At 57.5% G+C, this 57671-nt stretch carries 53 protein-coding genes (1 of these 53 running past the window's edge); 22 read left to right on the top strand and 31 right to left on the bottom strand.

Annotation, left to right across the window (positions count from 1 at the left end; genetic code table 11):
• Positions 1-320, bottom strand: partial view of an MBL fold metallo-hydrolase gene (locus tag BUC32_RS10910; RefSeq protein ID WP_073252643.1) — the 5' end (the start) only. 634 nt of this gene lie to the left of the window's left edge; 320 of the gene's 954 nt are visible here — the first part of the coding sequence; the start codon lies at positions 318-320; its stop codon lies off the left edge, out of view.
• Between the two features lie 148 nt (positions 321-468).
• Here BUC32_RS10910 and BUC32_RS10905 point away from each other — a divergent pair, with 148 nt between their 5' ends.
• From BUC32_RS10905 to BUC32_RS10885, 5 genes are all read left to right on the top strand, one after another.
• Entirely contained in the window at positions 469-1221 is a 753-nt protein-coding gene (locus tag BUC32_RS10905; RefSeq protein WP_073252495.1) for an SDR family NAD(P)-dependent oxidoreductase, read from the top strand.
• Positions 1222-1230: 9 nt separating this feature from the next.
• A complete protein-coding gene (locus BUC32_RS10900; RefSeq protein ID WP_073252494.1) occupies positions 1231-1605 on the top strand; it encodes an MmcQ/YjbR family DNA-binding protein in 375 nt (124 codons plus the stop codon).
• A 107-nt stretch (positions 1606-1712) separates the two neighbouring features.
• Positions 1713-2906 carry a kynureninase gene (gene kynU / locus BUC32_RS10895; RefSeq protein WP_073252493.1) on the top strand — a complete coding sequence of 398 codons (1194 nt, stop codon included), beginning with the start codon at positions 1713-1715 and terminating at the stop codon, positions 2904-2906.
• Between the two features lie 146 nt (positions 2907-3052).
• A complete protein-coding gene (gene kynA, locus BUC32_RS10890) occupies positions 3053-3886 on the top strand; it encodes a tryptophan 2,3-dioxygenase (RefSeq protein WP_073252492.1) in 834 nt (277 codons plus the stop codon).
• A gap of 229 nt (positions 3887-4115) precedes the next feature.
• Complete coding sequence (locus tag BUC32_RS10885; RefSeq protein WP_073252487.1) at positions 4116-6566, top strand: Hint domain-containing protein; 2451 nt, start codon at positions 4116-4118, stop codon at positions 6564-6566.
• On the opposite strand, the gene BUC32_RS10880 is transcribed toward BUC32_RS10885, so the two are convergent.
• Positions 6558-7337, bottom strand: coding sequence for a gamma-glutamyl-gamma-aminobutyrate hydrolase family protein (locus BUC32_RS10880; RefSeq protein WP_073252641.1), 780 nt, complete (start codon positions 7335-7337; stop codon positions 6558-6560). The two genes, BUC32_RS10885 and BUC32_RS10880, sit on opposite strands and share 9 nt — an antisense overlap.
• Positions 7338-7408: 71 nt before the next feature.
• Entirely contained in the window at positions 7409-7873 is a 465-nt protein-coding gene (locus BUC32_RS10875) for a GlcG/HbpS family heme-binding protein (RefSeq protein WP_073252486.1), read from the bottom strand.
• Positions 7874-8072: 199 nt separating this feature from the next.
• Between BUC32_RS10875 and BUC32_RS21220 the strand changes: the two genes are divergently transcribed.
• Complete coding sequence (locus BUC32_RS21220; protein ID WP_407695248.1) at positions 8073-8597, top strand: YybH family protein; 525 nt, start codon at positions 8073-8075, stop codon at positions 8595-8597.
• Here the strand turns inward: BUC32_RS21220 and BUC32_RS10865 are convergent.
• Positions 8512-10659 (bottom strand): malate synthase G, encoded by a 2148-nt coding sequence (locus tag BUC32_RS10865; protein WP_073252639.1) that lies wholly within the window; start codon positions 10657-10659, stop codon positions 8512-8514. The genes BUC32_RS21220 and BUC32_RS10865 overlap by 86 nt on opposite strands.
• A 207-nt stretch (positions 10660-10866) precedes the next feature.
• On the opposite strand from BUC32_RS10865, the gene pepN reads away from it, so the two are divergent.
• The 7 genes from pepN to BUC32_RS20805 all read left to right on the top strand — a co-directional run bounded on the left by pepN (position 10867) and on the right by BUC32_RS20805 (position 18622).
• On the top strand, positions 10867-13452 hold the full coding sequence (pepN, locus tag BUC32_RS10860) for an aminopeptidase N (RefSeq protein WP_073252485.1): 2586 nt from the start codon (positions 10867-10869) through the stop codon (positions 13450-13452).
• A gap of 20 nt (positions 13453-13472) precedes the next feature.
• Positions 13473-13901, top strand: coding sequence for a hypothetical protein (locus BUC32_RS10855; RefSeq protein WP_073252484.1), 429 nt, complete (start codon positions 13473-13475; stop codon positions 13899-13901).
• A 113-nt stretch (positions 13902-14014) separates the two neighbouring features.
• Positions 14015-15316, top strand: coding sequence for a hypothetical protein (locus BUC32_RS10850; RefSeq protein ID WP_083599308.1), 1302 nt, complete (start codon positions 14015-14017; stop codon positions 15314-15316).
• Positions 15317-15391: 75 nt separating this feature from the next.
• A complete protein-coding gene (gatB, locus tag BUC32_RS10845; protein WP_073252483.1) occupies positions 15392-16903 on the top strand; it encodes an Asp-tRNA(Asn)/Glu-tRNA(Gln) amidotransferase subunit GatB in 1512 nt (503 codons plus the stop codon).
• Between the two features lie 34 nt (positions 16904-16937).
• Positions 16938-17534 carry a GNAT family N-acetyltransferase gene (locus BUC32_RS10840; RefSeq protein WP_073252482.1) on the top strand — a complete coding sequence of 199 codons (597 nt, stop codon included), beginning with the start codon at positions 16938-16940 and terminating at the stop codon, positions 17532-17534.
• Between the two features lie 39 nt (positions 17535-17573).
• The gene (locus tag BUC32_RS10835) at positions 17574-18053 is read left to right on the top strand and encodes a thioesterase family protein (protein ID WP_073252481.1); all 480 of its coding nucleotides are present in this window, start codon (positions 17574-17576) and stop codon (positions 18051-18053) included.
• Between the two features lie 89 nt (positions 18054-18142).
• A complete protein-coding gene (locus tag BUC32_RS20805; protein WP_073252475.1) occupies positions 18143-18622 on the top strand; it encodes a DUF4177 domain-containing protein in 480 nt (159 codons plus the stop codon).
• Between the two features lies 1 nt (position 18623).
• Here the strand turns inward: BUC32_RS20805 and BUC32_RS10825 are convergent, their stop codons facing one another.
• On the bottom strand, positions 18624-18881 hold the full coding sequence (locus BUC32_RS10825; RefSeq protein ID WP_073252473.1) for a BolA family protein: 258 nt from the start codon (positions 18879-18881) through the stop codon (positions 18624-18626).
• Between the two features lie 73 nt (positions 18882-18954).
• Here BUC32_RS10825 and BUC32_RS10820 point away from each other — a divergent pair, with 73 nt between their 5' ends.
• The gene (locus BUC32_RS10820) at positions 18955-19578 is read left to right on the top strand and encodes a DnaJ domain-containing protein (RefSeq protein ID WP_073252471.1); all 624 of its coding nucleotides are present in this window, start codon (positions 18955-18957) and stop codon (positions 19576-19578) included.
• Between the two features lie 391 nt (positions 19579-19969).
• Positions 19970-20530, top strand: coding sequence for an MBL fold metallo-hydrolase (locus BUC32_RS10815; protein ID WP_083599307.1), 561 nt, complete (start codon positions 19970-19972; stop codon positions 20528-20530).
• Positions 20531-20668: 138 nt separating this feature from the next.
• Here BUC32_RS10815 and BUC32_RS10810 read toward each other — a convergent pair whose 3' ends face one another.
• From BUC32_RS10810 to msrB, 9 genes are all read right to left on the bottom strand, one after another.
• Entirely contained in the window at positions 20669-21670 is a 1002-nt protein-coding gene (locus tag BUC32_RS10810; RefSeq protein WP_073252462.1) for a 5-oxoprolinase subunit C family protein, read from the bottom strand.
• A complete protein-coding gene (locus BUC32_RS10805) occupies positions 21663-22352 on the bottom strand; it encodes a 5-oxoprolinase subunit B family protein (RefSeq protein ID WP_073252460.1) in 690 nt (229 codons plus the stop codon). The genes BUC32_RS10810 and BUC32_RS10805 overlap by 8 nt, the downstream gene beginning before the upstream one ends.
• Positions 22353-22360: 8 nt before the next feature.
• Entirely contained in the window at positions 22361-23122 is a 762-nt protein-coding gene (locus tag BUC32_RS10800) for a LamB/YcsF family protein (protein WP_073252458.1), read from the bottom strand.
• A gap of 100 nt (positions 23123-23222) precedes the next feature.
• Positions 23223-24506, bottom strand: a complete 1284-nt coding sequence (locus BUC32_RS10795) for a TRAP transporter large permease (RefSeq protein ID WP_073252456.1) — start codon at positions 24504-24506, stop codon at positions 23223-23225.
• Positions 24503-25051 (bottom strand): TRAP transporter small permease subunit, encoded by a 549-nt coding sequence (locus BUC32_RS10790; protein WP_073252454.1) that lies wholly within the window; start codon positions 25049-25051, stop codon positions 24503-24505. The genes BUC32_RS10795 and BUC32_RS10790 overlap by 4 nt, the downstream gene beginning before the upstream one ends.
• Positions 25052-25076: 25 nt before the next feature.
• Positions 25077-26108, bottom strand: coding sequence for a TRAP transporter substrate-binding protein (locus tag BUC32_RS10785; RefSeq protein ID WP_073252635.1), 1032 nt, complete (start codon positions 26106-26108; stop codon positions 25077-25079).
• A gap of 22 nt (positions 26109-26130) precedes the next feature.
• Positions 26131-26958, bottom strand: a complete 828-nt coding sequence (locus tag BUC32_RS10780; RefSeq protein WP_073252450.1) for a putative hydro-lyase — start codon at positions 26956-26958, stop codon at positions 26131-26133.
• Positions 26959-27052: 94 nt separating this feature from the next.
• Positions 27053-27931: a LysR family transcriptional regulator gene (locus BUC32_RS10775; protein ID WP_073252633.1), complete on the bottom strand. Its 879-nt coding sequence runs from the start codon at positions 27929-27931 to the stop codon at positions 27053-27055.
• Positions 27932-28207: 276 nt separating this feature from the next.
• Positions 28208-28684 (bottom strand): peptide-methionine (R)-S-oxide reductase MsrB, encoded by a 477-nt coding sequence (gene msrB, locus BUC32_RS10770; protein WP_073252448.1) that lies wholly within the window; start codon positions 28682-28684, stop codon positions 28208-28210.
• 199 nt (positions 28685-28883) lie between these two features.
• On the opposite strand from msrB, the gene cobS reads away from it, so the two are divergent.
• The 4 genes from cobS (at position 28884) to BUC32_RS10750 (ending at position 34134) form a co-directional block, all read left to right on the top strand.
• Positions 28884-29870: a cobaltochelatase subunit CobS gene (gene cobS, locus BUC32_RS10765; protein WP_073252446.1), complete on the top strand. Its 987-nt coding sequence runs from the start codon at positions 28884-28886 to the stop codon at positions 29868-29870.
• A 99-nt stretch (positions 29871-29969) separates the two neighbouring features.
• A complete protein-coding gene (cobT, locus tag BUC32_RS10760; protein WP_073252444.1) occupies positions 29970-31841 on the top strand; it encodes a cobaltochelatase subunit CobT in 1872 nt (623 codons plus the stop codon).
• Positions 31842-31943: 102 nt separating this feature from the next.
• Positions 31944-33749, top strand: a complete 1806-nt coding sequence (locus tag BUC32_RS10755) for an aminopeptidase P family protein (protein ID WP_073252442.1) — start codon at positions 31944-31946, stop codon at positions 33747-33749.
• Between the two features lie 37 nt (positions 33750-33786).
• On the top strand, positions 33787-34134 hold the full coding sequence (locus BUC32_RS10750; RefSeq protein WP_073252440.1) for a DUF427 domain-containing protein: 348 nt from the start codon (positions 33787-33789) through the stop codon (positions 34132-34134).
• 106 nt (positions 34135-34240) lie between these two features.
• Here the strand turns inward: BUC32_RS10750 and BUC32_RS10745 are convergent, their stop codons facing one another.
• The 15 genes from BUC32_RS10745 to BUC32_RS10675 form a co-directional block, all read right to left on the bottom strand.
• On the bottom strand, positions 34241-35929 hold the full coding sequence (locus BUC32_RS10745; protein WP_073252439.1) for a chloride channel protein: 1689 nt from the start codon (positions 35927-35929) through the stop codon (positions 34241-34243).
• A gap of 74 nt (positions 35930-36003) precedes the next feature.
• Positions 36004-37650, bottom strand: a complete 1647-nt coding sequence (recN, locus tag BUC32_RS10740; RefSeq protein WP_073252437.1) for a DNA repair protein RecN — start codon at positions 37648-37650, stop codon at positions 36004-36006.
• Positions 37651-37677: 27 nt separating this feature from the next.
• Positions 37678-38532, bottom strand: a complete 855-nt coding sequence (locus BUC32_RS10735; protein WP_073252436.1) for an outer membrane protein assembly factor BamD — start codon at positions 38530-38532, stop codon at positions 37678-37680.
• A gap of 111 nt (positions 38533-38643) precedes the next feature.
• Positions 38644-39564, bottom strand: coding sequence for a UDP-3-O-acyl-N-acetylglucosamine deacetylase (gene lpxC, locus BUC32_RS10730; protein WP_073252631.1), 921 nt, complete (start codon positions 39562-39564; stop codon positions 38644-38646).
• 210 nt (positions 39565-39774) lie between these two features.
• Positions 39775-41403 carry a cell division protein FtsZ gene (gene ftsZ / locus BUC32_RS10725; protein ID WP_073252434.1) on the bottom strand — a complete coding sequence of 543 codons (1629 nt, stop codon included), beginning with the start codon at positions 41401-41403 and terminating at the stop codon, positions 39775-39777.
• 347 nt (positions 41404-41750) lie between these two features.
• Complete coding sequence (ftsA, locus tag BUC32_RS10720) at positions 41751-43085, bottom strand: cell division protein FtsA (RefSeq protein WP_175556924.1); 1335 nt, start codon at positions 43083-43085, stop codon at positions 41751-41753.
• The gene (locus BUC32_RS10715) at positions 43082-43948 is read right to left on the bottom strand and encodes a cell division protein FtsQ/DivIB (RefSeq protein WP_073252433.1); all 867 of its coding nucleotides are present in this window, start codon (positions 43946-43948) and stop codon (positions 43082-43084) included. Before BUC32_RS10715 ends, ftsA begins: the two co-directional genes overlap by 4 nt.
• A complete protein-coding gene (locus BUC32_RS10710) occupies positions 43945-44859 on the bottom strand; it encodes a D-alanine--D-alanine ligase (RefSeq protein WP_073252431.1) in 915 nt (304 codons plus the stop codon). Before BUC32_RS10710 ends, BUC32_RS10715 begins: the two co-directional genes overlap by 4 nt.
• Before the next feature lie 86 nt (positions 44860-44945).
• Positions 44946-45869 (bottom strand): UDP-N-acetylmuramate dehydrogenase, encoded by a 924-nt coding sequence (gene murB, locus BUC32_RS10705; protein WP_073252429.1) that lies wholly within the window; start codon positions 45867-45869, stop codon positions 44946-44948.
• A 60-nt stretch (positions 45870-45929) separates the two neighbouring features.
• Positions 45930-46181 (bottom strand): DUF2484 family protein, encoded by a 252-nt coding sequence (locus tag BUC32_RS10700; protein WP_073252427.1) that lies wholly within the window; start codon positions 46179-46181, stop codon positions 45930-45932.
• Positions 46178-46432, bottom strand: coding sequence for a DUF2484 family protein (locus BUC32_RS10695; protein ID WP_073252425.1), 255 nt, complete (start codon positions 46430-46432; stop codon positions 46178-46180). Before BUC32_RS10695 ends, BUC32_RS10700 begins: the two co-directional genes overlap by 4 nt.
• A complete protein-coding gene (locus BUC32_RS10690) occupies positions 46429-47616 on the bottom strand; it encodes an APC family permease (protein WP_073252627.1) in 1188 nt (395 codons plus the stop codon). The genes BUC32_RS10695 and BUC32_RS10690 overlap by 4 nt, the downstream gene beginning before the upstream one ends.
• 103 nt (positions 47617-47719) lie before the next feature.
• Positions 47720-49114 carry a UDP-N-acetylmuramate--L-alanine ligase gene (gene murC / locus BUC32_RS10685; RefSeq protein ID WP_073252423.1) on the bottom strand — a complete coding sequence of 465 codons (1395 nt, stop codon included), beginning with the start codon at positions 49112-49114 and terminating at the stop codon, positions 47720-47722.
• 2 nt (positions 49115-49116) lie between these two features.
• Positions 49117-50214, bottom strand: coding sequence for a UDP-N-acetylglucosamine--N-acetylmuramyl-(pentapeptide) pyrophosphoryl-undecaprenol N-acetylglucosamine transferase (locus BUC32_RS10680; protein ID WP_073252421.1), 1098 nt, complete (start codon positions 50212-50214; stop codon positions 49117-49119).
• Positions 50211-51377, bottom strand: coding sequence for a peptidoglycan glycosyltransferase FtsW (locus BUC32_RS10675; RefSeq protein WP_073252419.1), 1167 nt, complete (start codon positions 51375-51377; stop codon positions 50211-50213). Before BUC32_RS10675 ends, BUC32_RS10680 begins: the two co-directional genes overlap by 4 nt.
• 243 nt (positions 51378-51620) lie before the next feature.
• Here BUC32_RS10675 and BUC32_RS10670 point away from each other — a divergent pair, with 243 nt between their 5' ends.
• The 3 genes from BUC32_RS10670 to BUC32_RS10660 all read left to right on the top strand — a co-directional run bounded on the left by BUC32_RS10670 (position 51621) and on the right by BUC32_RS10660 (position 54564).
• Positions 51621-52496, top strand: a complete 876-nt coding sequence (locus tag BUC32_RS10670; RefSeq protein WP_175556923.1) for a sulfotransferase domain-containing protein — start codon at positions 51621-51623, stop codon at positions 52494-52496.
• A gap of 98 nt (positions 52497-52594) precedes the next feature.
• Positions 52595-53782 carry a BaiN/RdsA family NAD(P)/FAD-dependent oxidoreductase gene (locus tag BUC32_RS10665; RefSeq protein WP_073252417.1) on the top strand — a complete coding sequence of 396 codons (1188 nt, stop codon included), beginning with the start codon at positions 52595-52597 and terminating at the stop codon, positions 53780-53782.
• A 155-nt stretch (positions 53783-53937) separates the two neighbouring features.
• Positions 53938-54564: a hypothetical protein gene (locus BUC32_RS10660; RefSeq protein ID WP_073252416.1), complete on the top strand. Its 627-nt coding sequence runs from the start codon at positions 53938-53940 to the stop codon at positions 54562-54564.
• Positions 54565-54621: 57 nt separating this feature from the next.
• On the opposite strand, the gene murD is transcribed toward BUC32_RS10660, so the two are convergent.
• Together murD and BUC32_RS10650 are read right to left on the bottom strand one after the other, a co-directional pair.
• A complete protein-coding gene (gene murD, locus BUC32_RS10655; protein ID WP_073252415.1) occupies positions 54622-56022 on the bottom strand; it encodes a UDP-N-acetylmuramoyl-L-alanine--D-glutamate ligase in 1401 nt (466 codons plus the stop codon).
• A 238-nt stretch (positions 56023-56260) separates the two neighbouring features.
• A complete protein-coding gene (locus BUC32_RS10650) occupies positions 56261-57532 on the bottom strand; it encodes a tetratricopeptide repeat protein (RefSeq protein ID WP_281248977.1) in 1272 nt (423 codons plus the stop codon).
• Positions 57533-57671: the final 139 nt, after the last annotated feature.

Genomic DNA, 57671 nt, shown 5'->3' with positions numbered 1-57671 from the left:
TCATTGATCACCAGCACGACCGCTTGATCCGTCACGGCTTTGATCTCGTCGTGCAGGGCCGCCGCCAAACGCGCCGAGGCGCCGCCGTTCACAACCACCACGCCTTCATCGGTCACGATGAAGGACAGGTTGTTGTTGTGGCCTGAGTTCTCATAGGTCGGTGGTGCCGTGGCCCCAATGGCCGAGAACACATGCGGGATCACTTCGACGGGTTTTGCGTACAGTTCCGATTGCGGATACTGGTCAGCGATGTCTTCGCTTGCTGCTGCTATACTGCCCATCACAGCCAAAACCGCCGCCAAACCTGCAAATCGCGCCATGTCGAATCCCTTCTGTGCAATGCTTGACCTATCCATAGTAAACAAATTCACAAATGTGAATAAATAATAATGACGCCAAGTGACGGCACGGCGCGACTTGAAACATACTGCGTAGTATGTACGCTGCTTCAAAACAGGGAGAGACATCATGCATTTGCAAGGGAAACACGCATTGGTCACCGGCGGCGGCACGGGCATTGGCCTCGCCATTGCCCGCGATCTGGCCAAGGCAGGGGCGCAGGTGACCATCACAGGCCGTCGCGCCGATGTTCTGCAAGACGTCGCAGGCAACGGTCTGCACGCACTGCAAATGGACGTTTCGGATGAGGCTTCGGTCGTTGACGGCGTGGCATCTGCGGTTGCGGCTCGTGGCCCAATCCAGATTTGTGTCGCCAACGCAGGCATCGCCGAGGGCCGAGCCTTGCACAAGTCCACGCTTGAAGAGTGGCGCTTTATGATGGGCATCAACATTGATGGTACGTTTCTGACAATTCGTGAGTGCCTGAAATCCATGGTCACAACCGATTGGGGCCGTGTCATTGCCGTCTCATCCATTGCAGGTTTGCGCGGCCTCAAGGGTGCGCCCTGTTATGGCGCCTCCAAACACGCCATGAACGGGCTGATCAAATGTCTGTCTGCAGATTACGCGGACAAGCCCTTCACGTTCAACTCGCTGTGCCCCGCATATGTCGACACCGACATCGTGACCGACAACACCCAGAAGATCATGAAACGCACGGGCCTGTCTGAGGCCGAAGCGCGCCAGCTGATGGTGGGCGTAAACCCCCACGGGCGTCTGATCACCCCAGAAGAGGTGGCCGAGGCGGCGATGTTCATCTGCGGCCCTAATTCCGACAGCTACCGTGGTCAAATGCTTCAGGTTTCGGGTGGAGAACTGTAGACTGCGACTATGACACGCGATGAATTCAACGCCTTTTGCGCCGCCCTACCCGTCACATCCCATGTGGTGCAATGGGGCAATGCAGATGTGTGGAAAGTCGGCCCCAAGGTCTTTGCCATCTGCGGTTGGAACGATGGCAAAGACGCGTTCACCTTCAAAGTGTCCCCTTTGGTGTTTGAGGTTCTGGGCGACCAACCCGGCATCCGCCCAGCGCCCTATCTGGCGTCACGCGGGATGAAGTGGCTGCAGCAATACGATGACCCCGGCCTGTCAGACGCGGAACTCAAAGAACACCTTTGCCTATCCTATGATCTGGTCGCCCAAGGGCTTTCCAAGAAAAAGCGGCAGGAACTCGGGATTGTAATCCCCGTTGCGCGTGGCTGACATAAATCATCACGAAACTTGATGAATCACTTCACAATAATTGCTGGTGCATCAAAAAATTTGATCCGTTAAGCAAATGACCACGCACGACACACCGGAGACACATCATGACCGATTTCGCCGCCACCAAAGCAATGTTCCACCTGCCCGAGGGCATGATTTACCTTGATGGCAACTCGCTGGGCCCCTTGCCCAAGGCGACCCCTGCAGCGATGGAAAAGGTTCTGCGCGACGAATGGGGCGAGATGCTGATCACCGGCTGGAACAACGCTGGCTGGATGGCGCAATCCACGTCGGTTGGTGATCGCGTGGCGCGTCTGATCGGGGCCGAACCCGGCCATGTCATCATGGGTGACACCCTGTCTGTCAAAGTCTATCAGGCGCTGGCCTCAGCCGTGGAACTGAACCCAGACCGTCGGGTGATCCTGTCAGACAGTGGCAATTTCCCGTCTGACCTATATATGGCCGAAGGGCTGATCCAGTCGCTCGACAAAGGCTATGAATTGCGTGTCGTCGCCCCCGAAGATGTCGCCGCCAACCTGACGGACGAGATCGCCGTGATGATGATCACCGAAGTTGATTACCGCACAGGCCGTTTGCACGACATGAAAGCTCTTACCGCCAAAGCCCATGAGCATGGGGTCATTACGGTCTGGGATCTGGCACACACCGCTGGGGCCACGGACGTGCAACTGGCTGACTGCAAAGCCGACTTTGCTGTGGGCTGCACGTATAAGTACTTTAATGGTGGCCCCGGCGCGCCCGCCTTCATCTATGTGAACCCCAAACACGCCAACACCGCCCGCCCGGCCATGTCCGGTTGGCTGGGGCACGACGCGCCCTTTGCCTTTGAACAATCCTATCGCCCTCACACCGGTATCGAACGCATGCGTGTCGGCACGCCGCCCGTTCTGGCGCTGACGGCTCTGTCCTCCGCCCTCGATGTCTGGGACATGACCAACATGGCTGATGTGCGCAGGAAATCCCAAGAACTGACCAGCCTGTTCATCACCGAGGTTGAAGCGCGCTGTCCGGAGCTGACCCTTGCCACCTCGCGCGATCCCGATGCACGTGGCAGTCAGGTTTCTTTTGCCTTTGAAGATGGCTATCCCGCCATGCAGGCACTGATTGCGCATGGTGTGATTGGCGATTTCCGCGCGCCCAACATCATGCGCTTTGGCTTTACGCCGCTTTACATCGACGAAGCCGATGTTGTGCGCGCCGCTGAAATCCTTGAAGATATCATGACCAACCGCCTTTGGGATCGGGACGAATACAAAGTGAAATCGGCCGTCACCTGATGGCCCGCCCGACTGCACATATGCCAGGACGTTACAGGCCCACCTTCTGGGCCTGTCTCTGGCGCTGCATGGCCGCCTGTAGCGCCCTGAACATGAGGTCCGCCCATTTCCCGTGAAATAACAACACCAAGGAATAGGAGCACCTCATGACCACCCCGATCAATCCCGAAGACCACGGCGCCGAAATGTCGTTTGACGGACGTATGTCCTATGGCGACTACCTGTCGATCGACACCATTCTGAACGCGCAACACCCTCAGTCCGACGCCCACGACGAAATGCTGTTCATCATTCAGCACCAGACTTCCGAGCTTTGGATGCGACTGGCAATTCACGAGTTGTCCGCGGCCCGCGACAGTCTGATCCAAGGGCAGACACGACCCGCAATGAAAATGCTGGCCCGCGTGGCGCGTATCTTTGAACAGCTCAATTCCGCATGGGACGTCCTGCGAACCATGACGCCGTCAGACTACACGCGATTCCGCGATGCTTTGGGGCAAAGCTCGGGTTTTCAATCGCATCAGTATCGACTTGTTGAATTCATGCTGGGCAATCGCAATCAGAACATGCTCAAACCCCACGAACACCGCAAAGATCTTTTGAAAACCCTCACCGAGGAGCTGGCCCGCCCATCGCTCTATGATGTGGCTATGCAAGCGCTGAACGTATCTTTCCCTCTTCCAGCGTCGGTTCTGAACCGCGCAACGGCAGAAACCCATCAGGAAAGCCCAGAGGTCGCCGAGGCTTGGGCCAGGGTCTACCGCGACCCCGAATCCAACTGGGAGCTTTATGAGCTGGCTGAAAAGCTGGTGGATTTTGAAGATTACTTCCGCCGTTGGCGATTTAATCACGTCACAACAGTCGAACGCATCATCGGGTTCAAACGTGGCACGGGCGGCACCGGCGGCATCTCGTACCTCAAACGCATGCTGGAAGTTGAACTGTTTCCTGAGCTTTGGCATTTGCGTACTGATCTTTAGGGCATCTGGGCCGCACAACGACATTAGTGCGGCCCTTTCCCCCCAAGACATGTGTAAAATGCAGCCAAATTTCTCGCCAATCCGCCCAATTTCGCCACATTGTTTCCGAACAATTCCTTAAATCTCTCCGAATTTCGCCTCACCGACCAGCGATTGTTTCCAAAAGGGCAACACTGTGCCTGGGGAACACTGACCTCCAAAATCGGACGCGCGAGTAGGAGAGTGCAAGATGCCTTCCGGGTATTTAGTCACACTGGGCGATTACAATCTGGACGTCAGCGACGCGATCGTTGACGGCTGGACGACGTTTGATACGGACACCAATCTGGGCGCAGGCAACTGGATCTGGTCCGGCACCTGGGGCGGCACCACCTTCACGGATGAATCTGAACCCGGAGTTTACTATCTCGCGACGGACGGAAACGTCTATTTTGTGCCGGATTATGGTGCAGTAACCACCCTGACATCTGCCGAAGTGACCGCGGCCCCCACCTATACTTCGCAGGACGGTGTGATCCTTGGGACTGGCGGGGGCGATCTGATCGACGACACCTATGTCGACAACCAAGGCGATGCCATCGACGATGGCAACGGAGGTGGAGTCGACGGAATGAACGACACCGTCTATGCACGCAACGGTGATGACACCATTCAGTCGGGTGATGGCGACGACCTTGTCTATGGCGGAGGTGACAACGACAGCATCGAAGGTGGCGATGGCAATGACGTGTTGCATGGCGACCGTGAAGAAAATGGCACCAGCGAAACCCTGGACTGGAGCGCGCAAGGCACAGACGAACAAAGCGTCACCGCCGGGTTTACCCAAAACACCGGCGAGATGGATGTTACCGTTTCCTTTGAAGCCACCGGCAACAACACCACTGATTTTCAAATCGAATCCACAGATGAAATCTATGTCGGCACCGGCGAAGATTTTGACACCAATTCATCGCTGTATATTTACGGCGACGGCGACGGTGATACCTCGCGCACAACAATTTCCTTTGCGGCGGCCACTGGCAGTGATGTGGCTGATGAGGCCGAAAATGTCTCATTCCGGATTTCAGACATCGACTGGGGCAATGCCAATCACCTCGACAATGTGACGATCAATGCCTTTGATGCGGATAATAATCCCGTCACAGTCTCCATCACAATCAGCGGCAATGACACATTGCTGGGCAATACAGTTACGGCAGCGACCGTAGGTGAATCTCAGGCAGATCAGAACGGCTCGATCCTTGTCGAGATTTCCGGCCCGGTTTCCTATATCGAAATCGAATACGCAAACGCCTTGAATGGCACTCAGGCCATATGGTTTTCAAACATCAATTTTGACACGACCTACGCTTATGGCGGCGATGACACGCTTGATGGCGGAGCCGGCGATGACACACTTTTCGGCGACTTCGGCGACGACAGGCTCGACGGCGGCGGCGGCAATGATCTTTTGGAAGGCGGCGAAGGCAACGATACTCTTTACGGCCGCTCTGGCGACGACTCTCTGGATGGCGGTGAAGGCAATGATGACCTTCGCGGCAACTCTGGCGAAGATACGCTCATCGGTGGCGCAGGGTCCGACACATTGCGCGGCGGCAACGACGACGACAGTCTTGAAGGCGGCATCGGCAACGATGAACTGCGCGGTGGCAGCGGTCAGGATACGGTGCTTGGTGGTGAGGGTGACGACAGCCTGTTTGGCAACGCTGGCAGCGATTCATTGGTCGGCGGGCTGGGTGCAGACGAACTCTCCGGTGGCGCAGGTGCTGACACTTTCGATATTTCGCATGGCGACACGGCGGTGGGCGGCGATGGCGACGACCTGTTCTATGTCTCAGATCTGGGCGAAAGCATCAGCGACATCTACGTCACAGGCGGCGAAGGTGACGAAACCAATGGCGATATCCTGAATCTCGGCGATCTTGCCGATGTTGCCACCTTTAACCTGACCAACACAGACGATGCTGCGGGCGGGTATTCCGGCACAGTTCAATTGCTGGATGGCACCATTGTCCACTTTTCCGAGATCGAAGACGTTCAGGATACCAGTGGGACCTCTATCCTGCCTCCGATCTGCTTTACACCCGGCACGCTGATCATGACCGATCGCGGCATGCGTCCGGTCGAAACTCTGACAGCCGGAGACATGGTTCTGACTGAGGACAACGGTCTGCAACCGATCCGCTGGATTGGTTCAAGCGAGATGGACGGCAGTGGCGAATATGCTCCTATCCTGCTGACGCCGGATGCTCTTCCGGGTGCGGAGCGACCGTTGCTTGTGTCGCCGCAGCACCGGTTTTTGATGGCTGACTGGCGCTCAGAGTTGTTGTTTGGCGACCATGAAGTTCTGGTTGCGGCCAAACATATGGTGAATGGCCATTCCGTTACCCGCCAGTACTGTGACAGGGTCACTTACATTCACATGATGCTCGACAGCCATCAGATCGTATTCGCGGAAGGCGTACCTACCGAGAGCTTCTATGCCACGGATTACTCCATTCAATCGATGGACGACCGCGCCCGTGAAGCCATGTTCCAGGCATTCCCACACCTGCGTGGCGATGTTTCGGCTTATGGAGAAACAGCGCGACGTTGCCTGCGCGGCATTGAGGCCCGCCTGTTGCTGCCTGCCAATGACCTAATTGCTCCAACACCAGAGCTGGTTAGGGCCTCAGGTTGATTTCAACACTGATGTGGCCTGCCGCCCCGAGGCCCATGCCTGAACCGCCGTGCCAAAGGCCTTGAACAACGGTCGCGACACCGGGTCATTGGCCGCGCCCCATTCAGGGTGCCATTGCACTGACAGAGTAAAGCCCGGAGCATCTTTGATAAAAATCGCCTCGGGCGTACCGTCCGGCGCATGTCCGTCGACCACCACCCGCGTGCCTGCCCGTTTGATCCCTTGCCCATGCAACGTGTTGGTCATCACGGTCTGCGACCCGAACAATTGATGGAACGTGCCACCTTGTGAAAACTCAACACTGTGGCGCAGAGCAAATTTCTCTTCCAGCGTACCGTCGGGCGGCATCCGGTGATTGTCCCGCCCCGGTAGATCGCGGATTTCAGGGTATAGAGATCCACCCATCGCCACGTTAACTTCTTGAAAACCCCGGCAAATTCCAAAAAACGGCTGCCCGCTCTCAACACAAGCCCGCACCAATGGCAAAACAATCGCGTCACGGGCACGGTCAAATTCACCGTGCGCATCGGTCGCCGTTTCTCCGTAGTGTTCAGGATGCACATTGGGCCGCCCACCTGTCAGCAAAAAGCCGTCGCAACGCTCTTGCAGCTCTTCCACCGAAACAAACCGTGGGTCAGCTGGGATCAACAAAGGCATACAGCCCGACACCCCCGAGATTGCCTCGGAATTCATCGTGCCACCGGCATGGGCCGGGTACTGGTCGTTCAACAGATATTGATTGCCAATAATACCAACGATGGGTCGCGCCATAGTGTCCTCACTTGCCTGTTCGCAGGTCAACATAGGCCTGACGCGCGACAATGGCAAAGAGGTAGCGTCCCCTAGGCTTCGCCGATCAGCCCGGCGGCCTCAATTCCCGCCAAAGCTGCCGCCGCGTCATTGTCCGAGGTGTCCCCGGTGACTCCGACGGCGCCAATCAAGGCCCCCTTTTTGTCACGCACAAGAACACCACCCGCCACAGGTACGATCTTGCCATCGTACACGCCACTCAGGGCATTCACGAAATGCGGCCTCTCAAGCGCCATATCAACAAGCTTTGAACTGGGAACCCCGATCACCACCGCGCCATACGCTTTGCCAAAGGCAATCTGAAACCGCCCCGCAGGTGCGCCATCTTCGCGCTCAAACGCCTGGACGTGACCACCGCCGTCCACCACCACAACCGACAGTGGCTTCAGGTCTATCTCGCGCCCTTTTTCCAGCGCTTTGCGAATGATGGTACGGGCTTTGCGGAGTGTTATTTCGGTCACGAGGGCTTTCCTTTTTTCGTTCGCGGCAATCTGCATGGAGACCGCCGGGGCGACAATTATGGTTTTTCAAGAAAGTGCAATCGAAAATGACCTAAGGTCAATCACGGTATACCGTCGCGGCAATGATCTTGGAAAACGCAGCGTCAGGCGGTGAAGGGCATTTTTGGGAGAAATCGGCCTTTCGTGCCATGGTTGCGGTGCACACAGGACATTATTGAAAAGGAAACACTTTGATATGACGAACCAAACAGCAATCAAAAAGGTGGCAGCAGATTACACCGCGGCTTGGAATTCGAAATCCGCCGATGCCGTCGCGTCGTTTTATGCCGAAAACGGAGACATCATCATCAACAAAGGTGATCCTTGGAATGGCCGGTCTCGTGTCCGCGACATGGCGGCCGGGTTTTATGCAGATGTTCCGGATTTGACACTGACCTGCGTTGCTCCGGCACCCATGCCATCTTTGTCTGGACATTCCCCGGCCATGATGCCGCAACCGGAAACCCTCTCACGGTGCATGGGTGGGAGGAATGGGAAATTGGCGACGGTCCCATTGTCAACTCGTCGCGCGGTTGGTTTGACGCAGAAGATTACGCCCGTCAGGTCGAAGGCAAATAAAAAATTGGGAAACCGGGTAAAACCGATTTCCCAAAACTCGTCTTGTACACCTTCTGTCAGGCACCAAGACTTGATTTCAATTCCAACCGCCGTGCGTGCAGCACCGGCTCGGTATAGCCCGAAGGCTGCACCCGCCCCTTGAACACCAGATCACAGGCCGCCTGAAAAGCGATGCCGTCAAAGCCGGGCGCCATCGGCGTGTAGGTCGGGTCATTTGCATTCTGACGATCCACAACGGCCGCCATTTTTTGCAATGCCTGCATCACCTGTGCCTCGGTGACGATGTCATGGTGCAGCCAGTTGGCCACGTGCTGCGCCGATATCCGGCAAGTCGCACGGTCCTCCATCAGGCCGACATCGTGAATGTCCGGCACTTTGGAACAACCAACCCCATGGTCGATCCAGCGCACCACATAGCCCAGAATGCCCTGTGCGTTGTTCTCAACCTCGTTGGCGATCTGTGCGGGTGTCCATTTACGGAACGTCGCCAACGGAATATCCAGAATGCCATCTACATGTGCCCGCCGTCCGCCGGCGCGCAGCTTATCCTGCACCGCAAACACATTCACCTTGTGATAATGCAACGCGTGCAACGTCGCCGCTGTGGGGCTTGGCACCCAGGCACAGTTCGCGCCCGACTTGGGGTGTTCGATCTTTTGCTCCAGCATGGCGTTCATCATGTCCGGCATGGCCCACATGCCCTTGCCAATCTGCGCCCTGCCCTGCAGCCCGCATTCCAACCCGATATCGACGTTGCGGTTTTCGTAAGCGCCGATCCAGCCTTTGCGCTTGATGAAATCTTTACGGCTGAACGGCCCCGCTTCCATCGAGGTGTGAATTTCGTCGCCCGTGCGATCCAGAAATCCGGTGTTGATAAAGGCGACACGTGATTTTGCGGCACGAATGCATTGTTTGAGGTTCACCGACGTGCGGCGCTCTTCATCCATGATGCCGATTTTTACCGTGTTGCGCGGCAGGCCGAGAATGTCCTCGACCATATCAAAGCTGCGCACGGCAAACGCCACTTCCTCGGGGCCGTGCATCTTGGGTTTCACCACATAGACAGACCCATGCACCGAATTGCCACCCGCGCGCTGCAAGTCGTGCATGGCAATCGTGGTGGTGATCAACGCGTCCATCAGACCTTCGAATACTTCCTTGCCATCTGCATCCAGAACCGCCGGATTGGTCATCAGATGGCCGACGTTGCGCACCAGCATCAGGGCGCGGGTTTTTAGGGTCAGGTCACTGCCATCCGGCGCCACATAGGCCACATCCGTATTCAGTCTGCGGGTAAAGCTTTGGCCGCCCTTGGCGACTTCTTCGGTCAGATCGCCCTTCATCAGGCCCAGCCAGTTGCCATAGGCCTGCACTTTGTCTTCTGCATCCACACAGGCCACGGAATCTTCGCAGTCCATAATGGCCGACATCGCGCTTTCCAGCCGCACGTCTGCCAGTCCGGCCTGATCGTGGCTACCAATGAAATGTGCCCGGTCAAACACCAATTCCACGTGCAGACCATGATTGACCAAAAGCACCGCATCCGGCGCTTTGGGATTGCCACGGTATCCGGCAAATTTCTCAGGCTGCATCAGCGGCAGATCATCCACCAGCAAGGCCCCATCGCGCACATGATAGCGCCGCGCATCTGCATGACTTAGCCCTTCAATCGGAAAAGCTTCGTCCAGAAACACGCGCGCCCGGGCCACAACACGGGCGCCGTGGCCTTTGTTATATCCGCCAGCCGGGGGCGTGGAGCCCATCGCGTCCGTGCCATAAAGCCCGTCATACAAGCTCCCCCAACGGGCATTGGCTGCATTCAACGCATAGCGCGCATTGGTGATTGGCACGACCAACTGAGGTCCCGGAACCTGAGCGATCTCGGGGTCGACATTATCAGTTTCAATTTCAAATGCGTCGCCCTCTGGCAGAAGGTAGCCAATCTCTTGCAGGAACGCGGTGTATGCCTCGTGATCGTGAGGCTGATCGCGATGGGCGATGTGCCAGGCGTCAATCTTGCTTTGCAAGGCTTCACGGGTGTCCAGCAGCGCCTGGTTCTCTTGTCCCAGGTCCTGCACCATACGGTCAAATCCCGCCCAGAATGCATCATCAGAAATTCCGGTTCCGGGCAAAGCTTGCCCCTCAATGAAATCAACCAGGCGGGGATCGACCTGCAATCCGGATTTCTCAATTCTATTGACCATGCTGGCGGCTCCAAATTCCATAAGTGCACGACGGTATACCGATCCGATTTAGAGCAGAAGTTTCCTATAGGCAACAAAACGGTTTATGTCGCTTTGGCTGAAAAACTTTCAATATTCACAAGAAACTGCGCCCGCCCGAGCGCTTCTCGCCTTGCAGCCGCCCACCGTTTGGCTACATCTTTGCCAGACTTTTTATGGAGAGCCCAAATGTCCGATGCCACCGCCCAGACAATTTACCTTGAGGATTATAAACCTTTTGGCTGGATTATCGATGATGTGCATCTGACATTTCGCCTGCACCCCACTGCGACGCGGGTCATCTCGCGCATTCGGTTTCGTCCTGACTACGACGTGCACCACCGCCCGTTTTTCCTGCATGGTGAGGGATTGAAGCATATCTCGATCAAGGTGGACGGCCACGAAGTGGAACCCACCCATGTGGACGGCGGTATCGAAGTGGATGTGCCCGAAGCTCCGTTTAACTGGGAGGCCGAGGTTGAGATCAACCCCGAAGCCAACACCGCTCTTGAGGGGCTTTATATGTCGAACGGCATGTATTGCACCCAATGCGAGGCTGAAGGGTTTCGTAAAATCACATGGTATCCGGATCGCCCCGACGTCATGGCACAATTCACCGTGCGCATCGAAAGCACCGCCAGCCATACGCCGGTGATGCTGTCCAATGGTAATGGGCTCTATACCTCGACTGACCAGACCCAAAAAGACACGCCTTCAGTGACCATCTATCAGGATCCCTGGCCCAAACCCGCCTATCTGTTTGCGCTGGTCGCAGGCGATCTGATTGCCCATGAAGACAAGTTCACCACCATGTCCGGCAAGGAGGTCAATCTTGCGATCTGGGTCCGCCCCGGCGACGAGGACAAATGCGCCTTTGGTATGGAGGCGCTGAAAAAGTCGATGACTTGGGACGAAGAGGTTTACGGGCGCGAATATGATCTGGATGAGTTCAACATCGTCGCCGTCGATGACTTCAACATGGGCGCGATGGAAAACAAAGGGTTGAACGTGTTCAACTCGTCCTGCGTGCTGGCCAGCCCTGAAACCTCGACAGATGCCAATTTTGAACGCATTGAGGCGATCATTGCGCATGAGTATTTCCACAACTGGACCGGCAATCGCATCACTTGCCGCGACTGGTTTCAGCTTTGCCTGAAGGAAGGTCTGACCGTTTACCGCGACCAACAGTTCACCGCTGACATGCGGTCTGAACCTGTCGCGCGCATTGCCAATGTTCTGGCCCTGCGTGGGCGACAGTTCCCCGAAGATCAAGGCCCCCTGTCCCACCCGGTGCGACCAGAAAGTTTTCAGGAAATCAATAACTTCTACACGGCGACGGTTTATGAAAAAGGTGCCGAAGTCATTGGCATGCTGCGCACATTGGTCGGGGCTGACGAATATTCCAAAGCGCTGGATCTCTACTTTGATCGCCACGACGGCGACGCCGCCACAATCGAAGACTGGCTGCAGGTCTTTGAAGACAGCACTGGCCGCGATCTCACACAGTTCAAACGCTGGTATTCGCAGCCCGGCACACCACGTGTGACCGTGCGTGAAGACTATGCGGATGACACGTTCACACTGCACCTGTCTCAATCCACCGCGCCAACGCCCGGTCAGGACGACAAAGCCCCTCAGGTGATCCCGGTGAACGTTGGTCTGCTCAATCCCAATGGCGACGAGGTGATGCCAACCCAGACCCTCGAGTTAACCGAGACCGAACAAAGCTTTGCCTTCCCGGGTCACGCCACCCGCCCTGTGCCGTCGATCCTGCGCGGGTTTTCCGCGCCTGTGATCCTCGACCATGACATCGACAATGCCCGCCGCGCTTTCTTGCTGGCCCATGATACAGATCCGTTCAATCGCTGGGAATCGGGGCGCATGCTGGCACGTGGATCATTGATGAACAGTATCGCAACAGGTGCCGCGCCAGATCTGGCCTATCTTAATGGGTTGGGCGCTGTTTTGCGCGACGACACCCTTGATCCGGCCTACCGCGCCCTGATGCTGGGCCAGCCCTCACAGACCGAACTGGCCGGGCTGCTGCATGACACCGGCGACACCCCCGACCCCGAGGCCATACACATCGCGTCCGAGGCCCTGCGCGATGCCAAGGCCGCGGCTTTGGCGGACGTCTTGCCCGATCTGTATCAGGCCAATCAGGTCAAAGGCGCGTTTTCGCCCGAGGCAGGCCCCGCCGGCCAACGCGCGCTTGCCAATGCCGCCTTGTCACTTCTCAGCCGCAGCGACGCGGGCAAACAGGCAGCCGCTCAGTATCAACAGGCCGACAATATGACCCAACAACTGGCCGCTCTGTCGTGCTTGCTGGACGCAGGGCAAGGGGCCGCACAATTGGCTTCGTTTCAGGTTCAGTGGGCGCATGACCGTCTGGTGATGGACAAATGGTTCAGCCTGCAGATCATCCATGCGAATCCACAGGATGCTGCCACAACCACCGCGCGACTAACCGAGCACAAAGACTTTGACATGAAGAACCCCAACCGGTTCCGCGCGGTCATGGGCGCCCTTTCAATGCACCATGCGGGGTTCCATTACCGCGATGGCGCCGCCTATGCGCTGCTCGCTGACTGGTTGATCCGCCTTGATCCTCTGAACCCTCAAACAACCGCCCGTATGTGCAGCGCCTTCCAGACTTGGAAGCGCTATGATCCCGCACGTCAGGAAAAAATCACAACACAGCTTGACCGCATCCTGTCGCAACCCAATCTTAGCCGGGACACCACTGAAATGGTGTCGCGCATCCGCGACGCCTGAGATCCACCGGAGTAAACCTGATGACACTACCTCTGAACCACAACAATCAGGGCCGCAATAAAGTCACAGTTCTAGGGCTGGCTGCCGCCGTTCTGGTTCTTGCGTTTTTGCAGTCGGTTGGCACCATGCCGTGGCTTCTCATTATGCTGGGGTTGTTTGCAGTGCCAGCGGCCATTGATGTCATCCGCAACCCGAAAACACAATTCAGCCTGACAGAAGAAAAGCTCAGTTGGAAAAACAGCGGGCAGACCGCCGAATTGCCCTTGGCACGTATTGAATCTGCGCGTTTTGACACCCGCTGGGATTTTTCTGTTCGGGTCACGCTCACGCTGATCGACAAAAGCAAATTGCGCATTCCGCAGGACGTCATGCCCTATCACGCCACCTTGGAAAAGGAGTTTGAGGCTCTCAACATCCCGACGGAACGGCAGCATTTTCGTGTCATTTAGGGCATTTTCGCCGCAATCCTCCCGCAAAACGGTCTGCATGATTTCAAGACTGCGCCATCTTTCGGCCTGAATAGAAGGACATCTTGGGTCACGTTACGAGGAGCAGACCCAGTATGACTTTCATCTCAGACAAGAAGGCACAGCTTGCAGGGCTATTTTCGCCTTCCTTGCCACGCGAGCGGGCCCAACGCCCCAAATCCGCGCGCACGTCTGATTTTGGTGATGGCACGTTTAACGTCACCTACCGCGAGATGCAGGAACGCCTGCATATCCCCATCCGGGAAACCACTCTGGATCAGGAAGAAGGCGACAAAGCCCGCGAATTTGGCCTGTATATGGCGCGCCAGGAACGTTGGGACGAACTGGCTGAAAAGATTAAAAAGCACGATCAGGCCCGCGATGCGACCCCCGCAGGCGTACAAGTGGCCGAACTGATGGCTTTTGGAGCCCGCTCTGACGTTGTGCGCGCCGCAGAGCATTCACTGTTGCACGGCAGAGCCGCCGCCGATTCCGATTTCTTTAGCGGCGTCGAAGCGCTCGAAGCCGTTTTGTGTGAATATCCCGACGACTATGCCATCGCCCTGATTGTGGCTCACATGCACATAGATATTGGCTGGGCCTGGCGCGGTGCGCGCTCAACCGACGTTGTGAAGGAAATCAACCGAGAGGCCTTTGAGGCCCATTTCCAACGCGCGACCGACATTCTTTCCGGCTTTGATCCGCACGACATGCAATCAGCAGCCCTGTCTGCCGCCCGCTGTGCCCTGTTGCCCAGCAAATCCGATCCCGGCGCGCATCTGATCCGCGAATTCGAGGCGCTGATTGATCTGGATCCTGACAATCCCCGTCACATGCGCGCACTTGGAAATTACCTGTTGCCGCGCTGGTATGGCTCGTATCAGGCACTTGACCTCGAAGCCCGTCGAACCGCTGCGCGCACCTTCAGCCATTGGGGGGCTGGCGCCTATACGTGGGTTTGGTTCGACGCGCTTTTGGTGGACCCGGAAGGGTTTGATACCCTCGAAGCTGAATATTTTCTGGATGGTGTCAAAGACATTCTCGAATGCCGCCCAAACCAGCACATTGCCAACCTGCTGGCCGCGCATCTGTTCCAGAGCTGGCAAATTACCCGCGAACGCTATCATGAAACCGGTTGCCGCCCCGATCTTCCACCGGCACTTCGGCGTGGATTTGAAGACGTGGTTCATAACCACCTGCGCGAACTGCATCCTCTGATTTGGGGACATGCGGAAATCGGCTTTGAAAACACCGCCCGCATCATTTCAGCCGAGCGTCTGGCCAACAAAGGTCAGGAAACCGCTTTGAACGCGGTTGCCATGCCTTTTCTACAGAAACTGCAGGCTGGTGAAACCGTACAATTTGGCCCCGATGGCATTCAGCAAAACGACCGCTGAATGCGCCTGCCCTCTTGCTCCTGCATGTGCTCTGTCTTAGAACGCGGTTCCATAGCGTTTTAAGGAGTCCGGCAGATGCTCGACCTGACATATGACACCCCCAAGCCCAAAATCATCGCGGGCGCCAAACATGACTGGGAACTGGTCATTGGTATGGAGGTGCATGCTCAGGTATCCTCGAATGCGAAATTGTTTTCAGGGGCTTCAACCAAATTCGGTGCCGAGCCCAACAACAACGTGGCGTTCGTCGACGCGGGCATGCCCGGCATGTTGCCCGTCATCAACGAAGAATGCGTGGCACAAGCCGTGCGCACAGGGTTGGGTCTCAAGGCTGAAATTCACCTCAACAGTGCTTTTGACCGTAAAAATTATTTCTACCCGGACCTGCCCCAGGGCTATCAGATTTCACAGCTCTATCACCCCATTGTGGGCGAAGGCGAAGTCTTGGTTGAAATGGGTGACGGTACCGCGCGCAACGTGCGCATCGAACGCATCCACCTCGAACAGGACGCGGGCAAATCGATCCACGATATGGATCCGAACATGTCGTTCGTCGACCTCAACCGCACGGGCGTGGCACTGATGGAAATCGTCAGCCGCCCGGACATTCGCAGCCCCGAAGAGGCCGCCGCCTTTGTCGTCAAACTGCGCCAGATTCTGCGCTATTTGGGCACTTGCGATGGCAACATGCAAAGCGGCAGCATGCGCGCCGATGTGAACGTGTCGATCTGTCGACCCGGTCAGTTCGAAAAATACATGGAAACCCAGGATTTCTCGCATCTCGGCACCCGCTGCGAGATCAAGAACATGAACTCGATGCGCTTTATCCAAGCCGCGATCATGGTCGAAGCCAACCGCCAGATCAAAATTGTTGAAGGTGGCGGCAGCGTGGATCAGGAAACCCGTCTTTATGATCCAGACAAGAACGAAACCCGGTCGATGCGTTCCAAGGAAGAAGCACATGACTACCGCTATTTCCCGGATCCGGATCTGTTGCCGCTCGAGATTGAACAGGCCTGGGTCGACGATCTCGCCGCAAACCTTCCAGAGCTCCCAGACGCCAAAAAATCACGCTTTATCAGCGACTTCGATCTGTCAGACTATGACGCAAGCGTTCTGACTGCAGATGGCGAAAGCGCGGCCTACTTTGAATCCGTCGCAGACGGGCGCAACGGCAAACTGGCCGCAAACTGGGTCATCAACGAATTGTTTGGTCGTTTGAAAAAAGAAGACCATGACATCACCGAAAGCCCGGTATCGCCGGCGCAATTGGGCAGCATCATCGACCTGATTTCGTCTGATGCCATCTCGGGTAAGATCGCCAAGGACCTCTTTGAGATCGTCTATACCGAAGGTGGTGATCCGGCCGAAATCGTCGAAGCACGTGGTATGAAACAGGTCACAGACACCGGCGCCATTGAGGCAGCTCTGGATGAGATCATTGCCGCCAACCCTGCTCAGGTGGAAAAGGCCAAGGAAAACCCGAAACTGGCGGGCTGGTTTGTCGGGCAGGTTATGAAGGCGACCGGCGGCAAAGCCAACCCCAAGGCCGTGAACCAGCTGGTCTCGCAGAAACTCAAGGGATGACCGTGCTGCGGGTGGCATATCTCCCGGAACGTCTATGAGACTGCACCCTCTTTCAGAGGCCGAGCTGACGTTTGAAACCGAACGGCTGGTGTTGCGCCCTTTTACTTTGGAAGATATCGATCTCAGCCGCGCCTTGCTGTTTGATTCCGAGGTGATGAAATATGTCGGCGAGCTGCCCGAAGACTTCGACATTTACAAATCGCAACACGACGTGGTGCGTCGCGGCGCCGGTGGGCGCATCGGAATCTGGTGCGTCATTGAAAAAACCACAGGCGAGAAGCTGGGGGATGTTGTACTGACGCCCTTGCCCATCGAGTTGGACGACACCGACTGGGCCAGCGTCGTGCCAGATCGCTATCCGGACGCCGAGATCGAAACCGGCTATCTGTTGCGCCGCAGCGCATGGGGCAAGGGCTATGCGACCGAGGCCTGCCGACGCATTGTCCGCTTTGGCTTTGAGATGACCGACCTCGACACAATCGTCGCTGTGACCGACCCGGAAAATACCGCCTCAATGCACGTGCTGCAAAAATGCGGGTTGCGCCAGAACGGCTTGCGCCGCGCCTACAGGGACGACAACTGTACCGACTTCACGATCACCCGCGAGGAATGGCTTGCACAAAACGCCTGACGCCGGGCATCAGCCGAAACCCCAAACCGAAAGCATAACATGAACTCTCCTGCCCCGTTTTACTCACCTTTCATGGAGATTCAGAAAGACTGGATCGACTATAATGGTCATTTGAATATGGCGTATTATAACGTGCTTTTTGATCAGGGTGTGGATGCGCTTTGGGAAAAGATCGGCTTTGGTCTGGACTATCGCAAAACGCGCGGAGGCGCGTCTTTTGCCGCTGAATATCATGTCTGTTACTTGCGTGAAATTCATCTGGGCGACAAGGTGCGCGTCAGCTGGCAACTATTGGATCATGATGACAAAAGCTGGCATTTTTATCAGGAATTGATCCACGAAGACGGCTGGGTTTCGGCCACAGGCGAAGGTCTGGGCCTGCATATCGACACCTCCGGGCCCCGCGTGGCCCCGATGCCCGCCGATATTCTGAACACGTTTGCGTCCTTTCAGTCCGAACACAGTCGATTGCCCCGCCCGGACCGTGTTGGACGCACCATGGGCATTCGCAAGAAATAATTCCCCATTAAAAGCGGCAAAAAACTCCGGTAAAGACGTACGACGAACACCTTGATATAGTGCCAAGATTGACTAACCCAGTGAGTGCCATGCCCATCTATGAATACAAAGTTGTGCCTGCCCCCGCCAAAGGCCGCAAAGCCCGTGGCGTCAAAGGTACCGAAAACCGGTTTGCTTTCGCTTTGGAAAGCGTGATGAACGACATGGCCGCCGACGGCTGGGAGTTTCAACGCACCGAGACCCTGCCCAGCGAAGAACGCAGCGGCTTGACGTCGTCCACGACGATCTTTCGCAACGTCATGGTATTTCGCCGTGCTCGGGCGGATGACGTCAGTGCTTTTAGACCCAAATTGCTCGAACGTCCGGCCATTGAACAGCCTTCTCAGGACGAAGAACGCACCGCAGAGATCGCCACGAAGGCCGAAGACGCGGCTGAAATCCCCAAAGGGTTTGCATCAGAATCCGGCGAATCCGAACCGGACGACCTGCCCGTTGCCTTGGTTGCCCGGGCAAAAAATGCCGCCAACCCCGAGGAAACCACCCCTGATGAGCAGACCGCAAAGGTCTAGATCAGACGTCGATGTCCAGCGCCAACGCGTGAATGCGTGCAACCAACTCTGGGCCGATGGCATTGTGTACCGCCCGGTGTTTTTGCAATCTCGACATGTTTTCAAAGGCTTCTGAGCGGATCAGCACGTTAAAGTGGCTTTGTCCACCTTCTTGATAACCCGCGTGCCCACGGTGTTTTTCACTGTCATCAACCACTTCCAGTGTGCGTGGCGTAAATGCGATGTTCAGTTTTTCGTGAATTTCTTGCCTGACTAACATTTTTTGTCTCCAACCCCTTCTATCTGCTGCTGGTTAGACTAAACTCTGCGCCTCGACTCGGAAAGGTACGACCATGAGTAAATCAGATCCCTTTGGTTTTGACATGTCCGTTAAGACGGCGAAAAAGAACAAACCTCGCGGTCGGCGCACAATGTCAGGCGCTTCAGAGACATCAACGCGCGTCTGTGAACATGATGGCTGTGACGAATCTGGCCTGTATCGGGCGCCGCGCGCACCGGATGTGCTGGATGAATTCAAATGGTTTTGCAAAGACCATGCCCGCGAATACAATCTCAAATGGAATTTTTTTGACGGCAAAACCGAAGCCGAGATGAACGCGCAAAACTCCAAGGACAAAGTCTGGGAGCGTGAAACAAAATCCTTCGTCGACCCCGAGGCCCGCGCCTGGGCGCGTCTGGGCATTGAGGACCCGCATCAGGTTCTGGGCGCCAATGCCACACAGAACCCCGGCAAAGGCATCGGCAGCGGCAAACGTCTGCCCCCCACTGAACGCCGTGCGGTTGATATCCTTGAGGCCAAAGATCACTGGACCAAGGCAGAAATACGCAAAGCCTACAAAAAGCTCATCAAAGTGCTGCACCCCGACATGAACGGCGGCGACCGCAGCCAGGAAGAGCAGCTGCAGGAAGTGGTCTGGGCCTGGGAACAGATCAAAGAAAGCCGGAGTTTCAAGTAAACGACAGGGCCCCGATTGGGGCCCTAGTTTTGTGACCGGATCTGTTCTGGATTGGGACGGTTGCGAGTGCAGTGAATTGCAGGAGGGAGCCCGTGGGGTCATTCTAACTGGCCGACCAAGTTTGACTGAAAAGCGGTTCTTAAGTACCTAAGCGTAGACCCTAAAAAAGGTTGCTTGCGGCGGCGGCTTCAGTCGCCTTTGGGTAAACGAGTTTCTGATCCGGGTTGGTGCAATGAAGTGGTTGAAGCGAATTGGCGTGGCCGTTGTGATGGTGTTGATTGCCGGCGTGCTTGCCTGGTTCTTGTTTTCCCGGCCGATCTCAGAAGCATTGTATCGCGCAGCCGTTTCCTAGCGGGCATTTCCCGACGCCGGTGAGCAACTCGGACTCCAGGTGTATCTTTGCGGGACAGGTTCACCCCTTTCTGACCCGTCTCGGTCCGGGCCATGTTTGGGGATATTAGCGAGTGGCCAGGCATTTGTGATTGATCCCGGGGAAGGCGCAGCACGCCGCCTGTCGAATATGGGTTTCCCGACCGGCTCGATTGAAGCCGTCATTCTCACTCACCTGCATTCCGATCATATTGATGGTCTGGGAGGGATATTGCTGCAATCGTGGGTTGGTGGTGGTCGCAAACATCCAACCACGGTCTATGGTCCTGATGGTGTCGAAAAAGTTGTCGCGGGCGTCAACGAAATGTTTCTGGTCGACAGCACCTTCCGCACCGCCCATCATGGCAACGCGGTGGCCGATCCTGCCGGGTATGGCGCGAAATCGCAGGTCGTCGCTCTCGGCGAAACCGAGCCTACCAAAATCATCGATACCGAAACCCTTAAGATTACCGCAACATCGGTGTCTCACGCTCCGGTCTATCCGGCCAGGGGTTACGGTTCGACCATACAGGCCGATCTGTCAGCTTCAGCGGTGACACGCTTTAGGACGCGTAACTCGTAGAACTGTCCAACAAAGTTGATCTGATGCTCCACGACGCGATGCAGCACTGGATGGTGAGCGCAGTATCTGTTTCATGTGCTGGAAGCCTTCGTTCTAAAATTCGGTGTACCGACGGCATTTCTGATTTCGGTGTATAAGTTAGTCGCCAATCCAGCCATGGATCAGGTTCTCACTCATCAGACGTTGTTCCAGTGTTCCTCGTGGCACGGCGATCTGGGCGAGGTATCGCGCCTTGTTTGTCGCGTACTGTCGGGCCACGTCTACAGCTTTCTGTGCGGTCACCGGCGCAAACCGAACCGACTGACCTGATCGAAGCTGCGTCAGTCGGCAGGTATCACAGGAGATGACCGTCGCGATCTTTGGGTAACCCCCCGTCGTTTGATGATCAGCCAGAAGCACGGTTGGAACGCCATCTCCTGACACCTGAACAGATCCCCGCGTAATGGGTTCAGACGGGATCGAGAGCGCATCCTCCAAGTTCAGCATCGGGCCATCAAGCCGCATACCCATCCGGTCATAGGCATCTGTGACCTTGAACTGATCCGTCACAAATCGGTTCAGCGCCTCCTTGGCGAAATGCCGATCCTGCGGGCCGGTCACAACGCGAAAGGGGCCGTCGGGGGCAAAGTCTGGTTTTGGCACCTCGCCCAGCCGGTCCGCGCGCACCGACGTCTGCAATACCTTCAGGGTTTGCCCGGTCTGCAACGCACCGCCGCCGAACCCTGAGGGTGAATGCGTCGCCTGACTTCCCAGCCAGTCCCTTGCGTGCAGATTTCCCGCAAAGGCAAGATAGGCCCAACTTCCTGCTTTACCGGCGCGGATGGTCAGGCGCTCGCCTTTTTCAATTGTCAGGATCGTCCAGGAGCCGGATTTATGCCCGGCATGGTCGATGACAAAATCCCCGCCCGTGATTGCCACCGTCACCGCCCCGACCCTGCATTGCAGGATCAATCCACCCAACGAAATTTCAATGGCTGTCTGGCCCGCCAGATTGCCAAGTGCAGCATGGGCCGCGTCAAAAGACAGGCGGTCCATGGGGCCCGAGGCCGACACGCCGTAGCGCATATTGCCAAGGCGCCCGCTGTCCTGAAAGGTGACAAGCGGGCCGGCAAAGGACACCGTGAATTCTGCGTCAGACATGACCTGCGTCCTTCTGCAGACGATCAAATGTATCGCGGTCGATCCGCTCAAACACCACGCTGTCCCCCACATCAAACAGGAATGGGTGCTCTGGATCACCGGTCAGGATCGGTGTCGGGGACCGTCCGATGATTGACCAGCCCGTGGGCATTGTCAGGGTGGTCACAAGGCATTGCGGACCGGCAATGATAACACTGCCCTCAGGCACATCCCGAACGGGGGCCGGTTTGCGCGGCACCTGTATCTGCTCTGATACGCCGGACAGATAGGCATAGCCGGGCGAAAACCCGTACATCAAAACATCATACTGCCCCGCAAGGTGGGCATTAACGACCACCTCCTCCGAAAGCCCGGTCGCAGAGGCAACCGCCGCAAGATCCGGGGCAAAGGGGGGCTCGTAGCACACTTGCACCTGCCGCTGGATGCCCATAACTTTCTGGATTTCCAGACCTGCCAAAAGCGCCCGGACGTGATTCTCGATGCGGGCATGGTCGGTCTCCATGACGTCAAACGAGACCAACAGATTCACCAGCGCAGGCACCGTTTCAATAAACCCAACCGGGGGATGTGCCGCAATCGCCCGATCCAGTGAGACAACGATGGCATGCGCGTCTTCGTTGATCTCATTTGCAAAGGACACCAGCACCGCATGGTCCGCGACAGGTGTAAATCTGGGCTCCATAACCGACCTCAAACCGTTGAAAAACGCGAGATACGCACACCGCGCTCCGTCAGCCTCTGGCGGATCCCCCGCGCCATCTCAACCGCGCCGGGGCTGTCACCGTGGACACAGATCGACTGTGCCTCCAGTTTGATAGGATCGCCGTCAATGACCGGCATCAGACCGGTTTCAAGGAAGGACATCAAACGCTCGGCGGCCTCATCCGTGTCATGGATCATCGCGCCCTTCTGGCCACGTGGCACCAAGTGTCCGGTCGAAAGATAGCCGCGGTCCGCAAAAATCTCGGAAAAAACCGGCACGTCCGCCGCGCGCGCGGCCTGTTCGCTCTGGGTGCCCGATATCGCCAGCATGGCAAGGGTCGGGTCGATCGCCCTGACCGCCGCAACAATCGCATCAGCCACATCGCGATCCCTTGCGGCCAGATTGCCCAGTGCCCCATGTGGTTTCACATATGTCACGGGAACGCCAACCTGCGCGGCCATCCCCATCAACGCCCCGATCTGGGCGGCACACATGCGACCAGCTTCAGCCGGGGACATGGGGATCACCCGGCGCCCGAACCCTTCGCGATCACGAAAGCCCGGATGTGCACCCACATTGACGCCGTTCTCTTTCGCCAGTTGTAGCGTGCGGTACATGGTTTCAGGGTCGCTAGCATGGCCGCCGCAAGCAATGTTGGCCGAGGTCACAATGGACAGCATTTGAGCATCATCGCCCATGGCCCAGGGACCGAACCCTTCGCCAAGATCAGAATTAAGGTCGATTTCCATTTTTCCGGCTTTCTTTGCTAAACCCAGTCAGATTGGTGTTACCACGAGGAAACACATCAGATGGGCCAAGGCGGTTGATTATCAAAGGGTCGTCTGCGTCCTACTGCAAGGCATTCGGCAAGAAGAGGGCTATGCTTGGAAAGGCGATCAGCAGGAAGGCCATTGCCAGCATTGTCAGGCAATAGGGCAAAGCCCCCAGCATCACTTCGTTCAGGCTGCCTGATTTGCGCGCGCCTTGCACCACATAGAGGTTCAGCCCCACCGGCGGCGTAATCAGCGCCATTTCGATCAGCACAATCATCAGGATGCCAAACCAGATCACGTCATAGCCCTGGGCCACAACCAGGGGCACGATGATCGGAATGGTTACGACCATCAACGACAGAGTCTCAATGAAGAACCCCAGCACGATATAAAGCACCACAATCACCAGAATTGTTTTGAGCGGTGTCAGACCAAGCCCGTTGATGAACGTGGTTAGTTCCCGCCCAAGACCCGCCGAGGCCAGTGTAAAGTTCAGGAACGATGCACCGATTACGATCAGCATGATCATCGAGGTGATCTTGACCGTGCCTGTCAGGCTTTGGGTCATCATGTCCCAGGACACGCCACCAAAGAACAGTGCGATGACCAGCGCACCGGCCACGCCCACCGCTGCCGCTTCGGTCGGGGTGGCCCAGCCACGATAGATGGAGCCGACGATCAGGCCGAATAGAATGATGATTGGGACCAGATCAATCAGGGCACGCAGCATTTTGGGGAAAGGGAATGTGCGCCGCACCCCGCCCAGTTCGGGGCGGATCAGACAGATGACCGCAGTGACCGCCATAAAGGCAATGGCCAGCGCCAGACCCGGGATCAAACCGGCTAGGAACAGCTGCGGAATTGAGGATTGTGTGAGAAAGCCATAGACGATCAAGTTGATCGACGGTGGGATCATGATGCCTAACGTACCACCCGCTGCAATCGCACCGGAAAACAGCTTGGGGTCATAGCCCAGTTTCTCGGCCTGTGGCATGGCTACCGTCGCAACCGTGGCTGCAGTGGCAACTGATGACCCGGAGGTGGCCGAGAACATCGTGGCGGTGGCGACATTGGCGTGAACCAACCCTCCCGGCAGCCATGAAACCCACCGGTCAAGTGCCGCATAGGTGCGGGTTGCAACGCCGCTGCGCACAAGGATTTCGCCCAGCAGAACAAAGAATGGAATAGCGATCAGCGTCGCCGAATTGGACGACGACCAGACCATATTTCCCAGCCCGCGCGTCAGCGGAAAACTGGAAAAGAACGTATCAATCCCGAACCCCAGCAGAAACAACACGATACCAACGGGAATGGACAGGGCCAGCAGGCCAAGCAGGCCGACAGAAACATAGGCGATCATTGCAACATCTCCTGCTCTGCGAAGGCGCCAACAAAGCTCTCGGTTTCTTTGTGGCGTCGTTTCACCAAAAGGCTGAGGGCGGCAAGGGTTGTCAGGGCAGACATCAACGCAAACCAGACCCATCCAGCAAACCACGGGGCCTGCACCCAGACCAGCGGTGTCTCCAGCGGGGTGTTGGCGCGTGATCCGTTGGTGATGGAGCGCTCCAGAACCGGCCAGGCCTTGATCGCGATGGTGACAATAACGCCGGTCATCACGATCATGGAAAATACGTCAAACAGCGCACGCACAAGGCTCCCGCCCCGGACACGCACAAGGTCAATCCGCACATGCCCAAGTTCGAGCAGCGTAAAGGACATCCCCCATGAAGTCGCCAGCGCCATAGCGTAGCCGGCGATCTCTTCTGTGCCACCAAGGGACGTGCCGATCTGGCGCATGATAATGTCGGTTAGCACAAATCCTGCGCAAAGCAGCAAGCCAAGGCCAACCATCAGGGCAACCCCCCGATTAATCACCCGAAGGTTCTGTATCATCTTGAGTTCCATATCGGTCACTTCCCTTGGTCTTGCGTTATTCGATCGTCACACCAACGACCTGACCCACGCTTTCATTCCAGCGTTTGGCCCAGTCACCTCCGGCGCGTTCGGCCCAATCGGGAAGAACTTCGCTGGTCAGGATATCACGTGCCCGGGCAAAATCGGCGTCGCTTGCCTCAACCAGTTTCATCGAACGGGCCTCGCCTGCCGGACACTCGCCATTGCCGGTCAGGCAGGCAATGTCATTGACCAAGGCGTCCTGCGCATTGTCCCAGGCTGGGCCTTCGAACCCGCTGGCAATCTCACTGGAGATCAGCGCCTGCGTATCAGCGTTCAGACTGTTCCATTTGTCCATATTGATGGCGGTCACAACCGAATCCCAGCCTCCCAGCGGGATCGGCAGCAGATGGGTCGACACCTCCCACCAGCCGGCGCTATAGCCGGACCCTGCGCCTGTCACGGCGCAATCAACAACACCATTCTGCAAGGCTCCCGGCACTTCCGAGAATGACACGTTCACGCCCTCGGCGCCCAAAGCTTCCAGCAATTTGGCGGTCATCCGACCCGAGGCCCGCACTTTGAGCCCCTTCAGATCATCCAGCCCTGCGATCTCATGATTGCAGAACACGACCTGCGGCGGATAAGGCGCGATGGCCAGAACGTGAGAATTGAAACGGTCACGGTAAATGTCTGACACCAACGGGCGCGCCGCGTCGACCATGGCGCGCGCTTCGTCTGCGGTCAGCGCCAGCAATGGCACGTCCAGCCCTTCAAGCTCGGGTGCGTCGGCAACGGCGTAATCCGCAACGGTCATCGCCACATCATACACACCTTGGCCCAGTAACGGATAGATATCACCCAGCCCAAGGCTCATCTGGTTGTGGGTGGTCAGTTCAACGCTGATGTTACCGCCCGAGGCTGCGGGCAGTGTTTCGCTCCAGAACGGTGTTTCATATTGCTTGTGCAGTGGCAGGCTGGACCAGCTGCCAACGACAGACAGGTTTTCGGCCAGAGCAGGTGTCGCAAGCATCGTGCTTGCTGCAAGAAAGGTTAGCGTTCGTTTCATGGGTTCAGTCTCCTTGTCGGTTTCATTCACTTGTGTTCAGAATTGTAGTTTCGGCATCTTCCGCCACGTCTGCGACCAGCATGTGGCCGGGGGAATGGGTGATGCAGATCGGCAGACCTGCATCCAAAAGGACGTTTTGCGGCGTCACACCGCAGGCCCAATAGACCGGTACTTCGCCGGGTTTGATGTCCACAGCATCCCCCCAATCGGGGCGGGACAGGTCGGCAATGCCGATCTGCGCCGGATCTCCAACCGCAATCGGGGCTCCGTGTGCCTGTGGATAGCGGCTGCAAATCTCTCGTGTCCGGTTCACCTGGCCCTCAGGAATAGGTCGCATGGTCACCACCATCTGTCCGCCGAATGGTCCGGCCGGGACCAGATCTATGTTCGAGCGATACATCGGAACGTTCTTGCCTGTCTCACTGTGGCGAACAGGAATGCCATTGCGCAAAAGCGCGTTTTCAAAGGTAAAGGAACACCCAAGCGCCACAGTAACAAGATCGTCTGCCCAGACATCAACGATGTCGGTCACCTCATTGCTCAGGCTGCCATTGCGGAAGACACGGTATTTCGGGACATCTGTGCGAATATCAATGCCGCGGCCCAGAGTAGGCAACTGAGGATTACCGGTATCGCCAACCCCTACAACCGGGCAGGGCTTGGGGTTGCGCTGGCAAAACCGCAGGAAATCCAAGGCAAAACGCTCAGGCAGGATGGCAAGGTTGCACTGCAGATTGCCTGCTGCCAATCCCGCCGTGTGGCCGGCATAAGATCCGCTGCGAATAGCGGACCTGACATCACCCGCCGTGGCAGAAACAAGATCGGTATGTGAAACAGATGATATGGTCATCAATGCAGCCCTCGTGACATTGCAAAATCATCACATGCCGCCGCACTTTCGCGCAAATTATCATTTTAGATCAAAGCCGATAGAAAAATTGAATTCACTTCGGGTGTGTTTCGTCCCATTCCCGGGCCACTTCGCTTGCAATTTCAGCACTGTTTTCAACAAGAAAGCTGCGAGGTTCAGAAAGATATGAGGCTGTGAACGCTAAGGGTTGTGGCCCAAAGCCCGGATCAAATTCAATGATCTGCCCGGCTTCAAGAAAATCATTGGCCAGCGCGCGCGGGTAAGGTCCCACCGCGATTCCCGCCGCGATCATCTTGAGACTCGCTGAGAGTGAAGCCGAAGAATAGATGCGCAGTTTCGGCCCGATCCGACGCGACAATTCCGACATCAACTCTCGGTAGGGGCGTGTTTTGTTCGAGTAAGAAATAACCGGAATTTTGCTCAGGTCTGTCTGCGGATTTGTGGTGGAGCGATACCAATGCAGGTCAAAGGTGGGCAAAGCGACGTTCTCAACCGTAAACTCGGAAACCGGCCCCATTAGCAGCGCAAGATCAAGCTTTCGTTCCAACAGAGCATCGCGCAGGTTAAGCGAAATATCGACTGTCAGGTCCACATTGACTCGTGGATATTGTTCGCTAAAGGCCTTGAGAAACTCTGGCAGCCACGCCTGCGCGATCGTCTCAGACGCCCCCACCCGGAACAACCCTTCGGCCTCGGACGGGTTTGCAACGCGCTGTTTGATCTCTTCTTCGACAAATAACATCTGCTCGGCATAGGACAGCAACAAGGTGCCGTGTTTTGTCAGAACCAGCTCGCCCGGACCACGCTCAAACAAGGACACTCGAAGCTCTTGCTCCAAATTCGAAATGCGGGTCGAAACCGCTGGTTGAGACAGATGCAACCGATCAGCGGCTTTGCGAAAGCCACCCAGACGGGCGACCCAAAGGAAGGTTCGGAGTTGTTCAAAGGTCATGTCCATTCATAGTTTCTATAGACAGAACCGCAAACCGATAATTTGTTTCGCATATTTTGGATGCCATCCGACAGCCCATCTGTTCACTTCGAAGGGAGAGTGTTAGACTTTCGTGCAAAAGAAGCAGCCATTGCCTCAACATTTGAATAAGTCGGTTCTGCCCGCGTCCCAGTCATTGAAGCACAACAAGCCACCAAGGGTTGCGACTTCGTCCTGAACCCGTCGCGCTCTGCGAGCCATCGCACCTCGGGCAACGTGCCTCAGCCTTTTTCCGGCTCAAGCCGCCTGAAACTTCAAACTCACCCCATTGATGCAATGCCGCTTGCCCGTAGGTTTGGGACCATCATCAAAAATATGACCCAGATGACTACCACAACGACGGCAGTGGCATTCGGTGTGGACCCCCCAAAGTGTGCGATCTGGCTTGGTCGCGATCGCATCTGGCAAGGCCTGATAAAAACTTGGCCAGCCTGTGCCGCTGTCGTACTTGTGCTTGCTGGAATACAGCGCCAGATCACACCCACGGCAGGCATAGGTGCCGCGCGCTGTGTTTTTATCCAACGGCGAAGACCCTGCCCGTTCGGTGCCTTCTTTGCGCATCACCTTGTATTCAAGGGAACTTAGCATTGCGCGCCATTCGGCATCCGTGCGCGTCACCTCAAAAACTTCCGCAGCGGCCTGCGCTTCGCGCATCAACCAGGGTGACAACCCTGCTCCGGCCACAAGACCACTCAAAAGCATCCTTCGGTTCATAACACTCTCCTTGCTCAACTGACCTCATATCTGGACATTTTCTGGCACTATGCCAAATAACCCCTGTGCACGACATTGCGAGGAATGTGACAACGCTGCGTCGCCATGCCATTCCCCTTGAGGTTGGCCGCGAAATCGGGCACCACATATCTGAACAAAAAACAGGACCGGGCACGCCCGAGCGAAAAGGACGACTTTCATGGCCGACATAAGCATCGATATCAACGCAAAACCCACCGAAAACATATCGGTGCGCGACGTGTTCGGCATCGACACCGATATGACGGTGAAGGGTTTTGAAGATCGCGCCGACCGTGTGCCGGACATCGACAATACCTACAAATTTGATCCCGATACAACGATGGCCATTCTGGCAGGGTTTTCCCGCAATCGCCGGGTGATGATCCAAGGATATCACGGCACCGGTAAATCGACCCACATCGAACAGGTTGCTGCCCGTCTGAACTGGCCCGCCGTGCGTGTGAACCTCGATAGCCATATCTCGCGGATCGACCTGATCGGTAAAGACGCGATCAAACTGCGCGACGGCAAGCAAGTCACCGAATTTCACGAAGGCATCCTGCCTTGGGCCCTGCGCAACCCAGTTGCGATTGTTTTTGACGAATACGACGCAGGCCGCGCGGATGTAATGTTTGTGATCCAGCGGGTTCTGGAAACCGACGGTAAACTGACGCTCTTGGATCAAAACGAGATTATCAAACCGCACCCGAATTTCCGCCTGTTTGCCACCGCCAACACCGTTGGCCTTGGCGACACCACAGGCCTTTATCACGGGGTGCAACAGATCAACCAGGCCCAGATGGACCGTTGGTCGCTGGTCGCAACCTTGAACTATCTGTCGATTGATGCCGAAACCAACATCGTTCTGTCCAAGAACCCACATTATAACACCGAAGCCGGTCGCAAAACTGTGCATCAAATGGTGACGGTCGCCGACCTCACCCGCACCGCGTTCATGAACGGTGATCTGTCGACTGTGATGAGCCCGCGTACGGTCATCACATGGGCCGAAAACGCCGAGATTTTCCGCGACATCGGCTATGCTTTCCGTCTCACATTCCTCAACAAATGTGACGAGCTGGAACGCCAGACCGTCGCCGAGTTCTACCAGCGCCTGTTCGACGAAGAACTGCCGGAAAGCGCTGCGAGCGTGAGCCTTGGTTAAGCCAGCCCTCATACAAGGTGGACACCCTGTTTCTTTTGATGCGGGGCTTCACCTTGCTTGGAATACTCCGCTGCAAGGCGCAAGACGTTGGGATTTTCTATGAAGAAACCAAACGACAACCCCGCTGATCCGTTCAAAAAGGCGCTGGCCGAAGCCACCAAGGTGATGGCCAACGACCCCGAACTGAACGTGACCTACACGGTCGACCCCTCGGGCGTGTCGGGCGAACAGGTACGCCTGCCGCAGGTCAGCCGGCGCATGACCCGTGACGAGGTTCTGCTGGCACGCGGCACAGCCGATGCGCTGGCTCTCAATATCAAATACCACAACGGCGAGACCCACGCGAAATATGCGCCTCCGCAAGGCATTGCGCGCGACCTTTATGAATCGATGGAAACCGCGCGTTGCGAAGCCATGGGCGCACGTGACATGCCCGGCACCGCGGGCAACATCGACGCCAAGATTGAACACGAGGCGCGCGGGCGCGGCTATGACCAGATCACCGATGCCGCCAACGCCCCCCTGCCCGTCGCCGCCGGCTATCTGATCCGTCATCTCGCCACAGGCCGCGATATGCCGCCTGCGGCTGCCAACGTCATGGAGTTGTGGCGTGGGTATATTGAACAAAACGCCGGTGACACGCTGAGCGACGTCAATGACATGCTGTCGGACCAACAAAGCTTTGCCAAATTTGCACGCCAAGTGATTGATGACCTCGGCTATGGCGATCAGCTGGGCGATGATCCGGATTCTGAGGACGAAGATCAGGACGACTCGGACCAGGCACAGGAAGAGGATGATCCCGATTCCGCCGGTCAGGACGATAGCCAGGACGACGAGTCTGAGGCCAATCCCGAGCAGTCTCAGGAAGAACAGCAGGACATGTCCGAGGCACAAGTCTCGATGGACGAGATGGCCGAAGACGAGATGGGCGAAGACACCGAGATGCCTGACGGCGAAGCGCCGCTTGATCCGCCGCCGCCTCAGCCCATTTCCGATGCCGATCCCAGCTATGTGGTGTTCAAAACCGAGTTTGACGAAGAAATTGCCGCCGAAGATCTGGCCGAACCGGTCGAGCTGGAACGCCTGCGCGCCTATCTTGACCAACAGCTTGAGCCCCTGAAAGGCGCGGTGTCGCGTCTGGCGAACAAATTGCAACGCCGCTTGCAGGCGCAACAGAACCGCAGTTGGGAGTTCGACCTCGAAGAGGGCATCCTCGATGCGGGCCGTCTGGCACGGGTTGTCGCCAACCCCACCACGCCCCTGTCTTTCAAAGTCGAAAAAGACACTGAATTCCGCGATACGGTCGTGACGCTCTTGCTGGACAACTCGGGCTCTATGCGGGGCCGCCCGATTTCGATCGCCGCGATCTGCGCCGACGTTCTGGCGCGCACGCTGGAACGCTGCAACGTGAAGGTCGAAATCCTTGGATTTACCACCCGTGCTTGGAAAGGCGGGCAAAGCCGCGAGCAATGGCTGAACGAAGGCCGCCCGCAACAGCCCGGTCGCCTGAACGATCTGCGCCACATCATCTATAAATCCGCCGACGCCCCATGGCGCCGCGCGCGCCCCAATCTGGGTCTGATGATGAAAGAGGGCCTCTTGAAAGAAAACATCGACGGTGAAGCGTTGGAATGGGCGCACCGCCGGATGATGGGCCGTCCTGAAGTGCGCAAGATTCTGATGGTGATTTCTGATGGGGCTCCGGTGGATGACTCAACGCTGTCTGTGAACCCTGCCAACTATCTGGAAAAACACCTGCGCGACGTCATTGCGATGGTCGAAAAGCGCAAACAGGTTGAACTGCTGGCCATCGGCATTGGCCACGACGTGACCCGGTATTATGAACGCGCCGTGACCATCACGGACGTGGAACAACTGGCAGGCGCCATGACCGAACAATTGGCAGGCCTGTTTGACAGCGATCCGCGCAAACGCGCCCGGGTTTTGGGAATGAAACGGTTTAGCTAGACCCCGAGGGGCGCTGCCCCTCACGTCGCCTTCGCAAAGCAAAGACACCGCTTACCCCGATTTTTTTGCCAAGATGAATGCGGATTTTTAGGAGTTCAGTGCATGTTCCAGAGTTTTGAAACCACGTCTGATCCCTCAAAAGGCCCAGAACGGCTCGCTCGTTTGCGCGATTATCTGAAAACGAACTCCGCGGATGGATACTTGATCCCTCGGGCGGATGCGCATCAGGGTGAGTATGTTGCGGCTTGTGATGATCGCCTTGCATGGCTGACCGGGTTCACTGGATCTGCTGGATTTTGCGCTGTTTTGCCGGATATGGCCGGTGTGTTCATTGACGATCGATACCGCGAGCAAGTGCGTGACCAGGTCGATCTGGACCACTTCACGCCCGTCCACTGGCCAGAAGTGAAACTGGCCGACTGGTTGAAAGAAAACCTGCCCGATGGCGGTGAGATCGGCTTTGATGCCTGGCTCCACACCGCAGCGGAAATCGAAACCCTGACCAAGGCTTTGGATGGCAGCGGTATTTCACTTCAGGGTCATGACGACGCGATCGGATACATCTGGTCTGATCGCCCTGCCCCTCCGGTTGGTGCGGTTAGTATCTACCCCGAGAACCTGGCCGGTGAAAGCCACGCCAGCAAACGCGCGCGGCTGGCAGAAACATTGCTGAAAGCCGGGCAAACCTGTGCGGTGTTCACACTGCCGGATGATATTGCCTGGCTGTTGAACATCCGCGGGTCTGACATCCCAAGAAACCCGGTGCCGCATGCCTTTGCTGTGTTGCATTATGATGCGCGGGTCACAGTTTTCATTGATGAGGGTAAGCTCAACGCCGAGGTGATCGCCCACCTTGGTAACGACGTGGATATCCAGCCGACGGATAGTCTGATGAGCACCCTTTTGTCGATGAAAGGTCCCGTGCGCCTGGATAAATCCAGCGTCCCACATCGTGTGCCTGAACTTCTGGAGTATATGGGGCAGACCTTTGAATGGGGCGACGACCTGTGTGCCCTTCCCAAGGCGTGCAAAAACGCGGCCGAAATTGCCGCCACCACCGAGGCCCATCTGCGCGACGGCGCTGCGATGTGTGAATTCCTGCGGTGGTTTGATGAAAACGCGACCGCAGGCGTCACTGAAATCGATGTGGTGCGCAAGCTCGAGCAATGTCGACGCGACACCAATGCGCTCTTGGATATCAGCTTTGATACGATTTCCGGTGCGGGGCCAAACGGCGCCGTCATTCATTACCGCGTGACCCACGACACCAACCGCACTTTGGCCAATGGCGATTTGCTGGTGCTGGACAGTGGCGGACAATACCGCGATGGCACCACAGATATCACCCGCACGCTTCCGGTGGGCGATGTCGGCGCCGACGAACGCGCGGCCTTTACGCGGGTGCTTAAGGGCATGATCGCCGTGTCCGAATTGCGCTGGCCCAAAGGGCTGGCCGGACAGCATCTCGAAGCCATTGGACGCGTGCCCTTGTGGCAGGCAGGACAAGACTTTGATCACGGGCTTGGCCATGGCGTAGGCGTTTTTCTGTGTGTGCACGAAGGTCCTCAGCGCCTTAGCCGTCTCAGTGATGTGCCGCTCGAGCCGGGCATGATCTTGTCCAATGAACCGGGCTACTATCGCCCCGGTGCCTTTGGCATCCGTATCGAAAATCTGGTCGTGGTCGAAGAAGCCCCCGGCCTTGAAAGCGGGGACGCACACCGCAAGATGTTGCAGTTTCGCACCCTGACATGGTGTCCGATTGACCGGCGGTTGATAGATCTGGCCTTGCTGACCACAGCCGAGCGCGACTGGCTGGACAAATATCATGCTACGTGCCGTCAGATGTTGGCGCCACGGGTGGCCAAAGACAGCCAGATATGGTTGGATCGCGCGACCGCACCGCTTTGAACAACAGGCGATCTCGCGGCCAACCCGGGGGAAGATCATGAGCAAACGAATTACCATCCGCAAAGCCGAGGGCATGTGGTCTGTACGCGCTGGTGGCGCCGTTCTGGGTGAAAGCCGCAATGCGCTTGAACTGACCGAAGGTGACTATGCACCGGTGATTTATTTCCCCCGCGAAGACATCGCCATGGCATTTCTGGATCGCACCGATCACAGCACACACTGCCCGTGGAAGGGCGACGCGAGCTACTATTCCATTGTCACCAAAAGCCAGACTTTGAAAAACAAGGTCTGGACTTATGAGGCTCCGTTAGAGGATGTCGCGCGCATCAAGGATCATCTGGCGTTTTATACCGACGACACCACCGTGGCTGTAGAGCGCATCTGATTTCATAATCGCAATGTGAATCCGGGGCTTTGCCCCGGCCCGGCCCAACGGTTTTGGAGGCATCTTTGATGCCGCCGAAAGAGGCGGGAGCGCTCTGGCATATCGCTTAGCTGTGTTCTTCCGCAGCGGTATCCGCCAAAGCACAGTTGTAGGCCTTCAACGCGTCCACATGGAACAGCGCGCCCCACAGTTCAGGCGGCTGGCCTTCTCCTGCCAGCGTGACCACCGGGATAAAGGCGACACCGGATTTGTCAAAGATTGGCATGGCCGCCTCAAGCGTGGCGTTGCCATCCACATAAATACCGTCTGATACCATCTCCCAACAGGCGTCTTCCGGGGCGGGGTCCGGATCATCCTTGCCCCGCATCACGGACGCCACGCGAAACATCGACAACAAATAGGCCTGCGGGCCGGCCGCCACATGCACATTGCGTCGCTCAAGCTGGGTCAGGAAAAACGAGCCATGCACAAGCCGCGAACTCAGCGCCGTGGAGATCGACACAGCCACCATGACCGCAAGCCCCGTTTGCCAGTCCCCGGTCAACTCGAACACAATCAGCGTCGTGGATATTGGCGCCCCCAGAACGGCGGCGGCCACCGCCCCCATGCCCGCCAGCGCATAAAGCGTCACATTGCCGGACACATCCGGAAAAATGCTGGTGGCAATCAGGCCAAAAGCCAGTCCGGTCAGCGATCCCAACATCAAAGCCGGGGAAAACACCCCGCCCCCCATGCGGCCAGCCATGGTGATCGACACCGCCAACACTTTGAGAATGGCAAACACAATCGCCTCGTGCATGACCAATTGCCCCGTCAACGCCAGCGATGTTGTCTCATAGCCAACGCCAATAATATGCGGGAACCCAATCGCGAGACCGCCCAGCATTGCCCCCGAAACCGCAGGTCGCAGCCAGCGTGGCATCCGGGTGCGATCCTGAATATGGGTCGCTATGTCTTCAGCCCAGAAAATGGTCCACATCAGCGCCACAGCCACGAAACCACACAAGCCCCCGAGCATCAGAAAGGCCGGAAGCTCCTGATAGAATTGCAACTGGCTGGCCTCTGGAATGTGAAACTCGGTCACGTCGCCAAATTCCATGCGGCTGATCACCGTGCCTGCGACGCTGGCAATAGTGATCGGTGCAAAGGCGTGTACGGCAAAGTGGCGCAACACCACTTCCAATGCGAATAGTGCACCCGCGATGGGCGCATTAAACGACGCCGACACCGCCGCCGCCACCGCGCACCCCAGCAGGTCGCGCCCGGTAATCCCATTGGCTTTGATCCGGTTGCTGATCCAGGTGGCAATCACACCTGCCATGTGCACCACAGGGCCCTCTCGGCCTGATGAGCCGCCAGAGCTCAGCGTGATCAGCGACGCGATAGCTGATGCCACCCCCGCCGTGCGCTCAACCCGGCCTTCTTTCAACGCCGCGCCCTCGATCACGTCGGACACGGATCGCACCCGACCATCCGGCGTGAACCTGTGCAGGATCAGCCCCACGGTCAGACCGCCAATCGTGGGCACGATCACCAGCCAGTACCAAGGCAACCCGCCTGCAAAACTGTGTAAATGGGTCAGATCATTGGTGCCATAGACTATGGATTGCAGCCAATTGATGCCTTTGCGAAAGAATAGTGCCGCAAATCCGGCACAAATCCCGATCACCAGACTGATCAGCCAAAACTGAAACTGGCTCGGCCCTTTGTCGAGCAGCACGTGCCACCCGCCACGGCACGTCTTGGCCGCGTCACTCGCGCTTTCCGCAAGAAAGGATCGAATAGAGTTTGCCATGCCCGTCACCGGAACCCGTTGTTCACCTAAGCTCTAGTGGTTTTGCGACGCCAAGGCAAAGACTTAGCCGGAAATCATCCCAAAAGTGCTCGGGCCGCAGCGCGGGCCTCATCAGTGATCGTGTCGCCAGACAGCATCCGGGCAATTTCGTCGACGCGATCTGTTTCGCCCAGGGAAACTACATTGGTCAGGGTCTGATTGTTGGTCACCTGTTTTGCCACGCGCCAGTGATGCGCCCCAAGCGCGGCCACTTGCGGTGAGTGCGTAACCACCAGAACCTGACCATCGTGGGCCAATGCGGCCAACCGGCGCCCCACAGCATCTGCCGTGGCGCCGCCGACACCGCGATCAATCTCATCAAAGATCATCGTTACGCCACTGGCGTCGCCTGCCAGACACACCTTAAGCGCCAGCAAGAACCGGCTGAGTTCCCCGCCCGAGGCAATCTTGGCCAATGGCCCCGAAGGGGCTCCGGGGTTTGTGGCCACACAAAAGGCCACCAGATCGCGCCCGCCGGGGCCCGCTTCGGCCTGTTCGATTTCGGTGGTAAACACCGCACGTTCCATTTTGAGCGGTGCCAGCTCGGCGCTGACCGCTTTGTCCAGCTTCTTGGCGGCTTTGACACGCGCCGCAGTCAAAGCGCTGGCCGCCTTATCATAGGCGGCTTCGGCCGCGATTACATCTTGCTCCAGGGCGGCAATATGGTCTGCACCCGCATCCAAGGCTGTCAGCTTACGGCGCAATTCTTCTGCGAAACTGCCCAAAGTTTCCGGTGCAATGTTGTGTTTTCGGGCCAACCCGCGAATGGCGAACAGGCGCTCTTCGACCTGCTCAAGCTCAAACGGATTAAAGTCCAGTGCCTCAAGGCATCGGTCCACGCCGTCCACTGCATCGCCCAGTTCGGTCATGGCGCGGTCCAGCGCGGCCATTGGCGCTTCCAGATGGCCGGCACTGCCTTCTGCGGCTTCCTCCAACCAGCGCAAAGCGTCCCCAATCGCCCCTTCAGCCCCGTCAGTCCCCATGGCACCATGAGCCCGCGACACGCTTTCACGCACACGTTCAGCCCCCTGCATCATACGACGGCGCGAATCCAGATCGGCCTCTTCCCCTGGTTGCGGGTCCAGTGCATCCAGTTCTGACACCGCGTGGCGCAGGAAATCCTCTTCTTCTTTGATCGCTGCAACAGCCTCGCGCGCCGCTGTCAGTTCCTTGCGTGCAGCGCCCAATGCGCCCCAGGTGCCGCGGGTTTTGCCACGCAGTTTTGCGAGATCCCCAAACGTATCTAAAAGATCCCGGTGCCCTTTGGGGTTCAACAACCCGCGATCATCATGCTGGCCGTGTAACTCAATCAACGTTTCAGACAACGCCCGCAGAACCTCACCCGAGCAACGACGATCATTCACCCAAGCGGTCTTGCGCCCATCGCGCCCGTTCACCCGGCGCAAAATCAGCGTGTCTTCACCGGGCAAACCAGCTTCGTCCAAAATGGCACGCGCGGCGTGGCCCTCAGGTAAATCAAATTCCGCGACGACTTCGCCCTGCTCTGCGCCTGTGCGCACCAGTTCGGCCCGCCCACGCCAGCCCAGCACAAACCCCAGTGAATCCAGCAGGATCGATTTGCCCGCGCCGGTTTCGCCGGTCAAAACATTCAAACCCGGCCGGAACGTCAGTTCCAGCCGGTCGATGATCAACATGTCCCGTATTTCAAGAGCGCGCAGCATCCGCTTCCCCCGACAACTGGAGCGGGCCTAAAGCCACTTGCCCTTCACAGTCTGACGATACACCTGGTTCAGCCAGCTGCTGCCTTCGGCCTTGGGATACAACCCCTGAGCTGTCAAAAGCTTGTAGCTGTCCTCATACCAATCGGTGGACTGATAGTTATGCCCCAGAATCGCCCCGGCTGTCTGAGCTTCGTCCGTCAGACCAAGCGACAGATAGGCCTCGACCAGTCGATGCAACGCTTCAGGCGTGTGAGTTGTGGTCTGGAAATCTTCAACCACCACCCGGAAGCGGCTGATCGAAGACGCGAAATGATCCCGGCGCAGATAATAACGTCCGATTTCCATTTCTTTGGAGGCCAGATGGTCAAATGCCAGATCAAACTTGAGCTTGGCCGAATTTGCGTATTCGCTGTCAGGATAGGTCTCGATCACTTTGCGCAACGATTGCAAGGCCTGAAACGTCAGACCCTGATCGCGGCCAACGTCGTCGATCTGGTCATAATAGCTTAACGCTAAAAGATACTGCGCATAGGCGGCATCATCATCTGCCGGATAGAAATCAATGAACCGCTGAGCGGCGGCACGGCTGTCTTCGTATAGATCAGCCCTGTGGAAGGAATAGGCCTGCATAATCAAGGCACGTTTGGTCCAGTCCGAATAGGGATAAAGCCGTTCGATCTCGGAAAAGAAAAACGCTGCTTCTTCCGGTTTGTTCCGGCTCAGCTCGTATTCTCCGCGTTCGAAAATCTGCTCTGCCGTAAAGGTTTCCATCGGGATCACCCCCCGACGAGCCTTGTCACCAGTGCTGGTACTACATGCCGCAACCAGAGCGATTGCCATTATCGCAACAAGCATTTTGCAATGCGATCGGACGCCTGCCATACTGCACAACCTCTTGTTCCAATCCAGTAGGCTTACCCTACCCTTTGACAAGCTGTTAGCATAGAAATTTACGGTGCAAAACGCCTTTGGTGAAATTTCCAGCGTCCAGACTTATGCGACGGCAGGAATTTCTGCCAAATGCACCCCTGCGCCCGGCAAACGCGCGGTGGTATGCGCGTCACATTCCACAATGCGGAAGGCGCCTGGAGTCATGAACAATTCGCGCAAAAGCGCATTTGTCAAAGCATGCCCGGCGCGTACACCTGTGTATTTCCCAAGGATTGGTGCGCCTGCCAGATACAGATCACCAAGAGCGTCCAGCATTTTGTGACGCACGGCTTCGTCATTGTGACGCAGGCCACCGGGGCTCAGAATATCGTCACCGTCAACAACCACGGCGTTTTCCAGCGTGCCACCCAAAGCCAGACCACTGGCATGCATGGCATCTACGTCGGACTTGCGACAGAAAGTACGGCTGTCGCACAGTTCGCGCACGAAACTGCCGTTGGCCATGGTCAGCGATTTGTCCTGAATACCGATGGCTTCGTCTTCGAAATCAATGTGGAAATCAATTTTGAGGTTGTTGGATGGTACCAAAGTGGCCGATGCCCCATCGCGGGTCACAGTCACAGGTTTCAGAATTTCTATCGCGCGTATTTCCACAGACTGAACTGCCAGGCCAGCCTCAAGAATGCCGCGTACAAATTCAGCCGAGCTTCCGTCAAGAATAGGAACTTCAGGGCCATCAATTTCGATCAGAACGTTGTGCACGCCGGTTCCGGCCAAAGCGGCCATCACGTGCTCAACGGTCGAAACCGAAGCACCGGCGCTGTTGATCAGTCGGGTGCAAAGAGGAGTCTGCTCAACCACATCCCAGCGCGCGGGGATCATCGCATCTCCGACAAGAATGTCGGACCGGCGAAACCAGATGCCATAATCCGCAGATGCCGGATGAATCGTCATTGTCACTGGTGCGCCGGTGTGAAGACCGGTTCCGGTGAAGCGAACAGCTGATTTGACTGTGTTCTGCACAATGTTTCCCTTGCGACGCGGCACACCCCATTTGTTGCCGCACCTTGGAAGTAATTGAGAGGGCGGCGGTTCTCAACTCAAACATTGCAACGGCCTGAAACATCCCTGCACCCAATAGGCAAAACGCCGCCCAATAGCACTTAAACTACTGTAAACAAACAAAAAGACCGCCCATCAGGCGGTCTTTTTTCTGTAACATATGTTACAGTTTTAGTTTGCTTGGCGACGCAGGAAGGCCGGGATCTCAATGCGATCGGCTTCTTCGTCTGCTTCCGCCTCAGGCTGGGTCGCCTGAACGGCTGGCTGCTGGCGCATTTGTGGCTGCGCAGGACGCTGCCCCTCACCGGCATGACCGGTCATGCGGCCAATCAATGAGTTCAATCCAAACCCACCACGCCGAGGCTCTTCACTCAGTTCGGGCTCAGCCGCAACAGCTGGACGCGCAGGCGCCGCGCCGCCGGCCTTGCCAGCTGCCGTTCTCAGGCGCTGCAAAACTTCTGGCGACGGTGTTCCCAATGCCGGAGCCTTGGGGGCCACAAACTCTTCAACTTCGTCTTCTTCGTAAACGCTGGCCTGCTGCGCCGGGAACGGCGCGACGCGCGGCTGATAAGCGGGCGGTGGCAAATCATCAGAAGACTCAAAAGCCACCGGCTCGGAGGCGTCTTCAAAGATGTCTTCCATCTGCTCTTCGGCAGCGGCGCGCTCAGCATCCATATCACCAAACAGAGTCGGCTCTGGCGCGATGTGAGACGGCGCGTCTTCAACCTCGGCCACGATCTCCGCGGCTAGTGTCTCTTCTACTGGTTGTTCCAGAACATGCGGCTCAAGTGGCGCACGCATTGGGCGGCGTACCGGAATGTCGGCCGGAACCTCAAGCGCATCAATTCCAGTGGCGACCACTGACACGCGCATACCACCGTCGATGTCTTCATCCAGGGTCGAACCCACGATGATGTTGGCGTCTGGGTCCACCTCTTCGCGAATGCGGTTGGCGGCTTCGTCCAGTTCGAACAATGTCAGATCGTGGCCACCAGTGATATTGATCAGAACACCTTTGGCGCCGCGCAGGCTGATTTCGTCCAACAGCGGGTTGGCAATGGCCTTTTCGGCGGCCTGAATGGCGCGATCTTCGCCAGTGGCTTCACCGGTACCCATCATGGCTTTGCCCATCTCATCCATCACAGCGCGAACGTCGGCAAAGTCGAGGTTGATCAGACCCGGACGCACCATCAGGTCGGTGACGCCTTTGACACCCTGGTACAACACGTCATCCGCGAGGCTGAACGCCTCGGTGAACGTGGTCTTTTCAGTGGCCAGACGGAACAGGTTCTGGTTGGGAATGATGATCAGCGTGTCGACAACCTTTTGTAGGGCTTCGACACCCTCTTCGGCCTGACGCATCCGCTTGGCGCCTTCAAACTGGAAGGGTTTGGTCACAACGCCAACGGTCAGAACACCCAGTTCACGGGCGGCCTGTGCGATGATTGGAGCAGCACCCGTTCCGGTGCCGCCGCCCATGCCAGCGGTGATAAAGCACATGTGTGCGCCCGCCAGCTGGTCTACGATTTCTTCGATGCTTTCTTCAGCGGCAGCGGCCCCAACGGTTGCGCGCGCCCCTGCGCCCAAACCTTCGGTCACTTTCACACCCAACTGGATGCGGCCTGCTGATTTGCTTTGCTGAAGCGCCTGCGCGTCTGTGTTGGCCACAACGAAATCCACGCCATCCAGCGCCTTTTCGATCATGTTGTTCACAGCGTTGCCACCGGCACCACCTACTCCAAACACCGAGATACGGGGCTTCAGGTCTGCCTGTTCGGGCATCGTCAAATTCAAGGTCATAATGTCCGCCTGTCTGTATCGCCCTTTTCGGGCATTTTTCTGCCAATTAGGGTCATTATTAGCGAAGCTCTTATTAATCGTCATCAAAAAAAGCATCATTACCCACGAAATATGGACAGATTTTCGTAGAATCTCGCAGGATTTCGCCGAAATGAGCAGATATTGCGGTTCATGGCAATTAGGCACACAAAAGCCAGAAAGCCCGGCTCGCAACACGGCCGGGAGGCTTCAATAATTTATTTCAGAGACCTCTGCTCGGTCGCCTTGATCCGCTTGTCCCAGCGGTTGTGGATAACTTTAGGCCAATCAGACCCGCTCGTCACCCCCAAATCCGCCTTTTCAACACCTTACCAGTTGTCACGGAACCATTTGACGGCGCGCTTGATGGTGCGTGACGGATAGCGCTCAACCGGCAAATCAAAATCCCACCATTCATCCTGTGGATGGGTGGCAAACAGACACATGCCAACCGCTCCGGCAAACCCCGGCCCGGTTGCGGCCTGTGGCAGCCCGTGCACCCGCATTGGACGTCCCAAGCGCACTTGTTGACCTAAAATCTTAGAGGCCAGCCCGTCCAGACCCGGAATTTGGCTACCGCCGCCCGTCAGGACAATCTGCTGGCTGGGCAGATGTTCGAACCCGGCGGCATCAAGGCGCGCGCGGACTTCTTCCAGAATTTCTTCGACCCTTGGGCGCATGATGCCGATCAGCTCGGCCCGGCTCACGGTGCGACGGTCATGTTCCCAATCGCCCGTCTCGCCCTCAAGCTCGATCATCTCGCGGTCATCCATACCGGTGGCATGCACCCCGCCATAGAATGTCTTGATCCGCTCGGCAGTCGCCGCAGGCACCTGCAAGCCCATCGAGATGTCGCTGGTCACGTGATCGCCGCCCATGCGTACCGCGTCGGCATAGATCATATGCTTTTTCATAAAGATCGAAATGCTGGTCGACCCGCCGCCCAGATCAATACAGGCCGCGCCCAGCTCTTGTTCATCTTCGACCATGGCTGACAGACCGGCGACATAGGCCGAGGACGCAATCCCCGCCAGTTCCAGATCGCACCGTTTCACACATTGCGCCAGGTTCTGCACAGCAGTCGCGTCGACCGTCATCATATGCATGTCCGTGGCCAATTGCTGGCCCATCTGACCACGTGGATCAGACAGACCTGATCTGTTGTCCAATGCGAAATTCACCGGTTGGGCGTGCAGCACTTCGCGCCCTGCCCCGTATTCCGGCACATCACATTCGGCCAGCACCCGCGCCACATCCTGCTCGGTCACGATATGACCCTCAAGGTCAATCGATGCCGCAAGCCCATAAGAACGCGGCTCTGCTCCGGAAAAACAGGCAATCACATGGTCGACCCGGATATTGGCCATCTTTTGGGCGGCCTGAAGCGCTGTACGAATGGCGCGCTCGGTTTCCTGCATGGCGTCAATCTCGCCAAAACGCACCCCGCGGGACCGCGTCGTTGCCGCGCCAATCACGCGAAATCCGCTTTGCCCCGCCATCGGGCCAATGCCATCCGCCTCAGCCAGCTTTTCCGAGCCGTCAAACCGCAGAACCAGACAGGCAATCTTGGAACTGCCCACATCCAGAACTGCCACAACACCGCGTTGCATGGCCGCTTTGCGCATATTGCGCATGGCGCGCTGGGATTCATAAAGCTCGATCATTCTTTTGTCTTTCCAACCTGTATTTGACGAATGCGCCACCATTCTTCCACGGCACGTGGCGCAATGCGGATCGTCGGGCGGTTTGCCAGTCGCATGTCCACCACCTCGAGATCTCTTGAAAGCATGTCCTGCGCCTGACTCAGCGCAATGACCCTTTCCAATGCCTGAACTGCCCCTGTTTCGGGCAGCATGATGCGTTGGCCACGGTCCAAAACCACGTCCCAACGTCTTTCTCCCATGCGGACAACGCCACGCATGCGGCGCGACAACGGACCGGCAGCGGCATAAATCGTCAGCGCTTCGACCACATGGGTTTCGGCGCCTTCTCCGGCCATCAATGGCATGCCCGAATGCAGTTGCCGGGTCTTCGCGCGCGCCACGACAAAGCCATTCTCATCAACCAGATCCAGCCCCTGACGGGTCCGCCACAAGATCACCGGGTCGCGTTCTGTCACCGTCACCTGCATGATGCCACCGGGGCGAATACGCACAGTTGCGGATGCAACAGCAGGCAATCCCGCGATCTGATCCTGCAGATGCTCTAGTTCGAGATCAAACGAGCTGATCGGGAAATCGATCGGAACAATGTCGCGAATGTCTTCCGCAATGCCAATGCTGGCCCCATCAATGGCCATGACGTTGACCATAAATTCGGGCCGGGTTTCAATGCTGGTGCGAATGTCGTTGACGGCCATCACCAACCGATCGCGGTGTTTTTCATCCGACAACCAGATGCCCGCTGCCAGAAACACTAAAGAGAACGGCAAAAACACCCGCAGAAACAACCGAAACAACGGCGTCAGCATCAGGCGCTGATACTTGTAAGCCCATTTTGACGGGGCCGGATCACATTTCGCGCTCATCTGTTGCACGATGCATCCTCCACCATCCACGCGCAGAACGCGGCGAAATCCATGTCAATCGCATGGCCTTGTTCAGGCGCCAGAGAGGTCGGCGTCATGCCGGGCTGCGTGTTGGTCTCCAACAGGATCAACCCGTCCAGCCCGCGTGTTTCATCCCAACGAAAATCCGTACGGCTTACGCCGCGACAGCCCAGTGCCTCATGGGCGCGCACGGCATAGCTCAAACAAGCATCGAAAATCTCTTGCGGCACATCCGCAGGCACAATGTGGCGCGACCCGCCCTCCTTGTACTTGGCGTCATAGTCATACCAGCCGTCGGTCAGGATATCCGTGACCGTCAGCGCACGGTCCCCCATCACTGTTGTTGTTAACTCGCGCCCCGGCGCAAAGGTTTCAACCATCACCTGATCCGGCATGTCATCCGACAATTGCGGCGGGCCATTGGCTGCCTCATTGACCAGATAGACGCCAACAGAGGACCCTTCGTTATTGGGCTTCACCACATAAGGCGGGTCCATCACATGGCGGGCCTTCACCTCATCGCGGGGGGCGATGATACTGTCCATCACCGGCAAACCTGCCGCGCGGAAAACATCCTTTGATCTTTGCTTGTCCATCGCCAAAGCAGATGCCAGCACGCCGGAGTGGGTATAGGGAATTTGCATCCACTCAAGGATACCCTGCACGCAACCATCTTCGCCCCAGCGGCCATGCAAGGCGTTGAACACCACATCGGGTTGAATGTCCGCAAGACGCACAGCAAGATCGGGGCCTGCATCGACCTCAATCACTTCGAATCCACTTTCCCGCAGCGCGGCCACGCATTCTCGTCCGGATGTCAACGACACCTCGCGCTCAGCCGAGGGTCCACCCATTAATACCGCAACTTTGGGGCTTGTCCTGCTCGACATACCCAATGTGCCTCAATGTCCCGAGCCTTTTGGCTCTGTTTTATTGTCTTATCCGGCCGTTTTTTATGTTTGTGGTCCGGCGTTTTTTACGCGTTCGTTTCGCCGACGCGCATAATTTCCCATACTAGCGTTATTCCGCTGTTTTGGAAAACCTTTTTTCTGACCTCTTCGCCAAGATTTTCCAGATCTGCGGCAGTTGCGTCACCTGTGTTGATCATAAAGTTCGAATGCTTTTCGCTCATCTGCGCGCCACCCACTGTCGCGCCGCGCATTCCGGCATCATCAATCAGCTTCCAGGCCTTCAGGTCATGCACGTCATCCGCCTGCCCCGTGCTGGAAAATCCAGCCGGATTTCGAAACGTGCTGCCGGCTGTGCGATCTTTGGTCGGTTGCGTCGCGTCCCGCTTGGCCAACTGGTCCGCCATGCGCGTGGCCAGGACCTCGGGATCGCCAGAGGGGCCTTCGAATGTGGCCTCAAAAATCACCCAGCCTTCGGGCAAATCGGTTTGGCGGTACTGAAAGTTAAGGTCTTCTGCGCTCAGCGTAACAATCTCGCCCGCGCGCGTCACCGCACGTGCACTGACAAACACATCCGCCACGTAGGATCCATAACAGCCCGCATTCATCCTGACCGCGCCACCGATTGCACCGGGAATGGTACGCAGGAATGTAAGATCCACGCCGCCTTCTGCGGCTTTCCGCGCCACATGCGCATCCAGCGCGGCCACACCCGCCGTCACGCGATTGCCGTCAACTTCAATGCCATTGAACCCCCGGCCCATGCGGACTACCACCGCCCGCAAGCCCCCGTCCCGCACAATCAGGTTCGATCCAACCCCCATGGGAAACACCGACACATCCTCAGGAAGGGCGCACAGAAATGCCGCCAGATCGTCCACATCCGCCGGCTGAAACAGCCAATCCGCAGGCCCGCCCACACGCAACCACGTCAGATCGGACAGCAACCGCTGCTCGGTCAACTTGCCGCGAACGTCTGGCATTTGGGTCATGTGGAAGCGCTCCTTGATTGGGGCGGGTTTTGCGCGAGGGCATGCACAAAGGCAAGCCCGTTAAGATCTTACCAGCCGCTCTTTGATCCAGCGCCACGTATAAATCACCGGCCAGCGCATGATCCACATCGCAGCCACGAGGAAAACCAGCGCGATCCAGATGCCATTTTGCCACCACACATAGATCAGGATCGGCACCCCGATGGCGATCAGCCCATAGGCAAATCTCCACAGGTTGTCTTTGCTGGGAAACATGGCGCGCACGTTTGCCGCCAGCATCCAGATCAACGCCAGGATCAACGACAGGTTCATTCCGGCAGCTCCGGTTTTTCACCGCGCGCGCGTTTCCACAGGTATCGCAACGGGTTGCGGAACATCGACACAAAGGCAAACAGCGCCGCCAGCCCGACCCACATGCCATAGTCCCACCAGATCGCCCCGATCAGGACCGGGGCCGCAAGCAACAAGGCCACGCCGGGTACATATTGCCGTCGCATGGGCAGCATCGCCACCACCGTCGCCGCCACCACCCAAAAACACGCAAGGATCAGGGAAAGGGTCATAAGACATCCACCAGATTAAAGGCCAAAGCCGCCGCCGAAAGGATCAAACCGCTCACCGGCACAATCATCGGCACCCGAAACGGTGCTTCGGGGTTTTTACGTTTCAACACAATCAGGGCGAAGTTTACAATCACAAACACTGTCAAAAGGATTTGTGATGTGGCTTCGGCCAAAACACTAACATTCAAAAACAGCGCCGCGACAATCACCGCGCCCCCAACCAACAGGCTGGCCAAAACCGGCGTGCCGGTACGCGGATGGGCATGGTGGAACACCGCCAGAAACGGCGTGCGCCGCCCAAGACCAAACAAAACGCGGCTGGCCATGACAATCTGTGCCAACACGCCATTCAGGGCGGCAAACACGGCGATGGATGACAAAAACCGCCCGTCCCCGCCCATACCGATCTGCCACACCAAAGCCAAAGGCTTTTCACTACCTGCCAAAAGCGACAAAGGCACAGCGCGAACCGTGGCCACTGCGACCAGCGCATAAATCAAAGTTGTCACGCCCAGCGCGATTAAAATAGCCCGCGGCATCGTGCGCTCGGGGTTTGAGACCTCTTCGGCCATGTTCACGATGTCTTCAAAGCCGATAAAGGCAAAAAACGCGAGCACCGCCCCGGCCCCGATCCCGGTCCAAACCGGCGCTGGCAATGCCGTCCAATCGGGCACCGCGGGCGCGGTCATGCCGGCCCAGACCACCAAAACCAACCCCAGCAATTCCACCACTGTAAACACGGCGGCTAACGACAGGCTTTCCATGACGCCAAAAATTGCCACCGCCGTCAGCGCCGCCCCGATCCCAACGATGGACCAGCCCCAGGGCACATCCAGAACGATGGTAAGATAGCCGACACCGCCCCGCAGAACCGCCGCCGCCGAAATCATGCCAACGGCGACAATGGCCAGCCCCACCAGCACGGCCAGAGTTTGCGAATTCAGGCTCTTGCCCACAAAGGCCGCCTCTCCGGCAGCTTCGGGAATGCGCGATGAAAACTCTGAATAGCTGAGCGCGGTTGGCGCAGCGATCACCCCTGCGAGAAGAAAAGCCATCGGCGCCCAAAGTCCGGCTTCACCCGCCACAGCCCCGACCAGAACATAGATACCGGCCCCAACCATAACCCCGACGCCATAGGCCGTCAGCAACCCAAGTCCAACACGCCGTTTCAGATGTTCAGCCATTTCCACCCGCTCCACACAGCCCGTTCACAGGCCGGATTTCACACTTTGCAATTTCCGCCCGCCGGAGACATCCGCGGTCACACTTGCAAAACCGACTTTGGACTTACGCAAGCCGGGCTGGCAAGCCATTGGCCCAGGCGCTAATTGTCCCAGCCCCAAGGCACACCACGATATCGCCGGGTTTGGCTTCGGCGCGCACCAAGGCTTCCAAATCGTCCTCTGTATCGACGGCCACGGCGTGGCGATGCCCATGGGCCACCAGTCCTGCCACCAGATCATCGCGCGACGCGCCCTCAATGGGGTCTTCTCCCGCCGCGAATACTTCGGCAATGCCAACCACATCGGCCTCGTTGAAACAGGCACAGAAATCCTCAAACAACGAATGCAGACGCGTGTAGCGATGCGGCTGATGCACCGCGATCACCCGACCTTCGCAGGCATGGCGCGCGGCCTTGAGCACGGCACTGATTTCAACCGGATGATGACCATAGTCGTCAATGATCGGAATGCCCTGCCAGTCACCCACTCGGGTAAAGCGGCGGTTCACGCCCCCAAATTGCTTAAGCGCTTCGCGGATTTCGCTTTTCTTCATGCCCAGATGCCGCGCCACTGCCACCGCACTCAGCGCGTTGGACACATTGTGATCCCCCGGCATTGGCAGGCTGCAATTTTCAATCACATCGTTTTCGCCCTGTAGCTGAATATCAAAATGCGCCACGCCCGCCTTATAGGTCAGGTTCACTGCGCGCACATCAGCCTGCGCATTAAAACCAAAGGTCACCACCCGGCGGTCGGTCAGCTTGCCCACCAGCGTTTGCACGTCCGGGTCATCCGTGCAGCATACGGCCAGACCGTAAAAGGGGATGTTTGAGACAAATTCTTCAAACCCGCGATGCAGGTTTTCCTCGGTGCCCCAATGCTCCATGTGCTCGGGGTCAATATTGGTGACAATCGCAATTGTGGCCGGCAGGCGATTGAACGTGCCATCGCTTTCGTCTGCTTCCACGACCATCCACTCGCCGTCACCGACGCGGGCATTTGAATCATAGGCATGAATGATGCCGCCATTGATCACCGTCGGGTCAAATTTCCCGTGATCCAGCAACGCCGCCACCATGGTTGTGGTGGTGGTTTTGCCATGGGTCCCGGCCACGGCCACGTTGGATTTCAGACGCATCAGTTCGGCCAGCATCTCGGCACGTCGCACCACGGGCAGGCCCCGACGCCGCGCCTCATCCAGCTCTGGGTTGCCCGGCTTGATGGCCGATGAAATCACCACAACCTCGGCATTCTCAAGGTTTTCCGCCTTTTGCCCAATGAACAGCGTCGCACCCCGATCCACCAGACGATCGGTGATCTTTGACGCCTTCAAATCCGAGCCCTGTACCACATAGCCATGGTTCAACAGGACTTCTGCAATACCGGACATGCCGATGCCGCCCATGCCCACAAAGTGAATTGACCCAACGTCGCCCGGAAGTTTTGTGGCTGCGCTCATCTTTACTCTTCCTTACTTGCCAGCATTTCAACCAAGGCCACCAGCTCCTGAGTAGCTTCAGGCTTGCCCACGGAAAGGGCGGCCCGCGCCATCTGCAAAGCCCCCTCGGGGTTGGTCAGAATATTGCTGATCTGCTGTGTCATGCTTTCTTTTGTCAGCTGGCTTTCCGGGATCAGGATCGCCCCGCCCGCATCGACGAGCCCACGCGCGTTGGCGGTCTGATGATCACCGGTCGCCGCGGCAAATGGGATCAGGATCGACGGCCGCCCAATCACGCTGATGTCCGCCACACTTGATGCGCCCGAGCGCGAGATTACCAGCTGCGCTTCACTCATCCGGGTGGGCACATCATGGAAAAACGGCTGCACATCCGCGTTGATGCCAGCTTCGGCATAAAACGCACTCACCCGCTCGCCATCTTCATCACGGGCCTGATGGCTCACGCGGATATTGCGCAATAAACCTTCGGGCAACGCCGCAATCGCTCCGGGCACCGTATCGGACAGAATGCGTGCACCTTGCGAGCCGCCGATCACCAGAATGGACATCGGATAATCACCGGGCGAGATATACGCCGCTCCGGCCCGCTCCAACACGGCGCCGCGCACCGGATTACCGGTATGCGCGCCCTCAATACCTTTGGGCAATTCCGTCGGCCATGTGCCGCAGGCCACCGCATCCACACGCGGGGCAAACTTTTCATTCACACGCCCCAGAACGCCGTTCTGTTCATGGATCATCCGTGGCAATTTCATCAGCCACGCCGCGCCTACGGACGGGATCGACGGATAGCCGCCAAATCCAACAACCACCTCGGGGCGATCCTTACGAAACCGCATCATCGTGGACATCACCCCCCCCAGAATGCGAAATGGCACCGCCAGCTTGGCCAAGGCACCTCCGCGCGCAAACGTGGCGCTCGACACTTCTTCAATCTCAACTGTATGGGGAAATCCAGCCGTGTAGCGCGCGCCACGTGCATCCGTGGTCAGCTTAACCCGCCAGCCCTTGCGCAACATCACTTCGGCCAGCGCCTGCGCCGGGAACATATGGCCTCCGGTGCCGCCTGCCGCAATCACCAGCAATGGCTTTGGTCTCATCTCACATGTCCTCGCAGCAGGTCGCCAATCTCGCCCTGTGGGCGGGTGCGGGTAAACGCCAAAAGCATGCCAACTGCAATCCCCCCTGCGATCAGAGAAGACCCACCATAACTCACAAACGGCAAAGTCATGCCCTTGGAGGGCAACAGCCGCACGGCCACGCCCATATTAATCATCGCCTGCACGCCAAACATCGCCGCAAGCCCGGTGCCCGCCAGTCGAATAAACGGATTTCTTTCTCGCATCAGCCGGAAGAAACTGCGCACCACCACCAGCGAAAACAGGGCAATCACCACCAACACCAGGATCAGCCCGTATTCTTCTGCTGCCACTGCGATGATAAAGTCAGTATGTGCATCCGGCAAAGACCACTTCACCTGCCCCTCACCGACGCCAACACCATACAGACCACCTTCCTGAATGGCGTTGGTGGCATAGCCGATTTGCGTGGTCGGATCGACCGAGCGATCCAGAAAGCCGTCAATACGTCGGGCAAAATGTTCCGAGTTCAGATAGGCAAATCGCGCCGCCGGATAGATACCGACAATGATCGCACCAATCAGGGTCATTGGCGCACCAGAGACGAAATACATCACCGCCCAGCCAAACAACACAAGGCTCGCCTGCCCAAAGTCGGGCTGCATCGCCAGCATCAGAACAATGGTGATCATCAGCATAAATGACCACATCCGCCCCGGAGGGCCGTTAATCTCTTCATTGGCCGCCATCAGCCATGCCGCGACGACCACAAATCCCGGTTTCAGAAACTCAGAGGGCTGCAAACTGGCAAAGCCCAGCGAATACCAGCGCACAGCGCCCTTGCCAAAATCCGTGCCGAAAAATGGCAACCCGATCAGCGCCACAAAGGCCGCCAGAAAACCCAATGTCGCCAGTCTGCGCACCAGCACCGGGCTCATCATCGACGTGAGCAGCATTGCGCATAACGCAGCACTGCCGAAAATCACCTGTTTTTGCACGTAATGAAACGGCGCAAAGCCGTTTTTGGCCGCCAGCGGCGGTGACGCCGCCATGCCCAAAAGCAACCCGATCCCAAACAGGACCAACACTGCAACCATGGACCACTTGTCCACAGTTCGCCACCACTTGGGAAGAACTGGCTCGCCGTCCTGAACGGGGAGCGCGCCATACACCATCTCTGTCATCGGGATACCGCCGAATACTGCCTCTGATACGCCCGTTTTCCGGGTCTGTGCTGCACTCTAACACGCAGCCAGACTCTTGCATAGAGTCGCCGTGCCCCCCGGCAACATGACCCCAGCAAATTTCCGCCCGGACACCCCCCCGCCTGCCGGACAATGGATGCCAGGCAATCTTGTCTGACCGACCCGCCGTTTGCCTTTTCACCGCTGCCTGCCATACTGCCAGCGCGGAACAGGAGGCACCCCATGGCCAATCAGGAACAGCGTCGCCCCTACAAAGGGTCGATCACCAACACCGACCGCTGGGCTCATTTCGACCATCGCCCCGGAGACGTCTTTGTCTGCACCCCCCCGAAATGCGGCACCACATGGACCAGCACCATTGTCACCATGCTGTGTCAGGGCGACACCGACATTGCCCCACAGGACCTGATCCATTGGGTAGATGCCGAGGTGATCCCGCTTACAGACGTCACCCGTGGCCTTGCGGCTCAAACCGGACAACGCTGCATCAAAACCCATACGCCGTTTGATGGCATTCCCCGGTTTGATGATGCGCATTACATTGCCGTCTACCGTCACCCGGTCGATATGTTGTTTTCCCTGCGCAAACATCTGGCCAATGAGAAACACGGAGAACCTGAAGACCCCTACCTTGGGTCATCAGACGCCGCACTCAGGCATTTTGTTGAAAGCTCTGAAGACCCCGAGGATTTTGACTTTGACTGCCTTGCCACGTTCCTCGCACACTATCACAGCTACGCGGCACAGCCCCGCCCGGCGAACCTCCTGATACTGCACTATGCCGACATGCTGGCCGATCCCGGCAAGGCCATTCGCCAGATTGCCCACCACATTGGCCTCTCGCCCGACCCGGCATTTCTGGACGCGGTGCAAGAAGCCACGTCTTTCAGTTCAATGAAATCTCAACCCGAGCGCTTCACGCCTTTCGCAGATCAAGGCTTCTGGCGTGACCCACAGGCGTTTTTCCACTCGGCCGGAACCCACAAATGGCAGGGCCAGCTCAGCGACGCCTCGATGACGCTCTATCATGAGAAAATGCGCCAGTCTCTGCCCGAGACGCAGATCACATGGATCGAAAACGGCGGCCCGCAACCTTGACGCCTCCACCCCGGCCACCAACCAGCAGGTCGGCCAATCTTGTCCGACTTACCACTGCCCCTTGACCCGCCTGCCCACATCAGGCACCCCCGCAGCCAATGCAGTATGACACGATCATCCTTGGCGCCGGGGCCGCTGGCATGATGTGCGCCGCCCACGCGGGCGGGCGCAGCATTGTGCTGGATCACGCCAAAGCCCCGGGCGAAAAGATCCGCATTTCCGGCGGCGGTCGCTGCAATTTCACCAACATGTATGCGGGGCCGGAAAATTTCCTGTCTCAGAACCCGCATTTCTGCAAATCCGCCCTCACGCGCTATACCCAATGGGACTTTATCGACCTGATCACGCGCCACGGCATTGCCTACCACGAAAAAACCCTTGGCCAGCTGTTCTGCGACAACAGCGCGAAAGACATCATCACCATGCTGTGCGCCGAAATGGACAAGGTGGGCGCCGAACTACAGATCAACACGTCGATCCTGTCCGTCACCCACGACGGCCAACGCTTCAAGGTTGTGACCAAAGCCCAGGGAACCCTGCAAACCCTGACCGCGCCCAATCTGGTGCTGGCCACGGGTGGTAAATCCATCCCCAAAATGGGGGCTACGGGTCTGGCGTATGACATTGCCCAGCAGTTTGGCCTGTCCCTGATTGAAACCCGCCCCGGACTCGTGCCGTTTACCTTTGCCGAAGACCGTTTCAAACCACTTGCTGGCGCGGCTCTTCCGGTGCGCGCCATGGCCAATGGTCCCGCTTTTGACGAAGCCCTGCTGTTCACCCATCGTGGATTGTCCGGCCCGGCCATTCTGCAAATCAGTTCTTACTGGCACGAAGGCGAAAACGTTGTTCTTAACCTCCTGCCTGATGTCGATCCGTTTGAGACACTCAAGGCCAAACGCAAAACCGACGGTCGCCGCAATCTCTCAACAGTTCTGGCGCAAATGTTGCCCTCCCGGCTTGCCGAGTTTCTGTCCAAAGACTGGGCCCTGACAGGCAATCTGGCCGATCAAAGCGACGCCAAACTCCAAGATTTGTCAAACCGCCTGACCAACTGGCAGCTGCGCCCCTCGGGCACCGAAGGCTATCGCACCGCCGAAGTCACGCTTGGCGGCATCGACACTGACGGGCTGTCTTCGCGCACTATGGAGGCCAAATCCCAACCCGGCCTTTATGTGATTGGCGAGGCCGTGGATGTCACCGGCTGGCTGGGTGGGTTTAACTTTCAATGGGCATGGTCGTCCGGTTGGGCGGCGGGTATGGCGATACGCGATAAGGCCCGGGCCTGATCTGGATCGCAAACTAATTATCCATTCCTGCGGATCGTCAAAAGAGATCGTATCTGTACAACACTTGCAATTTTTCTGTCCGACCGCGCCGCCTGTATTTCCACACCACACATAAGCATGTCATATAGTGGGTAACACGAGAAGGAATTCTAGAGATGCAAAAATCACTAACAGCCATTGCCATTTCTCTCGGATTTACAGCAGCTTCACCAACCTTGGCCGATGGAATTTACTATGGTTTCGGCCTCGGATTCGCGTCTGCCGAATCCGAACAAGGCGGCGGCGGTGTCGGCTTTTCCGAACTTGAGTCAGCCATGCTGGGTGTCACCACCGGGTACAAATGGAATGTAAACTCTGGTTTTGCGGCCCTTGAAATGGATGCTGATCTGTCTTTTGGCCAGGAAACTGAGAACACTGTAACGGGGTTTGCCTGTTCCAGCGGCGCCACAGGCGCCTATTTCTGCACCCACGACGCAACCATCCGCCTGCGCGGCATCTATGGTGCGCCCGTCGGCAACGGATGGAGCATCTTCGGTGCACTCGGCTACGGCTTTGTCTCTGGAACCGGCGCGATATCGCCAGCAACCACTGCCAAAGCCATAACTGGCGGTGTCACTGCAGGTCTGGGCATTCAGAAACAGATCGGTGGCGGCACGCTGAGGGTCGAATTCATTCACGACAACTTTTCAAGCGGCGTTAAAAAAGCTGATGCTGGTGGTTTTTTGTACACACCAACATGGGAAGCCAACACATTGAAAGCGACCTATCTCATCAACTTCTAATAACGGGTTGAGTGATGACACCCCTCGCACAGGGCCGCCCCGTGGCCCTGTTTTCGTTTAGCCGGTCTGCGCTGCAACCTCGGCCATGAAATCCTCGCCGCGTTTTTCAAAACTGTCGTACTGATCGAAACTCGCCGCAGCCGGGGCCAACAACACGGTATCACCCTCTTCTGCCTCAGCGACTGCGCGCGCCACCGCGTCTTGCATGGTCGTGCACACCTCGGCCTCAACACCCTTGAGCTGCATGGCAAAACCCGCGGCCTCGCGACCGATCACATAGGCCTTTACAACCTCGCCAGCGGCTTCTGCCAAATCCCCCACGCCGCCTTCTTTTTCCAACCCGCCACAAATCCAGCGGATGCGCTTGAACGCCCCAAGCGCCATTTTGGCGGCGTCCACATTGGTGGCTTTGCTGTCGTTCACATAAGTGACACCATCTGCCTCAGCCACGATCTGACTGCGATGCGGCAAGCCGCCAAAAGACTGAAACCCGGCCTCAATCACCCGCGGCGCCAGCCCCAAAGTCCGGCACACCGCATAGGCGGCACAGGCGTTTTGATGGTTATGAACACCCGGCAAACCTTTGATGGCGCGCAGATCAATCGACCCCGCCTGCCGCCCTTTGCGGTACTCTGACAGGAACCCCTTTTTGGCGAACACATTCCACCCCGGTCCCGATAGCTTTTGATCGACAGACACCCGGATCACCCGGTCATCCGCCGCCGCCATCGACAGTTGCCCGGCCAGAAACGCGCCCTCGGCCTCATCAATGCCAATCACCGCGCGATCCGGCCCACCTTCGGCAAACAACCTGCGCTTGGCCGCGAAATAGCCGCCCATCCCGCCATGCCGGTCCAGATGATCGGGGCTGAGATTGGTAAACACCGCGATATCCGGCGTGAGGCTGCGGGCCAGTTCCGTCTGATAACTCGACAGTTCCAGCACCACCACATCGCCGTCCACCGCCGGTTCAATATCCAACACCCCCCGGCCAATATTACCCGCCAATTGCGTGGGCCGCTGGGCATGCTCCAACACGTGATGGATCAGCGCCGAGGTGGTGGATTTGCCGTTTGATCCGGTCACCGCCACCACCTTGGGCATGACCTCAAGGTTGTCCCACTCGGGCGTGGCAAAGGATCGGAAAAACAACCCGATGTCATTGTCCACCGGCACGCCCGCGTTCAGCGCCGCCGTCACAACCGGGTTCGGCCCGGGGTACAAATGCGGAATGCCGGGCGACACGATCAGCGCCGATATGTCCTCAAACGCACCCTGCGTCATCAGGTTTGCACAGACAAACCCCTCTTCCTCGGCCCGCGCGCGCGCCTCCGGGTTGTCATCCCAACAGATCGCCGTCGCCTTGCCCTCATGCAAAGCCCGCGCCGTCGCCATGCCCGACCGCCCAAGACCCAACACGGCCACTTTGTGATTTTCAAACCCTCTGACCGGGATCATGCCACTGCCCTCATTTGATGTTGAGATATGGCTAAAGGATTGTGGGGGGTTTGGAAAGATACGCAGAAGTTGAGGCGTCGTTTTACAAATACTTCATCTAGGTCATCGTCGCGCCCGGCCCGAGGGTGGGTGCGCAACGCGCCCGCCATCTCGCCAAAGGCCCGCCCATAGTCGGCGCACCTCTGGTGCGACGGAGGCGGGTCGGACGCGTGCATGATGCAAGCATCATGTAAAAGAGTCATTCCGGTTCGTCTTTGGCCATTTTGGCAAGGAGGGCGTCGAGGTTTTCCTGCCCCCGAACCGTATTGGGATGATCCGCTCCCAGCGTATTCTCACGGATTTCCAGCGCCTCGCGAAACAGCCCCTCGGCCTCGTCATATCGCCCTTGCGCCTGCAACACCCCGGCAAGGTTGTTGAGGTCGGTGGCATAGTTCGGATGCTGCGTGCCGATGGTGGCCTTGTCGATCTCCAGCGCCTCGCGGTACAGCCCCTCGGCCTCGTCATATCGCCCTTGCGCCTGCAACACCCCGGCAAGGTTGTTGAGACGGGTGGCATAACCCGGATGCTGCGCCCCAATCGTCGCCTTGCCGATCTCCAGCGCCTCACGAAACAGCCCCTCGGCCTCGTCATACCGGCCCTGCGCCTGCACCACCCCAGCAAGGTTGTTGAGGCGGGTGGCATAGTCCGGATGCTGCGCCCCAATCGTCGCCTTGCCGATTTCCAGCGCCTCGCGGTACAGCCCCTCGGCCTCGTCATATCGCCCTTGCGCCTGCAACACCCCGGCAAGGTTGTTGAGGTCGGTAGCAAAGTCAGGATGCTGCGTGCCGATGGTGGCCCTGTCGATCTCCAGCGCCTCGCGGTACAGCCCCTCGACCTCGTCATATCGCCCTTGCGCCTGCACCACTCCGGCAAGGTTGTTGAGGTGGGCGGCAAAGTCCGGATGCAGTTCTCCTATCGTCGTCTTGGCGATCTCCAACGCCTCGCGGTACAGACCCTCAGCCTCGTCATATCGCCCTTGCGCCTCCACCACCAAGGCAAGGTTGTTGAGGTGGGTGGCATACCCCGGATGCTGCGTGCCAATCGTCGCCTTGCCGATCTCCAGCGCCTCGCGAAACAGCCCCTCGGCATCTTTATACCGCCCTTGCGCATCTAGGGTTATTGCGTGTTCATTCAGCGCCTCTGCCAGCTTTTCTGGTTCATCCAGCTTTCGCGCCTGTTTCAAAAGCGCAGTTCCAAAGCGCGACGCCGCGTCATACTGCCCGGCCCGCCATGCAAATTCTCGTGCCTTTTGCAGATTCTGGAACCCCGGCTTTTCTTCCAGATCAACCGCCCGCGCGTAGTGTTCCGCGGCATCCGCCCAACGCACTTCGGCTTCGGCAATCTCTCCGCGCCCAAAGGCCGCGCGGGCGGCTTCTTCGACCTCAGGCCTGCGCCGTTCTTCGATCTCGGCAAACAGATCATCGGCAATCGAATAGTCACCCTTCTCCAACGCCACCCGCGCCTCGGCCAGACGGTCGCCGCCGATTTCATTGCCAGATCGTTCCAGAAGAGCTTCTAAAGCGGCGAGCTTGAAAGCTGAATCATGGGATTCCCATTTGGTTTGATTTGTGATTCATCCTGATTGGGAGGATGTTTTATGTCAGCAGCGC

The organism is Shimia gijangensis (assembly GCF_900142085.1).
In the GTDB taxonomy this organism is placed as follows: Bacteria; Pseudomonadota; Alphaproteobacteria; order Rhodobacterales; family Rhodobacteraceae; genus Shimia; species Shimia gijangensis.
Note: the sequence above shows the minus strand (reverse complement) of the source record. Positions and strands in the feature narration are given on the sequence as shown.

Excerpts from the sequence above, each read along its gene's own strand:
- BUC32_RS10700 (WP_073252427.1), bottom strand. The coding sequence starts at position 46,181 with ATGAACCTGTCGTTGATCCTGGCGTTGATCTGGATGCTGGCGGCAAAC.
- BUC32_RS10665 (WP_073252417.1), top strand. The coding sequence starts at position 52,595 with ATGCAGTATGACACGATCATCCTTGGCGCCGGGGCCGCTGGCATGATG.
- BUC32_RS10675 (WP_073252419.1), bottom strand. The coding sequence starts at position 51,377 with ATGACAGAGATGGTGTATGGCGCGCTCCCCGTTCAGGACGGCGAGCCA.
- BUC32_RS10800 (WP_073252458.1), bottom strand. The coding sequence starts at position 23,122 with ATGGAAATCGACCTTAATTCTGATCTTGGCGAAGGGTTCGGTCCCTGG.
- BUC32_RS10750 (WP_073252440.1), top strand. The coding sequence starts at position 33,787 with ATGAGCAAACGAATTACCATCCGCAAAGCCGAGGGCATGTGGTCTGTA.
- BUC32_RS10820 (WP_073252471.1), top strand. The coding sequence starts at position 18,955 with ATGAGTAAATCAGATCCCTTTGGTTTTGACATGTCCGTTAAGACGGCG.
- cobS (WP_073252446.1), top strand. The coding sequence starts at position 28,884 with ATGGCCGACATAAGCATCGATATCAACGCAAAACCCACCGAAAACATA.
- msrB (WP_073252448.1), bottom strand. The coding sequence starts at position 28,684 with ATGAACCGAAGGATGCTTTTGAGTGGTCTTGTGGCCGGAGCAGGGTTG.
- BUC32_RS10850 (WP_083599308.1), top strand. The coding sequence starts at position 14,015 with ATGACTTTCATCTCAGACAAGAAGGCACAGCTTGCAGGGCTATTTTCG.
- BUC32_RS10790 (WP_073252454.1), bottom strand. The coding sequence starts at position 25,051 with ATGGAACTCAAGATGATACAGAACCTTCGGGTGATTAATCGGGGGGTT.
- pepN (WP_073252485.1), top strand. The coding sequence starts at position 10,867 with ATGTCCGATGCCACCGCCCAGACAATTTACCTTGAGGATTATAAACCT.
- BUC32_RS10835 (WP_073252481.1), top strand. The coding sequence starts at position 17,574 with ATGAACTCTCCTGCCCCGTTTTACTCACCTTTCATGGAGATTCAGAAA.
- BUC32_RS10825 (WP_073252473.1), bottom strand. The coding sequence starts at position 18,881 with ATGTTAGTCAGGCAAGAAATTCACGAAAAACTGAACATCGCATTTACG.
- BUC32_RS10900 (WP_073252494.1), top strand. The coding sequence starts at position 1,231 with ATGACACGCGATGAATTCAACGCCTTTTGCGCCGCCCTACCCGTCACA.
- BUC32_RS10885 (WP_073252487.1), top strand. The coding sequence starts at position 4,116 with ATGCCTTCCGGGTATTTAGTCACACTGGGCGATTACAATCTGGACGTC.
- recN (WP_073252437.1), bottom strand. The coding sequence starts at position 37,650 with ATGCTGCGCGCTCTTGAAATACGGGACATGTTGATCATCGACCGGCTG.
- BUC32_RS10855 (WP_073252484.1), top strand. The coding sequence starts at position 13,473 with ATGACACTACCTCTGAACCACAACAATCAGGGCCGCAATAAAGTCACA.
- murB (WP_073252429.1), bottom strand. The coding sequence starts at position 45,869 with ATGACCCAAATGCCAGACGTTCGCGGCAAGTTGACCGAGCAGCGGTTG.
- BUC32_RS21220 (WP_407695248.1), top strand. The coding sequence starts at position 8,073 with ATGACGAACCAAACAGCAATCAAAAAGGTGGCAGCAGATTACACCGCG.
- BUC32_RS10755 (WP_073252442.1), top strand. The coding sequence starts at position 31,944 with ATGTTCCAGAGTTTTGAAACCACGTCTGATCCCTCAAAAGGCCCAGAA.
- BUC32_RS10905 (WP_073252495.1), top strand. The coding sequence starts at position 469 with ATGCATTTGCAAGGGAAACACGCATTGGTCACCGGCGGCGGCACGGGC.
- BUC32_RS10715 (WP_073252433.1), bottom strand. The coding sequence starts at position 43,948 with ATGAGCGCGAAATGTGATCCGGCCCCGTCAAAATGGGCTTACAAGTAT.
- kynA (WP_073252492.1), top strand. The coding sequence starts at position 3,053 with ATGACCACCCCGATCAATCCCGAAGACCACGGCGCCGAAATGTCGTTT.
- kynU (WP_073252493.1), top strand. The coding sequence starts at position 1,713 with ATGACCGATTTCGCCGCCACCAAAGCAATGTTCCACCTGCCCGAGGGC.
- BUC32_RS10660 (WP_073252416.1), top strand. The coding sequence starts at position 53,938 with ATGCAAAAATCACTAACAGCCATTGCCATTTCTCTCGGATTTACAGCA.
- BUC32_RS10735 (WP_073252436.1), bottom strand. The coding sequence starts at position 38,532 with ATGGCAGGCGTCCGATCGCATTGCAAAATGCTTGTTGCGATAATGGCA.
- BUC32_RS10880 (WP_073252641.1), bottom strand. The coding sequence starts at position 7,337 with ATGGCGCGACCCATCGTTGGTATTATTGGCAATCAATATCTGTTGAAC.
- cobT (WP_073252444.1), top strand. The coding sequence starts at position 29,970 with ATGAAGAAACCAAACGACAACCCCGCTGATCCGTTCAAAAAGGCGCTG.
- BUC32_RS10875 (WP_073252486.1), bottom strand. The coding sequence starts at position 7,873 with ATGCAGATTGCCGCGAACGAAAAAAGGAAAGCCCTCGTGACCGAAATA.
- BUC32_RS10680 (WP_073252421.1), bottom strand. The coding sequence starts at position 50,214 with ATGAGACCAAAGCCATTGCTGGTGATTGCGGCAGGCGGCACCGGAGGC.
- murD (WP_073252415.1), bottom strand. The coding sequence starts at position 56,022 with ATGATCCCGGTCAGAGGGTTTGAAAATCACAAAGTGGCCGTGTTGGGT.
- BUC32_RS10710 (WP_073252431.1), bottom strand. The coding sequence starts at position 44,859 with ATGTCGAGCAGGACAAGCCCCAAAGTTGCGGTATTAATGGGTGGACCC.
- ftsA (WP_175556924.1), bottom strand. The coding sequence starts at position 43,085 with ATGATCGAGCTTTATGAATCCCAGCGCGCCATGCGCAATATGCGCAAA.
- BUC32_RS10775 (WP_073252633.1), bottom strand. The coding sequence starts at position 27,931 with ATGACCTTTGAACAACTCCGAACCTTCCTTTGGGTCGCCCGTCTGGGT.
- BUC32_RS10690 (WP_073252627.1), bottom strand. The coding sequence starts at position 47,616 with ATGGCTGAACATCTGAAACGGCGTGTTGGACTTGGGTTGCTGACGGCC.
- BUC32_RS10840 (WP_073252482.1), top strand. The coding sequence starts at position 16,938 with ATGAGACTGCACCCTCTTTCAGAGGCCGAGCTGACGTTTGAAACCGAA.
- BUC32_RS10695 (WP_073252425.1), bottom strand. The coding sequence starts at position 46,432 with ATGACCCTTTCCCTGATCCTTGCGTGTTTTTGGGTGGTGGCGGCGACG.
- BUC32_RS10670 (WP_175556923.1), top strand. The coding sequence starts at position 51,621 with ATGGCCAATCAGGAACAGCGTCGCCCCTACAAAGGGTCGATCACCAAC.
- BUC32_RS10795 (WP_073252456.1), bottom strand. The coding sequence starts at position 24,506 with ATGATCGCCTATGTTTCTGTCGGCCTGCTTGGCCTGCTGGCCCTGTCC.
- ftsZ (WP_073252434.1), bottom strand. The coding sequence starts at position 41,403 with ATGACCTTGAATTTGACGATGCCCGAACAGGCAGACCTGAAGCCCCGT.
- BUC32_RS10780 (WP_073252450.1), bottom strand. The coding sequence starts at position 26,958 with ATGACCATATCATCTGTTTCACATACCGATCTTGTTTCTGCCACGGCG.
- BUC32_RS10785 (WP_073252635.1), bottom strand. The coding sequence starts at position 26,108 with ATGAAACGAACGCTAACCTTTCTTGCAGCAAGCACGATGCTTGCGACA.
- BUC32_RS10805 (WP_073252460.1), bottom strand. The coding sequence starts at position 22,352 with ATGGAGCCCAGATTTACACCTGTCGCGGACCATGCGGTGCTGGTGTCC.
- murC (WP_073252423.1), bottom strand. The coding sequence starts at position 49,114 with ATGAGCGCAGCCACAAAACTTCCGGGCGACGTTGGGTCAATTCACTTT.
- BUC32_RS20805 (WP_073252475.1), top strand. The coding sequence starts at position 18,143 with ATGCCCATCTATGAATACAAAGTTGTGCCTGCCCCCGCCAAAGGCCGC.
- BUC32_RS10810 (WP_073252462.1), bottom strand. The coding sequence starts at position 21,670 with ATGTCTGACGCAGAATTCACGGTGTCCTTTGCCGGCCCGCTTGTCACC.
- BUC32_RS10745 (WP_073252439.1), bottom strand. The coding sequence starts at position 35,929 with ATGGCAAACTCTATTCGATCCTTTCTTGCGGAAAGCGCGAGTGACGCG.
- gatB (WP_073252483.1), top strand. The coding sequence starts at position 15,392 with ATGCTCGACCTGACATATGACACCCCCAAGCCCAAAATCATCGCGGGC.
- BUC32_RS10865 (WP_073252639.1), bottom strand. The coding sequence starts at position 10,659 with ATGGTCAATAGAATTGAGAAATCCGGATTGCAGGTCGATCCCCGCCTG.